This window comes from Serratia sp. BW106 (assembly GCF_002607755.1).
Taxonomy (GTDB): domain Bacteria; phylum Pseudomonadota; class Gammaproteobacteria; order Enterobacterales; family Enterobacteriaceae; genus Serratia; species Serratia proteamaculans.
In genome coordinates this window covers 56709-112668 of the sequence record NZ_MCGS01000020.1, presented here as the reverse complement: position 1 = coordinate 112668, position 55960 = coordinate 56709, and the positions used below count along the sequence as shown (strand labels likewise).

General features: G+C 53.0%; 59 protein-coding genes (2 of these 59 only partly in view). 21 read left to right on the top strand and 38 right to left on the bottom strand.

Annotated elements, in window-relative coordinates; genetic code table 11:
• The 3 genes in view from BEI65_RS14510 to fabY are tightly spaced (at most 23 nt apart) and all read left to right on the top strand, a layout consistent with a single transcriptional unit that may run on beyond the window.
• Positions 1-549: the 3' portion of a virulence factor BrkB family protein gene (locus tag BEI65_RS14510; RefSeq protein ID WP_099063932.1), read on the top strand. The gene continues 342 nt to the left of window position 1, outside the view; only the last 549 of its 891 coding nucleotides appear in the window; the start codon falls outside the window, past its left edge; its stop codon occupies positions 547-549.
• Entirely contained in the window at positions 546-983 is a 438-nt protein-coding gene (gene dtd / locus BEI65_RS14505; RefSeq protein ID WP_012147545.1) for a D-aminoacyl-tRNA deacylase, read from the top strand. Before BEI65_RS14510 ends, dtd begins: the two co-directional genes overlap by 4 nt.
• A gap of 23 nt (positions 984-1006) precedes the next feature.
• Complete coding sequence (gene fabY / locus BEI65_RS14500; RefSeq protein WP_099063931.1) at positions 1007-1954, top strand: fatty acid biosynthesis protein FabY; 948 nt, start codon at positions 1007-1009, stop codon at positions 1952-1954.
• Positions 1955-1993: 39 nt separating this feature from the next.
• Here the strand turns inward: fabY and BEI65_RS14495 are convergent, their stop codons facing one another.
• Together BEI65_RS14495 and BEI65_RS14490 are read right to left on the bottom strand one after the other, a co-directional pair.
• Positions 1994-3655 (bottom strand): AsmA family protein, encoded by a 1662-nt coding sequence (locus tag BEI65_RS14495; RefSeq protein ID WP_099063930.1) that lies wholly within the window; start codon positions 3653-3655, stop codon positions 1994-1996.
• Between the two features lie 129 nt (positions 3656-3784).
• Complete coding sequence (locus tag BEI65_RS14490; protein WP_099063929.1) at positions 3785-5185, bottom strand: NCS2 family protein; 1401 nt, start codon at positions 5183-5185, stop codon at positions 3785-3787.
• A 242-nt stretch (positions 5186-5427) separates the two neighbouring features.
• On the opposite strand from BEI65_RS14490, the gene gltS reads away from it, so the two are divergent.
• Positions 5428-6639, top strand: a complete 1212-nt coding sequence (gene gltS, locus BEI65_RS14485; RefSeq protein ID WP_099063928.1) for a sodium/glutamate symporter — start codon at positions 5428-5430, stop codon at positions 6637-6639.
• A 59-nt stretch (positions 6640-6698) separates the two neighbouring features.
• Here gltS and recG read toward each other — a convergent pair whose 3' ends face one another.
• From recG to gmk, 5 genes are read right to left on the bottom strand one after another with little or no spacing between them, the layout of a single operon-like run.
• The gene (recG, locus tag BEI65_RS14480; RefSeq protein WP_099063927.1) at positions 6699-8780 is read right to left on the bottom strand and encodes an ATP-dependent DNA helicase RecG; all 2082 of its coding nucleotides are present in this window, start codon (positions 8778-8780) and stop codon (positions 6699-6701) included.
• Positions 8777-9472, bottom strand: a complete 696-nt coding sequence (trmH, locus tag BEI65_RS14475) for a tRNA (guanosine(18)-2'-O)-methyltransferase TrmH (RefSeq protein WP_099063926.1) — start codon at positions 9470-9472, stop codon at positions 8777-8779. Before trmH ends, recG begins: the two co-directional genes overlap by 4 nt.
• A 5-nt stretch (positions 9473-9477) precedes the next feature.
• The gene (gene spoT / locus BEI65_RS14470; RefSeq protein ID WP_085120071.1) at positions 9478-11589 is read right to left on the bottom strand and encodes a bifunctional GTP diphosphokinase/guanosine-3',5'-bis pyrophosphate 3'-pyrophosphohydrolase; all 2112 of its coding nucleotides are present in this window, start codon (positions 11587-11589) and stop codon (positions 9478-9480) included.
• A 19-nt stretch (positions 11590-11608) separates the two neighbouring features.
• Positions 11609-11884 carry a DNA-directed RNA polymerase subunit omega gene (rpoZ, locus tag BEI65_RS14465; protein ID WP_004953385.1) on the bottom strand — a complete coding sequence of 92 codons (276 nt, stop codon included), beginning with the start codon at positions 11882-11884 and terminating at the stop codon, positions 11609-11611.
• Positions 11885-11938: 54 nt separating this feature from the next.
• On the bottom strand, positions 11939-12562 hold the full coding sequence (gene gmk, locus BEI65_RS14460) for a guanylate kinase (RefSeq protein ID WP_099063925.1): 624 nt from the start codon (positions 12560-12562) through the stop codon (positions 11939-11941).
• Positions 12563-12846: 284 nt separating this feature from the next.
• Here gmk and ligB point away from each other — a divergent pair, with 284 nt between their 5' ends.
• Complete coding sequence (gene ligB, locus BEI65_RS14455; protein ID WP_099063924.1) at positions 12847-14580, top strand: NAD-dependent DNA ligase LigB; 1734 nt, start codon at positions 12847-12849, stop codon at positions 14578-14580.
• On the opposite strand, the gene BEI65_RS14450 is transcribed toward ligB, so the two are convergent.
• Complete coding sequence (locus tag BEI65_RS14450) at positions 14555-15172, bottom strand: trimeric intracellular cation channel family protein (RefSeq protein WP_085120066.1); 618 nt, start codon at positions 15170-15172, stop codon at positions 14555-14557. The genes ligB and BEI65_RS14450 overlap by 26 nt on opposite strands.
• A gap of 282 nt (positions 15173-15454) precedes the next feature.
• Here BEI65_RS14450 and BEI65_RS14445 point away from each other — a divergent pair, with 282 nt between their 5' ends.
• A complete protein-coding gene (locus BEI65_RS14445; protein WP_099063923.1) occupies positions 15455-15889 on the top strand; it encodes a DUF3574 domain-containing protein in 435 nt (144 codons plus the stop codon).
• A gap of 38 nt (positions 15890-15927) precedes the next feature.
• Here BEI65_RS14445 and BEI65_RS14440 read toward each other — a convergent pair whose 3' ends face one another.
• Entirely contained in the window at positions 15928-17112 is a 1185-nt protein-coding gene (locus tag BEI65_RS14440; protein ID WP_099063947.1) for a NupC/NupG family nucleoside CNT transporter, read from the bottom strand.
• A gap of 372 nt (positions 17113-17484) precedes the next feature.
• Here BEI65_RS14440 and BEI65_RS14435 point away from each other — a divergent pair, with 372 nt between their 5' ends.
• The gene (locus BEI65_RS14435; RefSeq protein ID WP_198404450.1) at positions 17485-17880 is read left to right on the top strand and encodes a hypothetical protein; all 396 of its coding nucleotides are present in this window, start codon (positions 17485-17487) and stop codon (positions 17878-17880) included.
• 348 nt (positions 17881-18228) lie between these two features.
• On the opposite strand, the gene BEI65_RS14430 is transcribed toward BEI65_RS14435, so the two are convergent.
• Together BEI65_RS14430 and BEI65_RS26995 are read right to left on the bottom strand one after the other, a co-directional pair.
• Positions 18229-19662, bottom strand: a complete 1434-nt coding sequence (locus BEI65_RS14430; protein ID WP_099063921.1) for a hypothetical protein — start codon at positions 19660-19662, stop codon at positions 18229-18231.
• Between the two features lie 87 nt (positions 19663-19749).
• Positions 19750-20823, bottom strand: coding sequence for an AbiJ-NTD4 domain-containing protein (locus tag BEI65_RS26995; RefSeq protein WP_198404449.1), 1074 nt, complete (start codon positions 20821-20823; stop codon positions 19750-19752).
• A gap of 84 nt (positions 20824-20907) precedes the next feature.
• On the opposite strand from BEI65_RS26995, the gene BEI65_RS26825 reads away from it, so the two are divergent.
• Positions 20908-21150, top strand: a complete 243-nt coding sequence (locus tag BEI65_RS26825) for a hypothetical protein (protein WP_157765452.1) — start codon at positions 20908-20910, stop codon at positions 21148-21150.
• Between the two features lie 37 nt (positions 21151-21187).
• Here the strand turns inward: BEI65_RS26825 and BEI65_RS14420 are convergent, their stop codons facing one another.
• The 7 genes from BEI65_RS14420 to BEI65_RS14390 form a co-directional block, all read right to left on the bottom strand.
• Positions 21188-21427: an ogr/Delta-like zinc finger family protein gene (locus BEI65_RS14420; RefSeq protein ID WP_099063920.1), complete on the bottom strand. Its 240-nt coding sequence runs from the start codon at positions 21425-21427 to the stop codon at positions 21188-21190.
• Positions 21424-22179, bottom strand: coding sequence for a hypothetical protein (locus BEI65_RS14415; RefSeq protein ID WP_099063919.1), 756 nt, complete (start codon positions 22177-22179; stop codon positions 21424-21426). Before BEI65_RS14415 ends, BEI65_RS14420 begins: the two co-directional genes overlap by 4 nt.
• A gap of 430 nt (positions 22180-22609) precedes the next feature.
• Positions 22610-25291 carry a TOPRIM and DUF927 domain-containing protein gene (locus BEI65_RS14410; protein WP_099063918.1) on the bottom strand — a complete coding sequence of 894 codons (2682 nt, stop codon included), beginning with the start codon at positions 25289-25291 and terminating at the stop codon, positions 22610-22612.
• Between the two features lie 9 nt (positions 25292-25300).
• Positions 25301-25651 (bottom strand): DUF5375 family protein, encoded by a 351-nt coding sequence (locus tag BEI65_RS14405; protein ID WP_099063917.1) that lies wholly within the window; start codon positions 25649-25651, stop codon positions 25301-25303.
• Positions 25648-25929 carry a hypothetical protein gene (locus BEI65_RS14400; RefSeq protein WP_099063916.1) on the bottom strand — a complete coding sequence of 94 codons (282 nt, stop codon included), beginning with the start codon at positions 25927-25929 and terminating at the stop codon, positions 25648-25650. Before BEI65_RS14400 ends, BEI65_RS14405 begins: the two co-directional genes overlap by 4 nt.
• Positions 25930-25973: 44 nt before the next feature.
• Positions 25974-26327 carry a hypothetical protein gene (locus BEI65_RS14395; protein WP_099063915.1) on the bottom strand — a complete coding sequence of 118 codons (354 nt, stop codon included), beginning with the start codon at positions 26325-26327 and terminating at the stop codon, positions 25974-25976.
• Positions 26320-26496: a host cell division inhibitor Icd-like protein gene (locus BEI65_RS14390; protein ID WP_021807316.1), complete on the bottom strand. Its 177-nt coding sequence runs from the start codon at positions 26494-26496 to the stop codon at positions 26320-26322. The genes BEI65_RS14395 and BEI65_RS14390 overlap by 8 nt, the downstream gene beginning before the upstream one ends.
• 137 nt (positions 26497-26633) lie before the next feature.
• Between BEI65_RS14390 and BEI65_RS14385 the strand changes: the two genes are divergently transcribed.
• Positions 26634-26822: a toxin-antitoxin system HicB family antitoxin gene (locus BEI65_RS14385; protein ID WP_094981568.1), complete on the top strand. Its 189-nt coding sequence runs from the start codon at positions 26634-26636 to the stop codon at positions 26820-26822.
• Positions 26823-26865: 43 nt separating this feature from the next.
• On the opposite strand, the gene BEI65_RS14380 is transcribed toward BEI65_RS14385, so the two are convergent.
• The 4 genes from BEI65_RS14380 to BEI65_RS14365 all read right to left on the bottom strand — a co-directional run bounded on the left by BEI65_RS14380 (position 26866) and on the right by BEI65_RS14365 (position 30348).
• A complete protein-coding gene (locus tag BEI65_RS14380; RefSeq protein WP_099063914.1) occupies positions 26866-27084 on the bottom strand; it encodes an AlpA family transcriptional regulator in 219 nt (72 codons plus the stop codon).
• A gap of 293 nt (positions 27085-27377) precedes the next feature.
• Entirely contained in the window at positions 27378-28085 is a 708-nt protein-coding gene (locus BEI65_RS14375; RefSeq protein WP_232519098.1) for a hypothetical protein, read from the bottom strand.
• On the bottom strand, positions 28086-29309 hold the full coding sequence (locus tag BEI65_RS14370) for a site-specific integrase (RefSeq protein WP_099063913.1): 1224 nt from the start codon (positions 29307-29309) through the stop codon (positions 28086-28088).
• A 175-nt stretch (positions 29310-29484) separates the two neighbouring features.
• Entirely contained in the window at positions 29485-30348 is an 864-nt protein-coding gene (locus BEI65_RS14365) for a YicC/YloC family endoribonuclease (protein ID WP_099063912.1), read from the bottom strand.
• 126 nt (positions 30349-30474) lie between these two features.
• On the opposite strand from BEI65_RS14365, the gene rph reads away from it, so the two are divergent.
• On the top strand, positions 30475-31191 hold the full coding sequence (rph, locus tag BEI65_RS14360; protein ID WP_099063911.1) for a ribonuclease PH: 717 nt from the start codon (positions 30475-30477) through the stop codon (positions 31189-31191).
• A 92-nt stretch (positions 31192-31283) separates the two neighbouring features.
• Complete coding sequence (gene pyrE, locus BEI65_RS14355; protein WP_085120062.1) at positions 31284-31925, top strand: orotate phosphoribosyltransferase; 642 nt, start codon at positions 31284-31286, stop codon at positions 31923-31925.
• Positions 31926-31973: 48 nt separating this feature from the next.
• On the opposite strand, the gene slmA is transcribed toward pyrE, so the two are convergent.
• The 3 genes from slmA to coaBC form a co-directional block, all read right to left on the bottom strand.
• Entirely contained in the window at positions 31974-32570 is a 597-nt protein-coding gene (slmA, locus tag BEI65_RS14350; protein WP_012147516.1) for a nucleoid occlusion factor SlmA, read from the bottom strand.
• A gap of 253 nt (positions 32571-32823) precedes the next feature.
• Positions 32824-33282: a dUTP diphosphatase gene (gene dut / locus BEI65_RS14345; RefSeq protein ID WP_099063910.1), complete on the bottom strand. Its 459-nt coding sequence runs from the start codon at positions 33280-33282 to the stop codon at positions 32824-32826.
• Positions 33260-34477 carry a bifunctional phosphopantothenoylcysteine decarboxylase/phosphopantothenate--cysteine ligase CoaBC gene (coaBC, locus tag BEI65_RS14340; protein WP_198404448.1) on the bottom strand — a complete coding sequence of 406 codons (1218 nt, stop codon included), beginning with the start codon at positions 34475-34477 and terminating at the stop codon, positions 33260-33262. The genes dut and coaBC overlap by 23 nt, the downstream gene beginning before the upstream one ends.
• Before the next feature lie 180 nt (positions 34478-34657).
• Here coaBC and radC point away from each other — a divergent pair, with 180 nt between their 5' ends.
• The 4 genes from radC (at position 34658) to mutM (ending at position 36909) form a co-directional block, all read left to right on the top strand.
• Positions 34658-35341, top strand: a complete 684-nt coding sequence (gene radC, locus BEI65_RS14335; protein ID WP_099063909.1) for a DNA repair protein RadC — start codon at positions 34658-34660, stop codon at positions 35339-35341.
• A gap of 263 nt (positions 35342-35604) precedes the next feature.
• Positions 35605-35841: a 50S ribosomal protein L28 gene (gene rpmB / locus BEI65_RS14330; protein WP_004953342.1), complete on the top strand. Its 237-nt coding sequence runs from the start codon at positions 35605-35607 to the stop codon at positions 35839-35841.
• A gap of 11 nt (positions 35842-35852) precedes the next feature.
• Entirely contained in the window at positions 35853-36020 is a 168-nt protein-coding gene (gene rpmG / locus BEI65_RS14325) for a 50S ribosomal protein L33 (protein ID WP_004392084.1), read from the top strand.
• 79 nt (positions 36021-36099) lie between these two features.
• Complete coding sequence (mutM, locus tag BEI65_RS14320) at positions 36100-36909, top strand: bifunctional DNA-formamidopyrimidine glycosylase/DNA-(apurinic or apyrimidinic site) lyase (protein ID WP_099063908.1); 810 nt, start codon at positions 36100-36102, stop codon at positions 36907-36909.
• Here the strand turns inward: mutM and coaD are convergent, their stop codons facing one another.
• The 3 genes from coaD to waaA are packed head-to-tail and all read right to left on the bottom strand — an operon-like array spanning position 36910 to position 39450.
• A complete protein-coding gene (gene coaD / locus BEI65_RS14315; RefSeq protein ID WP_085120057.1) occupies positions 36910-37395 on the bottom strand; it encodes a pantetheine-phosphate adenylyltransferase in 486 nt (161 codons plus the stop codon).
• 3 nt (positions 37396-37398) lie between these two features.
• The gene (locus tag BEI65_RS14310; RefSeq protein ID WP_099063907.1) at positions 37399-38172 is read right to left on the bottom strand and encodes a glycosyltransferase family 2 protein; all 774 of its coding nucleotides are present in this window, start codon (positions 38170-38172) and stop codon (positions 37399-37401) included.
• Complete coding sequence (waaA, locus tag BEI65_RS14305) at positions 38173-39450, bottom strand: lipid IV(A) 3-deoxy-D-manno-octulosonic acid transferase (RefSeq protein ID WP_085120055.1); 1278 nt, start codon at positions 39448-39450, stop codon at positions 38173-38175. It lies immediately after the preceding gene.
• A 125-nt stretch (positions 39451-39575) separates the two neighbouring features.
• Between waaA and BEI65_RS14300 the strand changes: the two genes are divergently transcribed.
• Positions 39576-40589 carry a glycosyltransferase family 9 protein gene (locus tag BEI65_RS14300; RefSeq protein ID WP_099063906.1) on the top strand — a complete coding sequence of 338 codons (1014 nt, stop codon included), beginning with the start codon at positions 39576-39578 and terminating at the stop codon, positions 40587-40589.
• A gap of 30 nt (positions 40590-40619) precedes the next feature.
• Here the strand turns inward: BEI65_RS14300 and BEI65_RS14295 are convergent, their stop codons facing one another.
• Genes BEI65_RS14295 through rfaQ form a run of 3 tightly spaced genes read right to left on the bottom strand, consistent with a single transcriptional unit; the run spans position 40620 to position 43926 of the window.
• Positions 40620-41717: a glycosyltransferase gene (locus BEI65_RS14295; protein ID WP_099063905.1), complete on the bottom strand. Its 1098-nt coding sequence runs from the start codon at positions 41715-41717 to the stop codon at positions 40620-40622.
• A gap of 2 nt (positions 41718-41719) precedes the next feature.
• Positions 41720-42847 carry a glycosyltransferase family 4 protein gene (locus BEI65_RS14290; RefSeq protein WP_099063904.1) on the bottom strand — a complete coding sequence of 376 codons (1128 nt, stop codon included), beginning with the start codon at positions 42845-42847 and terminating at the stop codon, positions 41720-41722.
• The gene (gene rfaQ, locus BEI65_RS14285; protein ID WP_099063903.1) at positions 42844-43926 is read right to left on the bottom strand and encodes a putative lipopolysaccharide heptosyltransferase III; all 1083 of its coding nucleotides are present in this window, start codon (positions 43924-43926) and stop codon (positions 42844-42846) included. Before rfaQ ends, BEI65_RS14290 begins: the two co-directional genes overlap by 4 nt.
• 211 nt (positions 43927-44137) lie before the next feature.
• On the opposite strand from rfaQ, the gene BEI65_RS14280 reads away from it, so the two are divergent.
• The 3 genes from BEI65_RS14280 to waaB are packed head-to-tail and all read left to right on the top strand — an operon-like array spanning position 44138 to position 47303.
• On the top strand, positions 44138-45100 hold the full coding sequence (locus BEI65_RS14280; protein ID WP_099063902.1) for a polysaccharide deacetylase family protein: 963 nt from the start codon (positions 44138-44140) through the stop codon (positions 45098-45100).
• Positions 45101-45104: 4 nt separating this feature from the next.
• Positions 45105-46193, top strand: coding sequence for a glycosyltransferase family 9 protein (locus tag BEI65_RS14275; protein WP_099063901.1), 1089 nt, complete (start codon positions 45105-45107; stop codon positions 46191-46193).
• Between the two features lie 27 nt (positions 46194-46220).
• Entirely contained in the window at positions 46221-47303 is a 1083-nt protein-coding gene (gene waaB / locus BEI65_RS14270; RefSeq protein WP_099063900.1) for a lipopolysaccharide 1,6-galactosyltransferase, read from the top strand.
• Between the two features lie 36 nt (positions 47304-47339).
• Here waaB and BEI65_RS14265 read toward each other — a convergent pair whose 3' ends face one another.
• Genes BEI65_RS14265 through rfaD form a run of 5 tightly spaced genes read right to left on the bottom strand, consistent with a single transcriptional unit; the run spans position 47340 to position 52455 of the window.
• A complete protein-coding gene (locus tag BEI65_RS14265) occupies positions 47340-48557 on the bottom strand; it encodes an O-antigen ligase (RefSeq protein ID WP_099063899.1) in 1218 nt (405 codons plus the stop codon).
• Positions 48545-49468 carry a glycosyltransferase family 2 protein gene (locus tag BEI65_RS14260; RefSeq protein ID WP_099063898.1) on the bottom strand — a complete coding sequence of 308 codons (924 nt, stop codon included), beginning with the start codon at positions 49466-49468 and terminating at the stop codon, positions 48545-48547. Before BEI65_RS14260 ends, BEI65_RS14265 begins: the two co-directional genes overlap by 13 nt.
• Before the next feature lies 1 nt (position 49469).
• Positions 49470-50453, bottom strand: coding sequence for a lipopolysaccharide heptosyltransferase RfaC (gene rfaC, locus BEI65_RS14255; RefSeq protein WP_099063897.1), 984 nt, complete (start codon positions 50451-50453; stop codon positions 49470-49472).
• A 2-nt stretch (positions 50454-50455) separates the two neighbouring features.
• Positions 50456-51502 carry an ADP-heptose--LPS heptosyltransferase RfaF gene (rfaF, locus tag BEI65_RS14250; RefSeq protein WP_099063896.1) on the bottom strand — a complete coding sequence of 349 codons (1047 nt, stop codon included), beginning with the start codon at positions 51500-51502 and terminating at the stop codon, positions 50456-50458.
• Between the two features lie 23 nt (positions 51503-51525).
• Positions 51526-52455 carry an ADP-glyceromanno-heptose 6-epimerase gene (rfaD, locus tag BEI65_RS14245; protein WP_099063895.1) on the bottom strand — a complete coding sequence of 310 codons (930 nt, stop codon included), beginning with the start codon at positions 52453-52455 and terminating at the stop codon, positions 51526-51528.
• A 240-nt stretch (positions 52456-52695) separates the two neighbouring features.
• Here rfaD and kbl point away from each other — a divergent pair, with 240 nt between their 5' ends.
• Entirely contained in the window at positions 52696-53892 is a 1197-nt protein-coding gene (kbl, locus tag BEI65_RS14240) for a glycine C-acetyltransferase (RefSeq protein ID WP_099063894.1), read from the top strand.
• 9 nt (positions 53893-53901) lie between these two features.
• The gene (tdh, locus tag BEI65_RS14235; RefSeq protein WP_099063893.1) at positions 53902-54927 is read left to right on the top strand and encodes an L-threonine 3-dehydrogenase; all 1026 of its coding nucleotides are present in this window, start codon (positions 53902-53904) and stop codon (positions 54925-54927) included.
• A gap of 50 nt (positions 54928-54977) precedes the next feature.
• Here the strand turns inward: tdh and BEI65_RS14230 are convergent, their stop codons facing one another.
• Together BEI65_RS14230 and envC are read right to left on the bottom strand one after the other, a co-directional pair.
• Positions 54978-55943, bottom strand: coding sequence for a divergent polysaccharide deacetylase family protein (locus tag BEI65_RS14230; protein ID WP_099063892.1), 966 nt, complete (start codon positions 55941-55943; stop codon positions 54978-54980).
• Positions 55944-55945: 2 nt separating this feature from the next.
• Positions 55946-55960, bottom strand: the final stretch of a protein-coding gene (gene envC / locus BEI65_RS14225) for a murein hydrolase activator EnvC (protein WP_099063891.1). The gene runs 1320 nt beyond the window's last position; only the last 15 of its 1335 coding nucleotides appear in the window; its start codon lies off the right edge, out of view; its stop codon occupies positions 55946-55948.

The following is a 55960-nucleotide window of genomic DNA, read 5'->3' as shown; positions in this document are numbered from 1 at the left end:
TTGTTGATCTCCTCGGTAGACAGCGTGCTGAACACCATCTGGCGTAGCAAAAACAAGCGTCCAATCGTGTTTTCGTTCGCGGTGTACTGGATGGTTCTGACCCTGGGGCCGCTGTTGGTCGGTGCCAGTATGGCGATCAGCTCCTATCTGCTATCGCTCAACTGGTTGGCGCAGACCGGTGTTAACAGCCTGGTGGATCAGGTGCTGCGTATTTTCCCGCTGATCCTGTCGTGGATATCCTTCTGGCTGCTGTATTGCATTGTGCCGACGGTACGGGTGCCGCCCAAGGATGCGTTGATAGGTGCGCTGGTGGCCGGCTTGCTGTTTGAGCTGGGCAAGAAGGGTTTTGCCTTGTACGTCACCATGTTCCCGTCTTATCAGCTGATTTACGGCGTGCTGGCGGTGATCCCCATTTTATTCCTCTGGGTCTACTGGAGCTGGTGTATCGTGTTACTCGGCGCGGAAATCACGGTGACCATCGGGGAATACCGCGACTACCGCCAACAGAAGGCAGAACAACAGGCTCAGCCACCAGAAGGGCAGTTATGATTGCGTTAATTCAACGGGTATTAAATGCCAGCGTCACGGTCGAAGGCCAGACGGTAGGCAACATAGGCCCGGGTTTGTTAGTGTTATTGGGCGTGGAGCAGGATGATAACGAGCAGAAAGCCGTGCGCCTGTGTGAGCGTGTGTTGGGGTACCGCATCTTTGGTGATGAGAACGACAAGATGAATCTCAATGTCCAACAGGCAGGGGGCAGCCTGCTGGTGGTCTCGCAGTTCACGCTGGTGGCCGACACGCAAAAAGGTATGCGCCCGAGTTTTTCGCGCGGTGCGGTACCGCAGGAAGCCGATCGGTTATACCAATATTTTGTTGGCCAGTGCCGCGAGCGCGGCATAGAAACTCAAACCGGTGAGTTTGCGGCTGACATGAAAGTCGCGCTGGTGAACGACGGACCAGTGACGTTTTGGCTTCAAGTTTAAGTATTCTGAGAGAGAAGGCGTCTATGTATCACCTACGAGTACCGGTAACAGAACAAGAACTGAAGGATTATTACCAGTTCCGCTGGGAAATGCTGCGCAAGCCGCTGCACCAGCCGGTGGGGTCGGAAAAGGATGCCTATGACGCCATGGCGCATCACCAAATGGTGGTGGACGAGGGCGGAAAAATTGTCGCTATTGGGCGGCTGTATATCAACGCGGACAACGAGGCGGCGATTCGTTTTCTGGCGGTAGATCCGACGGTGCAGGACAAAGGCCTGGGGACGCTGGTGGCCATGACTCTCGAGTCCGTGGCGCGCCAGGAAAGTGTTAAGCGGGTAGTCTGTAGCGCCCGTGAGGATGCGGTGGATTTCTTTGCCAAACTTGGCTTCGTTAATCAGGGCGAGATCACCGCGCCGCAAACTACGCCGATTCGCCACTTTTTGATGATCAAACCCGTGGCGACGCTGGATGACATTTTGCATCGCCCCGACTGGTGCGGTCAGTTGCAGCAGGCCTGGTACGACCATATCCCGCTCAGTGAGAAAATGGGCGTGCGCATCAGCCAATATACCGGCCAGCGTTTTGTCACCACCATGCCTGAGATAGGCAACCAGAATCCGCACCATACGCTGTTTGCCGGCAGCCTGTTCTCCCTGGCGACACTGACCGCATGGGGGCTAATCTGGCTGTTGCTGCGTGAGCGTCATTTGGGCGGCACTATTATTCTGGCGGATGCCCATATCCGTTACAGCAAGCCGATTACCGGCCGGCCGCGAGCGGTAGCGGATCTCAGTTCATTGAGCGGGGATTTGGCCCGCCTGGCGCGTGGTCGTCGTGCGCGTGTGCAGGCGGAAGTCCACCTGTTCGGCGACGATGACAGAGGGGCGGTGTTTGAAGGCACTTATATGGTGTTGCCGGCCGAACCGGAAGTTCCCCTCGATCAGGGCGGTTGTGAGGCGATAGACAGTTGATACTGTGGCCCTCTCGGTGCAGAGAGGGCCAATCCCAAATCAAGGCAGTTGTTGTTCCAGCGTTTGTCCTGCTTTGCTGGTGGCCTGCAATTGGCCCTGCAATGAAGCCTTGAATGGCCCATCGCTGTTCAGCAAGCCTTTCAACTGTAATTGCAGGTTACCGTCACCTTCCAGTGGAACCGGTTGCCATCCCCATTGTTGCAAGGTGTTCACCGGTACCGAACGCCCATTCAGCGACAGCGTAAAAGGCTTGCCCGGCAGTTGCTCGACGGTGGCTTTGGCTTCCAGCAATCCCTGCGGCATAAAGGCGCTGAGCTCGGTGACGTTGATCTGCCCGTCATTAGCGTTCAGCGCCAACGATGGGCGGCGAACGTCTATCTTGTTGAAGGTGGCTTCGCTGCCGTTGAGATTCAGCGTGCCGGACCAGATACCCCACTGGTGATCGCGCGCCAGTAACAGGTTGCTGCCGTAACCGTCCAGCGCGGTGACCTGGAACGGGAAAGCCGGGTTGATGTCGATGATCAGATTGCGGTTGGTGGTCAGCTTGTTGACGTAGACCTCTGCCAGCCAGTGCGGCAGCGTTTGTAGCCACAACCCGCGCCAGTTACTCGGCAAGGTGTATTCCAACGCGGCGACCGCCACCTCATCCAGTTGCAGGCGATTATTAGCGCGCAGCCAGTTGCCGGAGGTACGCAATAGGCCACCTTCCCAGCGGGTGGTGAACTGCTGAATAGCGATACCCGCTGGTGAGAGACGCATATTCATGATCGGATCAATCAGGTGGAAACCGCCATTGATCAGATCGCTGGCGTTGAAGTTCAGCGAACCGTCCGGACTACTCCAGTCGCCCTGCTGGAAGGTGACGTTTTGCAGCGACAGGTCGAGATCGTTGAACGCCCACTCTTTACCTTCCAGCCGGGCATCGATCAGATCAAAACGTTTAAGCGTGATCGGCGGCAGGGCGGTAAAGCGCTGCCAGAATTGTTCCAGCGTCAGTGGCGTCTGCATGCGCACACCACTCAGCCGCAGGCGTTCTACCTGCCAGCTGCCGTCAGCGGCGCGGGTGGCTACGCCAGTCAAATCACCTTGCGCCAGATCGGCGCCGAAGTTGCTGAGCAGCAACTGGTTTTGCTTAAGCTCGCCCTGTACCAATACCTGTGAGGCTGGGATGCCGTTCAGCGTCATGGAACCGGCGCTGAACTGGAACTGATTATTTTCACCCAAGGGATGACCGGCGTTGGGCTGCCATGGCGTAATACCGGCATTGACCTGTTGGGCATCCAGCTGCCAGGTTTCATCATTGGATTGCAGCGCCATATTGCTCAGTTGCAGCACATTGGCCTGTATCGGCAATACCGAATTCTGCTGTGGGAGCTTAAGCGTCCCCTCGCGTAGCGTGACGCTATGGAAATAACGTGGTTCGGTGATTTGGCGCAGGCTGAGCCCGAGGTCTACCTGTTTGGCTATCAGCGATGGCGGCTGATTTTTTGTTGCCAACCGAACGTCTTCCAGGCTGATTTGGCTCGGTTGGTCCCACGAGTGCGAGATCTTCGCCACCGACAGCTGGTATTCGCTGTTATCGCTGACCCAGCGGCTGATCCAGCCGGCTGCCCAACGGGTTTGCCCAATGACGTACAACAGCGCAATGGCAAGTACTACCAGCAGCAGCAACGTCAGCAACAGTTTCCCGATAAATTTCATCGTCTACATCCGCATCGGTCAAAAAAGATACCCTGTTTATGCCGTAATTGGCTGGGCATCTCAAGTGCAATGGTCTGATAGGCAATAAAAAACGGCCGCAAGCGACCGTTTAACCGTCAGTGTGGCTGATTACGGCTTTTCGTGTTCGTGCGGGAACACCAGATTCAGCACGATGGCGGTGATCCCCCCGGCCGCAATGCCTGAGGAGAGCAGGGTTTTCAGCCAGTCCGGCGCGAACTGCAGGATCAGCGGTTGCTGGGAAACGCCCATGCCCACCGCCAGCGACAGCGCCATGATCATGATTGCACGGCGGTTCAGTCGTTCGCGCGACACGATACGCACACCGGATGCGGCGATGGTGCCGAACATCACCAGGGTTGCGCCGCCCAATACCGGCTCAGGAATGTGTTGTACGAATCCGGCTACCGCTGGGAACAACCCCAACAGGATCAGCATCAGTGCCACCACGAAACCGACATAACGGCTGGCAACGCCGGTCAGCTGGATCACCCCATTGTTCTGACCAAAGCAGGAGTTGGGGAAGGTGTTGAACACCGCTGACAGCATTGAGTTCAGACCGTTGGCCAGCACGCCGCCCTTCAGGCGCTTCATATACAGCGGGCCGCTGACCGGCTGTTCCGACACGTCCGAGGTGGCGGTGATATCGCCAATGGTTTCCAGTGAGGTGACCATAAAGATCAGCATCAGGGGCAACAGCAGGTTCCAGTCAAAGCCCAGACCGTAATACAGCGGCGTTGGGATGATGATCGCTGCCGTCTCGGGAACCGGTTGGCTTGATGGCAGCATGTCCATGGCCCATGCCAGCAGATAACCGACCGCCATGGCAATCACCAGAGAGGCGACGCGCAGGTACGGGTTGCGCTGACGATTTAGCAAGATAATCACCAATAATACCGCACCGGCCAGCAGCAGGTTTTTGGGGGCACCGAAGCTACCCCCGTTCATCGCGGCATAGCCACCGCCGATGGAAGTCAGCCCGACCTGGATCAGCGATAAACCGATAATCATCACCACGATGCCGGAAACCAGCGGGGTGATAATACGTCGCGCCAGGTGCAGCACGCGTGATAGCAAGATCTCGGTGCAGGAGGCGACCATCAGTGTGCCAAACAGCGCTGCCATCATGGTTGGCACGTCGGCCCCGCCGTTTTTCAGCGCCAGCCCACCCATAATCAGCGGTGCAACAAAGTTAAAACTGGTGCCCTGAATTGACAGCAGACCGGAACCGACCGGCCCCCAGGTTTTAATTTGCAGGATAGAGGCCAGACCGGAGGCAAACAGCGACATGCTGATGATGTGTTGAGTATCCTGTGCCGGTAAACCTAACGCCTGACAGATCAACAGAGCCGGGGTGATCACTGCAACAAACATTGCCAACAGGTGCTGACTAGCGGCAAACAGCGTCTGAGGCAGTGGTGGGCGGTCTTCCAGGCGATAAATCAGTTCACTGTTGCGGGCAGGGGAGGATGCTTTTTGCGCAGCATCGAGCTCGGCGGATGGCATGGTCATGGTGTGGCATTTCCAGAAACGGCAAAGCAGGCATTTTAATGATTTGCCTCACAAAAGCAAACGGTTGCGCGTTAATGTTTTGTTAGTGTTATCGCCGGTTATGTCGCATTTTTATTCATTTTTTCTTGTGTTATCAGCGTTTTTTCCTTCTAATCCTGCACTCATCAAGTTTTAAAAACTAAGCGGTTTTCTATAACTTATTATTTCTTAATTGGATCTTTCCCCTTACATGGAGTACCTGGATGTTTCATCTTGATACTTATGGCACGTTAGTCGCGGCAACATTGGTTTTGCTCCTTGGGGGCAAATGCGTTACCAGCATTCCCCTGTTGAGAAAATACACTATCCCCGCACCTGTCGCCGGTGGCTTACTGGTGGCACTCCTGTTGTTAGCCCTGAAAAAGCTGGTTAACTGGGAAATCAGCTTCGATATGTCGCTGAAGGACCCATTGATGCTGGCTTTCTTCGCCACCATCGGTCTGAATGCCAACCTGGCGCGCTTGCGTGCGGGCGGCAAGGCATTAATGGTGTTCCTGTTTGTGGTGCTGGGCCTGCTGCTGGTGCAGAACGCCATCGGCATCGGCATGGCGAAAATGCTGGGTCTGGATCCGCTAATGGGTCTGATCGCCGGCTCCATTACGCTGTCCGGCGGCCACGGCACCGGGGCGGCCTGGAGCAAGCTGTTTATCGAGCGCTACGGGTTTGAAAATGCCACGGAAGTGGCGATGGCCTGTGCCACCTTCGGACTGGTACTGGGTGGCCTGATTGGCGGGCCGGTGGCACGATACCTGGTGAAGCACTCTTCCACGCCGGAAGGCACACCGGACGACAGTGTCCAGCCAAGCGGTTTTGAAAAGCCGGAAAGCGGCCGTTTGATCACCTCGCTGGTCATGGTTGAAACCATTGCCATGATCGCCATCTGTTTGAGCCTGGGTCAGTTGATCTCGGGCTTGCTGAGTGGCACGGTGTTTGAATTGCCAAACTTCGTCTGCGTGCTGTTTGTCGGCGTGATCCTCAGCAACACCCTGGCTTTCACCGGCTTTTATACCGTGTTTGAACGTGCGGTATCGGTGCTGGGCAACGTCAGCCTGTCGCTGTTCCTGGCCATGGCGCTGATGAGCCTGCGGTTGTGGGAGCTGGCTTCGCTGGCCTTGCCGATGTTGGCGATCCTGGCGGTGCAAACGCTGGTGATGGCGCTGTACGCCATTTTCGTCACCTACCGGGTGATGGGCAAAAATTACGATGCAGCGGTACTGGCCGCGGGCCACTGTGGCTTCGGTATGGGCGCGACGCCAACGGCGATCGCCAATATGCAGGCGATTACCGATCGCTTCGGCCCATCACACCTGGCGTTTCTGGTGGTGCCAATGGTCGGGGCGTTCTTTATTGATATTGCCAACGCGATTGTGATTAAGCTGTATCTGTTGCTGCCGATATTCCCGGTTATTGGCTGATTAACGGGTCGTAATAACGAAAAGGGCGCCGATTGGCGCCCTTTGCTATGGTCGGGGGATTAGGCGTTGGAGTAACGCGCTTTTTTCGGTAACCAGCGTTCAATCAAGGCTCGGGCATGTTCCGGATACTGCTGATGGATATGGCGGGCGACGCGTTGCACTTCCGGGATCATCGCCTGATCGCGCAGTAAATCGGCCACTTTGAACTCTGCACTGCCGGTTTGACGTGTGCCCAGCAACTCACCGGGGCCGCGGATCTCCAGATCTTGCTGCGCAATAACGAAGCCGTCATTGCTGTCACGCAGCACCTGCAGGCGCTTTTGTGCCGTTTTGCTCAGCGGTGTTTTGTACAACAAAACACAGTGTGACGCGACAGCACCACGACCCACGCGGCCGCGTAGCTGATGCAGCTGCGCCAGCCCCAACCGCTCCGGGTTTTCGATGATCATCAGGCTGGCATTCGGTACGTCGACCCCGACTTCGATCACCGTCGTTGCCACCAGCAGCTGCAGTTCGCCTTGTTTAAAGGCCTGCATCACCGCCTGTTTCTCTTGCGCTTTCATTCGGCCATGTATCAGCGCGACTTTCAGTTCCGGCAACGCGACTTTCAGCTCTTCCCAGGTGGCTTCTGCCGCCTGGGCTTCCAGCACTTCAGACTCCTCAATCAGCGTACAAACCCAATACGCCTGTCGGCCTTCTTCGATGCAGGCGTTTTTCACTCGCTGAATAATATCGGCACGGCGGGTATCGGGAATAGCGACGGTAGTGACTGGCGTTCTGCCTGGGGGCAGCTCGTCGATCACCGAAGTGTCGAGATCGGCATAGGCGGTCATCGCCAGCGTGCGTGGGATGGGCGTGGCGGTCATGATCAACTGATGGGCATGGAAGCCTTGCTCCTCCCCCTTTTCCCACAGGGCCAGCCGCTGGTGTACGCCAAAACGATGCTGTTCGTCGATGATCACCAGCGCCAGGCCGGAGAACTGCACCTGTTCCTGGAAGATGGCGTGCGTACCGACCACCATCGACACCTGCCCACTGGCAATTGCCTCTTGCTGCGCGATGCGTGCCTTGCCTTTTTGCTTGCCGGCCAGCCAGCCGACTTGCAACCCCAGCGGTTCAAACCACTGGCGGAAATTGTTGGCGTGCTGTTCGGCCAGCAGCTCCGTTGGCGCCATCAGCGCCACCTGCTTGCCGTGAGCGATAGCGCGCAACGCGGCTAGCGCAGCCACCAGCGTTTTGCCGGAGCCGACGTCGCCCTGGACCAGCCGCATCATCGGGAAGCCTTTTTGCATATCGGCTTCGATATCGGCCACCACGCGATCTTGCGCCCCGGTTGGTGAAAACGGCAACTGGGCGAGGAATTGCTTTTTAAGCCGGTCATCCGGCATCAGCGGCAGCGCCTGATAGCTCTGGGCACCGGCTCGTACCGCCAGCATGCTGAGGTTATGTGCCAGCAGCTCTTCCAGGATCAGACGTTTTTGCGCCGGGTGTTTACCCAGTTCCAAATCCGCTAACTGGATATCCGGCGGTGGGCGATGCAGGGTATGCAACGCCTGTGGCAGGCTCATTAACCCACCGCTCAGTTCTGGCGGCAGTAGTTCGGCAATGGCGCAGGTATCCAACAGCTCCAGCGCCTGATCGGTCAGTTTGCGCAGTGTGGCCTGCCGAATGCCTTCGGTGGTGGGGTAGACCGGCGTCAGTGACTCTTGCAGCTCAACCTCACTGCTTTCTCCCTGAATGCGGTATTCCGGGTGAATAATTTCTGCGCCGTGATTACCACGTTTGACTTCACCATAAGCGGTGACACGACGGCCGGTGGCCAGGCTGTTCTTCATCGCCGCATTGAAGTTGAAGAAGCGCATGGTGAGCAGGCCGGTACCGTCACTGATCTGACAGGTCAGCATGCGTCGACGGCCAAAGCTGATGTCTGTGCGCAGTACTTCGCCTTCCACGGTGGCAAAAATGCCCGCTTGCAGATCGTTTATTGGATAGAGGCGGGTGCGGTCTTCATAGCGCAGCGGCAGGTGCAGCAGCAAATCCTGAATGGTTTCCAGGCCAATTTTGGCCAGTTTACCCGCCTGGCTGGCGCCAACCCCGGAAAGTGTGGTGAGTGGGACAGCATCCAGCAGGCGGCCTTTCATTTACGTACCGTCGCTTGCATGGTTGCCCACCATTCGGCATCGGCGACCACCTGGCCCTGCTCATCAATGTGTGGGCGCGGCAGCCTTTTACGCTTGGCCACGTTGGCCAGTACCGGATAGCCGCCTTCAAACAGCAGACGTTGCTGCTCTTCCTGGTCGAGCATGCTGTGCTCACGGCGATACATACCGGCATTTTGCCGCTGGCGTTGCGCTTCGTACAAGATCAATGCCGAGGCGACCGACACGTTAAGCGACTGCACCATACCGATCATCGGAATGATGATGTCTTGGTCGGCAAGCCGCAGGGCCTCTTCGGTGATGCCGGTTTTTTCCTGACCCAGCAGCACGCAGGTTGGGCGGGTGTAATCCACTTCGCGGAAGTCGACTGCACGGGCTGACAGGTTAGTCGCCAGAATTTGCATACCCTGATCTTTCAGATGGGTCACGGCGTCGACAATGGTGGGATGGGTTTTGACATTCACCCAGCTGTTGCTGCCGGCCGCGGAAGAAACCAGGGTGCGCATGCGCGGGGTTGGCCACACGGCATGCACCTGATGCACGCCGACGGCGTCGGCGGTGCGGATAATGGCGGAGACGTTATGCGGTTTGTGCACCTGTTCCAGGCAGACCGTTAAATCCGGCTGCCGGGTAGCCAGCATTTCACAAATCCGCGCATAGCGTTCAGGGCTCATAAGCGCTAATTTCGGTTACGGTTAACTTTAATGACATCCGGCATGATACGGATTTTACGCATAATATTTGCCAGATGGATGCGATCGCGGGTGGTCAAGCGGATAAAGGCGCTATAAACCCGGCCGTCTTTTTCTTCGGTATTCAGGCTTTGGATATTGGACTCAGCCGCATTGATAGCCGCCGTCAGGTTGGCCAGCGCCCCCTGATGGTTAAACATGTCCACTTTGATCTCGGCAATGAATTCCTGCTCGATGTCTTTATCCCACTCTACCGCCATGAATTTCTCAGGCTCTTTCTGGTAGCCGCGGATATTCCGGCAGGACTCATGGTGGATCACCAGGCCTTTGCCTGGACTGACGTGAGCGATGATCGGGTCACCTGGAATAGGTCGGCAGCATTTGGCGAAGGTGATCAGTACGCCGTCTGCGCCCTTGATCGCCAGGTTACGCACCCCGGAGGACGTGCCCAGATTGGACTGGTCACCCTGCAGGTTTTTCGCTACCACCACGCTCATGGCATTGCCTAAGCCGATTTCAGCCAGCAAATCATCCAGCGTTGCCAGCTTCATGCGATCCAACTCGTGCTGGATATTTTCCGGTGGGATCTCTGCCAGTTTGCGGCTGCCGCCCAACGCATGATTCAACAAGCGACGGCCGAGGCTGACCGAATCATCGCGTTTGAGGTTCTTCAGCATCTGGCGGATTTTGGCGCGCGCTTTTGAGCTGACGACAAAGTTCAGCCAGGCGGCGTTGGGTCGTGCGCCCGGTGCGGTGATAATTTCGACCGTTTGGCCGCTACTCAGTGACTGCGACAGCGGGTACGGCTGACGATCGACCCGCGCACCAACGCAGGCGTGGCCGATATCGGTGTGTACCGCGTAGGCGAAGTCGACCGGCGTTGCGCCCGCAGGCAATTCGACAATGCGGCCTTCCGGGGTGAAAACGTAAATCTCATCCGGGAACAGATCGGATTTTACGCTCTCGATAAATTCAAACGAACTGCCGGCGCTTTGTTGCAGCTCCAGCAAGCTTTGCATCCAGCGCTGAGCGCGGATTTGTGCGGTGGTGCCGGTTTCGCCCTGTTCTTTTTCTTTATAAGCCCAGTGCGCGGCGACCCCCATTTCGGCCATCTGATCCATATCTTCGGTACGGATCTGCACCTCAACCGGTACGCCGTGTGGGCCGATCAATGAAGTGTGCAGCGATTGATAGCCGTTGGCCTTGGGAATGGCGATATAGTCTTTGACCCTGCCCGGACGCGGTTTGTACAGGCTGTGAGCCTGACCCAGTACGCGGTAGCAGGTGTCGACTTCCTTCACGATCACCCGGAACGCGTAGATATCCATAATTGAATGGAAACGCTGTTCTTTCAGGTGCATCTTGAGGTAGATGGAATACAGATGTTTTTCCCGTCCGCTGACGCGGCAGGGTATGCCGGCCTCGGTCAGTCGCCCTTCGATCTCAGCGAGAATCTTCTGGATCATCTCTTTACGGTTACCGCGCGCGGCTTTCACCACTTCTTTGATTACGCGATAACGGTTCGGGTACAACGCTTCAAAACCCAGCTCTTCCAGCTCGGTTTTCAGGTGGTGAATACCCAGACGATGGGCCAGAGGGCTGTAGATTTCCAGGGTTTCACGCGCAATACGCCGCCGTTTATCAGGGCGAAGCGAACCGAGGGTGCGCATGTTGTGCGTACGGTCGGCCAGCTTGATCAACACGACGCGGATATCCTGCACCATCGCCATGATCATCTTGCGGAAGTTTTCCGCCTGCGCTTCTTTTTTATCCTGGAACTTCAGCTTGTCGAGCTTGGATACGCCTTCAACCAATTCGGCAACGCTTTTGCCGAACAGCTGTTCCATATCCTGGTAGGTGGCCGGGGTGTCTTCGATGACGTCGTGCAGCAATGCTGCCATCAGCGTCTCATGGTCGAGACGCATTTCCGCCAGAATGCAGGCCACGGCAACCGGGTGAGTAATGTAGGGCTCACCGCTGGAGCGTGTCTGTCCCTCGTGAGCATCACGTGCAACGAGGTATGCCTGTTTGAGGCGCTTAATCTGCTCCTCAGGCAGGTAACGTTGAATCAGCAGATTCAGGCTTTCAAACAGGTACAAAGGCAGACTCGCAGTCTAATTAACGACGACCTTCAGCAATGGCGGTAACCGCTTGAATCTCTGCGGCTTCCTGCTCTTGCTGCTCCTGACGATCACGAACATCGAGGATCTGGCTGGTGATCAGGCCTTCTTCGATTTCGCGCAGCGCGATAACGGTGTACTTGTCGTTTTCTTCCGGAACAAGTGCATCTTTACCGCCAGTCTGGATTTGACGTGCCCGACGAGCAGCGACCAACACCAGGTCAAAACGGTTACCAATTTTCTCTACAGCGTCTTGAACAGTTACGCGTGCCATATTTGTGCTACTCCACAGGTGACGAAAAGACTGGGCATAATACTGAAACTGTCTTCAGTCTGCCAATAGTTTGCTGATTAAAGCGTCATGCCGCAGTAATTGGCGGCCTAAACGCAGGCGCTCGGCGCGAATAATGGTTTTCAGATCGGACAGAGCCAAGTCGAAATCATCATTCACAATTAAATAATCATACTCCGCGTAATGCGCCATTTCCGCCACGGCTTGCGCCATGCGTTTGGCGATCACTTCATCTGAGTCTTGCCCGCGGCCACGCAGGCGACGATCAAGTTCTTCCTTCGACGGCGGTAAAATAAAGATGCTGCGTGCCTGGGGCATTTTTGCGCGAATCTGCTGCGCGCCCTGCCAGTCGATATCCAGGAAAACGTCTACACCGGTCGACAGCACCTGCTCAATGGCGGCGCGTGAGGTCCCGTAATAGTTGCCGAACACTTCGGCGTGCTCAAGAAAGGCATCCTGCTCAATCATTCGGCAGAATTCATCTTTTGAGACGAAGAAGTAATGATCGCCATGCTGTTCACCCGGGCGGCTGTCGCGCGTGGTGTGCGAAACCGAAACCTGCGTGTCGTACAGCGGTTGCGTCTTTAACAAAGCCTGAATCAGACTTGATTTCCCTGCGCCACTGGGGGCAGAGACAATATAAAGTGTGCCTTGAGCCATGATGATGTTCGTTGGTAGCGGTTGATATGCCAATAACAGCGGATGTGTATTTTCTCCGCACAGTATACACGGCTAACGAGCCGGATGCAGCGTTAGCTCGCATTTTGCCCGCCGCTTTATGCTGAAAAAACCTCAAACAGACGAGTTTGCGCAGCTTATCGCTAAATTTTGGCGTTTTTCTGCAACGCGCTCTGCCCTTCTCGAGCTGCTTTGCAGAACGACTGATTGGCCATTGCCGCGTCTCCACTTCCCGGATTTACTGCCGGTTATCAGGGAGGTGCACAATGCGTAAAGGTGTGATGAGGATCGGGATGATCCTGCTGGGCTGTTTGGTGTTTAGTGGGCCACTGTGGGCGGAGTCTTGCCCGGCATGGCGGCCGGAGCGGTTGCAACTGGAGATAACCACGTTAAAAAACCAGCTTGAGCGCTGGGATGTGGCTTATTACCAACAGGGAAACAGTTTGGTTGAAGATGAAGTGTACGACAGCCTGCGCAAAAAACTGCAGCTGTGGCTAGCTTGCGCCGGGCTGGCACCGGCAGAGGAGCCTGTGCCGCTTTTACCTGCGGGCAAGTTGTCGCACCCGGTTGCGCATACCGGATTACGCAAATTGCCGGATCCTGCCGCAGTGGCCCAATGGTTGCACGGCCGCAGTGACCTCTGGGTTCAGCCAAAGGTGGACGGCGTAGCCATTACGCTGGTTTATCGTGACGGAGTCTTGGTGTCGGCGATCAGCCGGGGGGACGGGCTGAAGGGGGAAAACTGGCTGGAAAAGGTGCGTGCCATACCGGCGGTACCCGCGAGCATCAAGGGTGCGCCGCAGATGCTGACCCTGCAAGGTGAGCTGTTTCTGATGGTGAACGGTCATCAACAAAAACGCAGTGGTGGCATCAATGCCCGGGCTAAGGTTGCCGGTGCGTTGATGAAAAAGAAGCCTTCACCGGTACTGCAGCAGATTGGCCTGTTTGTCTGGGCATGGCCGGACGGTCCGCAAGCGATGCCGCAGCGTTTACACCAGCTTGCTGCTATGGGGTTCCCTCTGACCCTGGCTTATTCGCAACCGGTGAAATCATTGGTGCAAGTGCAGCAATGGCGAGATCGCTGGTACCAGGCTGCTTTACCTTTCGTCACCGATGGCGTGGTGATCCATCAGGCGCGTTCACCGCAGGGAAGGTACTGGCAAGCGAAGCCCGGTGATTGGACCGTTGCCTGGAAGTATCCTCCGGCGCAGCAGGTTGCGCAGGTCAATGGCGTCGAATTCAATGTGGGGCGAACCGGAAAAATTGCCGTGGTGCTGCGCCTTGAACCTGTCAGGCTGGACGACAAATGGGTGACTCGGGTTAACCTCGGCTCACTACCCCGTTGGCGGCAATGGGCGGTTGTGCCTGGAGATCAGGTGGTAATCAGCCTGATGGGACATGGCATTCCGCACCTTAATAAGGTGGTCTGGCGGATAAAAGAGAGGTCGATGCCCAGTGCGCCATCCGCAGAACATTATCACCCGCTGAGTTGCTTTAGTTGGCGGCCGGATTGCCGTCAGCAATTTCTTGCCCGGCTGGTATGGCTGGGTGGCCGACAGGGGTTAAATCTGCACGGGGTCAACGAATCTACCTGGCAGGCACTCATCGATCAGGGGCTGGTCCGGCATCTGTTGGATTGGTTGGTGCTGACGCCGGAACAGTTGATGTCTGCCCCTGGTATTGGCAGTAAGCGAGGGCAGAGCATTTACCGGCAGTTTCAACTGGCGCGACAGCAGCCTTTTGCCCGCTGGTTAATCGCCTTAGGCGCGCCGCTGTCCCCGCAGCAAGCGGTGACGTTGAAAAGCTGGCATCAGGTCCAGCAATTGCCCGCCGAAGCATGGCGGACGATGGCCGGTATTGGAACCAAAAGGGCGCGGCAGATTGCCGATTTTCTCCAGCACCCGCCATTGCTGGCATTGGTCAGTATGCTGGTATCCCAGGAAATAATCGGTTTTGCCCCCGAGGTGGACACTATTAATGATCCGGATGCTGGTAATTAAATACCGGTAGACCCAGACGAAAGCGCAGGGCGAGTAAGCGGGCGCTGAGGCCGACGACCAGTGTGATGATCACCACCAGATTATGCGGCAGGCTGAAGTGTTGCAGGCCGATGTACAGCCAGGCGGCGGCAAAGGAGATACCGGCATAGATTTCTTTCTGAAATACCAGCGGGATACGGTTGCAGAGCATATCGCGCAGTACGCCACCGAACACGCCGGTGATCACGGCGGCAATCGCGGCGATGATGGCACCGTGCCCCATATCCAGTGCGACTTGCGCGCCGATGATTGAAAACACAATCAGACCAACGGCATCCAAAACCAGGAATAGGCGACGCAGGTGACGCATCAAGGGGGCCAGCCAGGTGGTGACAATCGCCGCAATGGCGACGATAACGATATATTCAGGATGTTTGACCCACCCCAGAGGAAAATGCCCGAGCAGCATATCGCGCACCGAACCGCCGCCGATGGCGGTAGCCGAAGCAATAATAATTACGCCAAACATATCCATCTGGCGACGGCCGGCAGCCAGTGCGCCGGTCATGGCTTCGGCAGTGATGCCGATGATATAAAGAACGCTCAGTAACATAAGGTATTCACAGGGTGGGCAGGAATGAGTGTAATGGTGGAAGGGTAATCGCCGACGGGGTACATCGCTACTGAGTTTTTCTAACGGGTGATGTTTCGGATTACTTTAATTAATCCATTGTTGATTGGATTTACTTGTTTATTGCCTTTTATAACCTTTTGTTGCCAACAGCAGCATTAGAAATTTAGTGTTAGTTTCTATGGCTGACTATATTTATTGCACTCGGTCCGAGGCTGCGTGTCGACGGCGGATAATGGCATTCATTAAGGAACATAAAGATAAATGAAAAATACTCCCATGCTGGCGACGGCCGTAACGGCGGCCTTACTGTTGAGCGGCTGCGTTGCTCCGGTTCCGAACACCGTGCAGCAAAAGCCAGCGACTTGCTCAGTAGGCGATCCCATGACGCAAACCACGCTTTATTTTGGCCTGAATCGCCCTGTAGGGCCGGTGATCAGCGCAGCAGAGTGGCAGAGTTTCGTTGATCGGCAAGTGACGCCGCGCTTTAAAGATGGGCTGTCGGTATTTGATGCCAAAGGACAGTGGCTGGGTAACGACGGCAAGCTGGCGCGCGAGAACAGCAAGGCACTGATGCTGATCCATGCGCCGGGCAAGGAAAGTGAAACCAATATTGAGGCGCTGCGCAGCAGCTATAAGCAACAGTTTGCGCAGGATTCCGTGATGCGTGTAGATGCGCCGGTGTGTGTCGCGTTCTGATGAAATCCCGGCCCGCAGGCCGGGGCTAGGGATTTGGCTTACAGAACCAACCCGGCGATGGCCGCCGAAAGCAGGCTGACCAGCGTTGAGCCGTAGACCAGTTTCAGGCCAAAACGAGAAACCACATTACCCTGTCGCTCGTTAAGCCCTTTGATTGCCCCGGCAACGATGCCGATAGAGGCAAAGTTGGCGAAGGAAACCAGGAATACTGACAGGATACCCAAGCCGCGTGGCGTTAGCTCCGCAGCAATTTTCTTCAGTTCGATCATCGCCACAAATTCATTGGCTACCAGCTTGGTCGCCATGATGCTGCCTGCCCGCAGCGCATCCGGCGCCGGGATGCCGATCAGCCAGGCCAACGGATAGAATACATAGCCCAGGATCTGTTGGAAGCTGATACCGAACACCGCTGAGAACAGGGCGTTTACCGCAGAAATCAGCGCAATAAAGCCAATCAGCATGGCAGCGATAATCATCGCGATTTTGAAGCCCGCCAAAATATACTCGCCCAGCATTTCAAAGAAGCTCTGATCTTCATGCAGCTTACTCAGCTTCAATTCAGGCTCATCGTCCAACTGATAAGGGTTGATGATCGATAAAATGATAAAGGTACTGAACATATTGAGGATCAGCGCTGCAACCACGTATTGCGCATCGATCATCGACATATAGGCGCCAACGATGGACATAGATACTGTCGACATGGCAGTAGCCGCCATGGTGTACATGCGGCGTGGCGAGATATCGCCAATGATGCCCTTATAAGCGATAAAGTTTTCTGATTGTCCGAGCACCAGCGTGCTGACGGCGTTGAAAGACTCCAGCTTGCCCATACCGTTAACTTTGGACAGCAGAGTGCCAACTACACGGATAATCAGCGGTAAAATGCGGAAATGCTGCAAAATGCCGATTAGCGCAGAAATAAAGATTATCGGGCACAAAACCCCCAGGAAGATAAACGCCAACCCGTCTTTGCTCATGCCACCAAACACAAAGTCGGAGCCTTGTGCGGCGTATGTCAGCAGCGTCTCAAAGAAGCCGGCGACGAGTCTGATGACGCTAAGGCCACTTTCTGAATGCAGGAAGAAATAGGCGAGGGCACCTTCGATGACCAGAAGCTGAATAATATAGCGCAGGCGGATTTTCTTGCGGTCATTGCTGACTAACAGGGCCAGGGCGATGATTACCACCAGGGCAAAAATAAATTGCAGAATTTGCGGCATAAAGGGTCCGTACAGCTTGCGGGCATGAAAAAACACATTTAGCCACAGCTTAGCCTTCCTTTCATTACCTTAGGTGATAATTGGAATAAAATACTTTCAGTCAGCGAGATAAGTTACCCATTGCCACCCGCGCCCACTGGGTCACAGTTTTTCATAAACCCACGCCGTTCAATTTCCGACGCGTTTTTTGAGTTGTGGCGCGCAAAGCTTCGCCTCTTCAATGTTTGTTGCCTAAAGGCCTGGAACCCAGTGCTCAGAATGTCCCACGGGTTGCGCTAATAGATTGGTTTATTAAGGATTAACCATGAAAATAGCCTGACATTTTGTCGCAGAAATTCAGCGAAATCTTTTCTCAGGATGAGGAGACCAATGATGAACACCAGCACCTTATTGCGGGCTTTGGCGAATGGCGTGAATCCCGATACCGGCGAGTTATTGAAACCCACTTCAATGGCCAGTTCACCAGAAGCGATACGTCTTTTGTTCGCCCTGGCCGAGGAGTTTCAGAGCGAATCTGAACGCCAGAAAAAGACCAAGCTAACGCCGGAGGAACGGCGACAGAAGAATATTTTTGAGGGGCGGCCGGCAAAATCTTATTTCCCCTGGGATGAAGAAGAGAAACAGCGATTGCAAGAAAGCCACGCCGCGGGCATGACGCTGGAGGTGATGAGCAGTGAATTTGAACGCTCGACCTGGGGAATTGCCGTGCAGCTGCAGAAAATGGGGCTGATTACCGAAGAGCAGGCGGCTGGTTTACCCAGAGCATAGCCGTAAAAAAGCCCGCTGACGCGGGCTTAAGCGAATGAAGAACATATCACTCGATGTTCTGGATCTGTTTTTTGTTTGTCTCATAACGTGTTGTTTTTAATTTATTTAATTTTTGTTTTTATTTTTTGGTACGTTTATTGGTACATGTAAATGGTTGTAGTCATAATATTGAAAAACAGCACCCATCTATGAGTTTCGAGGCATAAGTATATTGCCTCTGGGTTATTTCTATACGGGAAATATTATAATTTGTTTCATTGGATTGTATTGGGGATGAAAAATGGCAAGGATAAGTATTTTAATATAATAGGCCACACGGTGTCTTGGTAGGCATCGTGTGGCTAAAAATCAATTTATCAAGTCCAGCCATAACTTCCTTAAGGATGGGAAAAGCTGGTCATTCTTCGTTTGATACTCTTCTATTAAATTAAGAATATCCTCGTCGTCAAGAGGAAGTATAAAACCTCTGTCATCTTTTGCTGTGTCTTTGCAGCTTTCATACAATTTTTGTTTGTTTTCTATACTTCTGCAGACCAAAATTCCGACTTTACCTCTGCTGATAGAGAAACGACCAGATAATTGATCTAACTCAGGATTTCCTATCTCTTTTCCATAATTTTTACATTCAACAAAAATCATTGATGCTGGATAGTGGAGGCCTACCCACTTGAAAAAACCATATTGGGCTTCATTGCTATATGAAATGTCAATTCGCTTTCTACCATCATGGATTCTATGTTGCTTTGTTGGATGACAGAATGAAGGATAGAAAATTATAGAGAATAATTTTTCAATCAAGTCCTCGTATTTAGTCGCATCATCTCTTCCTGGATTTATTGAGGATAACTCTGAAATAAATGGTTTAAAGTCGATAATTGGAGATTCATTTTCCATTTCTGAGAAATCAGAATGTGGAAGAGGAGGGGAGGGTGCCTCTCTTTTTCTGTCGCGATACTCATCTAAAATTTTAGGATTTTTAAGCGTTTGTTCAACTATAGCTAACTTATCTTTTCCATACTTCTCCATTAAAGCCTTTTTAGTTACCCTTTCTTTTCCATTTTTGAGTAACTCAATTAGCTCAGACCCTGAGCTCAGATGCTTACGTTGCATTTCTGGTAATAGGAAATGACGATAATATTCATCATGGTTGTATGTAATTCTATGGCGAACAATTATCTTTGGAACTAAAATTACTTTACCTTCATTAGTAACTGGTAGTGAGACAAATCCTTGCTCCCATTTTTCATCTCTGGGGTTCCATATTGGCCCAGAGGGAATACTATCAGTTAATGGAATGTTGTAATAATTACAAACATCTTGCGTGTATTTAATTAGTGGCCCGCGAAGTATATTTGAGACTGCATCAGATATCATGTCAGTGCCAATTCCTTCAATCAGCAGTGCTGTATCTTCTAAGTCTTGAAGAAGTCCAGTTTTAGCGGCTTTACTTTTCGTCAAAGCCCCCCATACTGTTTTAGCTGATCCTTCGCCAAATCCATGACCTCGAGATTTTCCGCTTGAATAACCAAGATGATATTCATTCCTCTCATTTAGGCAGGATAATAATCTTTGAGCTTCTGAATCATCTCCAGACATAATTAATTTTAATACTGTTTCAAAGTAATTCTGTAGATGGGATGCTAGTTCTAATCCCCAAGATGAGTTTAATAACTTAATGGCCGCGGGGTCTAAAAAAACTTCAATATCTGTATCTAGTGGTACGTCAACAAAATCCAATTCTGATTGACTTCTATTTATTCCAAAAAACTCTGAGAATCGCATGTTATTTCCTTTTTTATATCAATTTATTTACCAAGTCATGAGTTTTACAATGTCAAAATTAAATGCAGTATGCTCTAATTTAAAATGTCACTTTGAGATATTACGCTCTGTTCTTTTAATTAAGCTTTTTATCCATGACATGCAAGTTTCTATCGCCCAGTCAGTCTGCTCCTCCGTCAGTATTATCATTTCTTCTATTCCAGGTCCATGCCCTAGCGGATTCCTAATTTTTGAAAAAAATGCCCTTAAAAAATCAGCCTCCCAACTTGAAATAAATTGTCCGTTTTTTTTGCTAACCAGATTATCAATGTAGTTCTGGGCTCCTTTTTCATTTCCATGTGTCCAGCCATTTTCATTCGAAATTATTTTTATTGTACTTTCCAATGATCTTGCCGCATAGAAAGCTGCATCTCTGCCGTTAGAGTCTCTTCTATCAATAGCCTCTTTAATATCAATATCTACATTTTTCCATCTTTCATCGGAAACCATAGCCCAAAAGGGTTTTTCTATAACCATTTCCGTAAGTTCATCTGATGATATCTGAATAAATCCATTGTGGTAATTCAAATTGACTCCAGCTTGAGAAAACCTAACGTTTAACTCATCCACGCAAGATTTAAATTTCTCATTAATAATGTCATTTGCTTTTCTCATTCCGTCAGCGAGATCTCCCTGCACAGTCATAGAGCTACGAAATCGTAAGGCGCTAGACTTTGCCAAAAGTATTCTTTTTGGTAACTCTGCATTAGTAATGTTTACTTCTTTCTCTCTTAATCTAAAAGCCAACTCAATAAAACTAATTCTATTTTTAATAAACTCATCAGGTGAAGTGCTACTATCGTAAGATTTTAATAAAAAGTCCTTGCAAACTTTATCATACGTCCAAAACCCAGAATTAGTACGCATAGAACCCATCACATTTGTTTGGTATGAATAGTATCTAGGAGATAACTCTTCTAAACCTAACTCCATGCATAACATATCATGAATAGATTTCCATTTTACCTTTGCAACGTTATCTTCTTTACCATCTACCCAATAAGGGATTAGTTGTTCATGTATTATTTTATAGCTTTGGGTTAATAATCTTGCTTCATCTTTTCCATAGCTATCCCAAAAATTCCTAGATAAATAGCGCCGTGTGAAAATATCATTTAGCATTCATTGAGCTCCCCCAGTTGCTTGTATTTTACAAAATATCATACCCCTCATTGAGCTACACACACTTTTGAACACGGCTTAACTGTGTTCCAATTTTTATCCCTCAATACGGATTGCGCGCAATGCTATCCCCGCCTCGCCTGCCCGCTTCTTGTGTCGCTTTTCATGCAGTTGCATGATGGCCTGCAAACCGCGCCAGCACTGGGGCGGCAGGAAGATCGTAAGGGCATTATAGGCATGCAAATTCATGCACCCTATGCATGCAAGCTCAAAAATGAGAAGCCCTCCAAGGAAAAAGCCGCAGAAAGCGAACAGAGAAGGGAATAAAAAAACCGCCCCTTAAGAAAGGAGCGGATGCTATTAATCAATGTAGACAATTATTATTCCCATAACTGTTCAACGTTCGGTATTCCGACGGTGGCGGTACCGGAATAGTTTCCGGGGGTATAGGTTGCCGGATCACATGCTCAATACTTTCCCGCGTTTTAAAGGTGCTGGAGCAGTCGATATTTTGGCACTGGTAGTAGGCCTCTTTGGTCTGTTCCGTCAGATAACGGCTGGTGCGGGTGTGTGCACCGCTACGGCAGAAAGGACAGCGCATCATGATTGTTCCTCCTCTGCCGCTTTGGCTTTTTTGCGTTCTGCGATTTCCACGCTGAGTTTTGTGAGTGCCGCCGGACTGTTAATCAGCCTCTGGTCGAGGCCACTGAAATCCGGACCGTACAACCCAATAGCCCCAAGAATAGGGTCGTCCTCTGTGCTCAGGGGGTAGCTACCAGCGCGCTCAACCAGTGCCTGCATAATTTCCTGCATAACGACACCGCGTGGGTCCCGGGCACACAAGTTATTGTTCTGGAACTGCGCTTCGTCATGGCCGAGACGCGATTGGGCATGGAGTCGCAAGGCAACCGCGCGGATCAGTAACGATGCCTCATCAAGTGCAACCTCCAGCATCATTTCGGAATAGGTGCGTAAAATCGTGCGATGTTTCTGGTCATAATGGCGGGCGGCGGCGCAGACCGATAGCATCGCCTCTTCCTGCTCATCTTCCAGTTCGCCCAACAGCCCGTCGTATTCATTCACCAGCTCGCGCTTGATGATGCGCTGGGTATGCAGGTCTTGCATCTCCGGCGTCAGAGCGCCTTTTGCTTTGCGGAACCGCTTACGCCAGCCCTTATCATCCATAACGGCCTGTTCTGCTGCGGCGTTTTTTTTATCGTGTGTGGTCGCAATAACCTGACGGATATCATTCAGCTCGGTTTTCTTTTTATAAAAGCCATTACATGCATCATCAAAGCCGGATTGTTGCTGCAAAAAACGGACAGACAGGGCGGCAAGCGGGGTCTTGGTGGTCATCGAAAAAACTCCAGTTCGTTATGTTGTGTGAACAGTGTCCGATAACCGGCACAACTGCTCAATCGAACACAGTTGTTACTCAGGCTACACAACTTGTCGTTTTTCAATGTGTTAGGTGACATTTTGCGGGAAAGGATTGCCCGCCAGAGAAGGGGCGTTTCGGTGAGTAGGCCTCTGCCTTTATCGATTTGAAGGGGTAACAGGGGTAACAGGGGTTACACAGGTTACAGTCATGATTTTAAAGAAAAAAACGTGTTACCCCAGCGGTGATTGCCGGGGTAACACCGGGTAACAGGGTGAAAAAACGCCGACGTTGTTACCCCTGTTACCCCAACCAAAACAAAAGGGGTAACAGATTTTCTCCAGTGATTACAATAGTGTAACCCCTGTTACCTCTGTTACCCTTTAACAATAAGACTCGCGTAAAGACTTAGCCTAAGACGTCACTGGTAAACACATACAGCTTCTTAACGCCCATCTCTGGCGGGCGGGTGGCCGTTTGCATTTTGCCGTCTTTGGCCGGAATCAGAAAACCGGCCTCCGCGCACAGCCTTGCCACTTTCCGCGCATCAAAACCCTTGCAGATTTCCTTCCAGCCGGACGGCATCACATAGAACGTCGTCATCGCCTCCACCTGCCGGGCATGGTTGCCTTTTTCCACTTTACGCCAGCCCACCATATTACCGGGGCGGTTCATCTCGTTATGCCAGTCAGCAAAACGGCTGAACTGCCCGGCCGTGAAGAAGGTACGCACCTGCTCCAGTGCGGCGATATCTTCCTGATTGGCGCTGTGGCCCCGGTCGGCCAGCCATGCCCGCATGCAGGTCTGGGTTGCCCGCAGCGCTTCGCCTTCCGGCCAACCGGTGATGCCGAGCTGGGTTGCCAACTCCCCGGCCATGGCAACCAGCGCAAAGCGGTTGATAGCCCGCCCGACCTGATTACCGGCATCCTCCGGCATCAGCAGATGGGTGTATTCCTTCATCATTGCCTTGGCTCTGGCCGCCATGCCGTTCAGGTCAGCGGTGAGGGCTTTCAGCCAGGCACGAAACGGCGTGCCGTAAACCAACGCGGTAGTGATTTCAAAATGCTCCGCCAGCGCTTTACCGCTGTCGAACCCGTGCAGGGTTTCAAACACGCCGTACTTGCCGGAGTCGCTCGGTATCTGAAGCATCCGCACCTCCATCCCGGCAAATGTGCGTTCGCCGGCACGGGCAGCATGTTCGGTTAACGACAGTTCCCCGGTCGAGAAGAACAACAGTCGCCACTGCTTGCGGGCGCGTAACTCGCCGTCGGTGCCTGCCCGCCCTTTGCCCTGTCCGTTTGCCAGCATATAGGCGATGTTTCCGGCCTCACGGCCGTCCACCTCCCGGATTTCATCAAGCATCATGGCTGCATCGTTACGGCGGCTGGCGGTGCCTTCCAGCGCATTACCGGTGGAGCGCCACGTGTGCCAGTAATCCGGGCCACCGCACACCGAGGTGGCCGCCTTCATGGTGGTGGTCTTGCCGTCGGTGGATTCGCCCTTGAGGTGATAACCACCGCCGTCCATCCCTACCAGACGCAGCAGCGGCGCGGCAAACGCCAGACTGACCGCAAAAGCCACGCGGGAGTTGCCGACGCAGTAGCGGCCAATCTGTTCCTGCCACTCGTCCAGCGTCCCGGCCACACGAAAATCTTTGCCCTGCACACTGGCGGTTTGCAGTATCACCGCCTCCGCATCTTCGCCGATCACCTCATCCTGCAATACATAGACATCGCCGTGCCAGCCGGTCTTGTTCACGCAGGTGACTTTGCGCTCCGGCTTGCACAGGGAGATATACTCCATCAGCCGGGCGCGGGCCTCGCCGGTGGTGCTGATGTACGACAGGCCGTTGACCAGCAAGATACGGCGCAGTTCTTCACCGCTGCCGCTCAACATCTCCATCGGCATCGCCCATTTGCGCGACTGGCCGTAGGTGTCCTCCCATTCCAGCAAACGGCCGAAGTTGCCGCCGTCGGCATCGCAGGTGATGGCCGTCACCCGCAACGGGTTGCTGATTTTAATGTTGCGGATTTCGGTGTCGCCGTCCGACTTTTGCACCTGTTTGTCGAACCACAGATATTCCTGCGTCAGCCGGAACCCCTGTGGCAACTTCACCGCCGATTTGCCCAGTTGCACCAGCTCCTCGTTGAATGCCTCTTTGGCGCGTGCCGGGCCGTTCTCCTGCATAAAGTCATTCCAGTCCGCCTTATGGCGGGTTGGCGGCAGGGTGATGCAGCCGTTGACGGCCTTAGCGGCTTTCTCCGCCCAGATTTTGCCGGTGTTCTCTTTGTCGTCGTAGAAATCGTTATCTCCTGCGATGACGATACGGGCTTGCGGCCAGCGGGCGTGTACCGCCTGTGCCACGTTCGGCAGGTTGCTGGCCGAGATGGCGGCCACCACCCAGCCAACGGCGAGCTGAGCGGCCGTCAGCGCGGTGGCGTAGCCTTCGGTGATAATCACCTGCGCCGGGGGGACTTCTGCGCCCGGCAGCTCACTGAGGGCGATAAATGCCCCTTTTTGAACCGTCCCCGGCAGTAAACGCTTATCGCCCAACGGGGAAATAAGCTGTGCGCCGGTCACTGCGCCGTGAATATCCGTCAATTCCAGCACCAGTGAACCGGGCTGGAAGTCCACACCGCCGCTTTTGCGGGCTGCGGTGGTCAACGGATGCGGCAGAGCCGGAAACCCTTTGCCGTTCAGATACTCACTCTGCCCGACAGCGCAGGAAGCCAGCCATTGCGCCACCGTATCCGCCATTGCCGGTGCGGGGTTGGCGGCTTCTTTTCTGGCGGGCTTGGGTAGTTGTTGCTGTACCTGACTCAGTTGCAGTACGTCGGCCACCTCATTGACGGCCTGCCCGACACTGATACCGTTAACCAGCGCCACCAAGTCCAGCCCGTCACCATGCGAGCAATGTGTACAAATCCAGCGGCCATCGCCGTTCTTGTCGTCCATGCGAAACGGCTTGATGCCACCGCACTTCGGGCAGGCGCCATGCTGACCGTGAGGCGGAACCGTCACGCCCAGCAGGGGGAATAGAGCTTCCCAGCGGCCGCGGGCCGCCTGTTTGGTCTGTTCTAATTTAGTCATTGCGCCCCCTTAATGCAGCGTCGGTGCCGGATGGCTGGACGTGACCGCCACGCCGCACAGCTCCGCCATAATGTTGCAGCCCTGCACCGTGAGCTGTGGTGCCGCCAGCAGGATATTCGGGGCCACCATCTCGCCAAGCAACGCACAGGCAATCTCCATGCCTTCGTCAATGCCGTGCATCTTCACGAACAGCGCTTCGATGTCGCTGGCAATCAGCCTCTGCAGGCTGTCCAGTGAGTGGGAAAGCGCCGCGCCCTGCACGGTACAGGCGGCGAGATAGGCTTCGGCAACCGCACGGCGAAACAGCGCGGTGCGCACTTCCAGTGGAATGCAGGAGGCAGAACCGTTATCGAGTGTCATGCGGCCACCTCCCCGTTAATCGCGGCGCACTGCGCCTGAACGAAGGCCAAATCTTCCGACAGGTAAGCCACCATGGCGGCCATTTCCTGCGTGGTGATACCGGTCGGGAACTGCGTCGACGTGGCCTGACCGGCGAACAGCATATCCAGCAGCGAACAGGCTTGCTTGGCGCGGTTTAATTTCTCAAAGGCGTCTTCGGTCATGCCGTAAGACAGGTACTGGCAGGATGGCGGCAACACGGTGCCCTGAGCTGATGATTGCCCATGTAATGAAGTCATGATTTTTGTCCGTCAGAATCGAAAATTAAGCGTGATTAACCGCGTTACAGGAAGCGGGAATAATGGGTGTCGTCGGGCTCCGGCGCAGGACGAACGGCCGTCCAATGGCGGCTACGCACCACTTTCACCGAGGGATGCAGACGTAACGGCGGCTGACTGCCGGACGACCGGGAGCTAAGGGTGCGTGGTGCATCGGCGATTTTGGTGTACACCTCAGCGAACCACGGCAGCGGCATAACGGTGACATTGCCGGATAACTCGTATTCAAAAATCACTTCATAGGCAAACTCAGGATTGAGCTGTGAAATAGCCTCACGGGCACGTTGCAGGTTCAGGATGCGAACTGTTCTGCCTTCCTGATGCTGGTAGCGCTCGCCATATTGCGGAAACTCACGCATGGCAGCCTCCCTGCGGCAGACGACCGGCGAACAAGAGTACGTAGTCACCGGCCAACTGGCGGCGGGCGCTGCGTTCGTCACCGGCGGTAATGCGCAACATCACCGGGCGGATTTTGCGCTGGGTGCGGTTGATTGCGGCAAAGATGTAGGTACACTTTGATGTAGCCATGGCGTTGCTCTCAATTTACGTTGATGGTCAGGCCTCAACAGGTACTGGTAATACTCGTTGGGGCCGCTTGGAAATCAGGTTCAATTTCATGTAAGGTACGTACCTTATGTGGTGTATTACAAACAAAGGTACGTACAATGTCAAGAGTTAAAGACCGCACCCCTAAAACGGGGGGTAAGTCTCCAACCTTCCAGATCCGCATCAATCCTGAATTGCGTGAACAGCTCGATCAGGAAGCTGCTAAGGATCAAACTACCCTCGCAAATTGGTTCAAAGAACTGGCAAGAAAAGAGCTTAAAAATAGAGGCATTGAGCCTAAAGGCTGACCTACCACAGAATGTATTTATTGCTGCGGCTGAATTGGCCGCATCAGCCATAATGGTTTTGTGCACTAATCCATTCTCTAACTTCCTCTGCTTTCCATGCCGTAATTTTGGGTGAAATTTTTACAGGCTTTGGGAATGTTCCTGCTGAAACTCTTCTCCAAAGTGTTGCGTGAGAAAAGGGTAGACAAGGCATAAGCGTTCTTTGTCTAACAAATCCTGTCTGCGGTATAAAACCGTAAACATTACAATTAGTTGTTTGCATGTTGATACCTGTGATGCCATGAGATAATGCGAGATTAAAACCCACGGCGTTGTAGTTCCAGCGAAAATGGAATTACATAAAATCAATGTTAATTCCAACGAAATAGAGTCAATTCCATCAAGTTGGCAGGAACCTTTTCTCCTATTAATTAATTGATTTATATAAGTTTTTATATTTATGGATAATCTTTGGGAGCTGTTGGGATACGCAGGGATGGTAATGGATGGTGAGGAGTTGGTTTTTAGGTGGTAAAACACCCACAGTTATGTTCTGTGGGTGTTAGTTTATTGATTTTAATCGTAAATTGTCTTTATGGCGGCTGATATTTTACTTCTAATTGAAGAGGCTCTTAATCCATCGCTGGAAATTCCATTTTTTTCGACAAAGTCATCAATTAGGTCTTTAACATGTTCAACACACACGGTGTTGTCTTTTTTTAGCCATTTTGATGGGTTAGATTTATTTTTTTCCTGCGCCAGTAAGCTTACGGTTATACCAATAATTTTATTTAGGCTAACAACTTCCTCTTCTTTTTTATACAGCCCTCTATTGTTGGCGACTAATTGTTTACCTAGGGATTCAGCTTCGCCGCCAATGAATTGAAGAAGTGGCCTTGTTTTGGAGTTCATTGCTAAATTAGTAATGGCAACTTTGCATCTATCAATAATTGCACTTGGCGTTGTTACATCATCCCGACAGTTAAACCCGACTGAGAATATAATATCAGATTTTACTTTCTCATCCATATCTATTGGGTGTGGATGTGGTTTGTATTCACCGTATTTTGTAACTCTCGGTATTTTCTCATTTTTAAATATCTCTTCTAAAGTCCTTTTTATTCTTACTCTTATGTGATTTATTATATCAAGATAATCATCACTTATGTCTTTTCTTCTTGCGTAAGGAGATACTCCGACTAAGCATTTAGAGAGTTCATCGATAGTAATAGAAGGTAAAGTTGCGAATCTTTCGAATTCAGTCATCCGCTGAAAACTTTTCATTTAATCAGAGTCCATATCTAATTTAATTAATTTATCTTGCCATAAAACTAATGCTTTTTTGCGTTCATCAAAATACTGATGTCTATTATAAATACCCTCAACACCTTTGATTCTGTGATTAAGACAGCGTTCTGCAACTATAGGATCAACGCCAAGCGAGGCGAGGTGTGTTCTGGCTGTGCGTCGAAAATCATGAATAGTAAAATTATCAATACCATGTAAGTGAGGTCGTAGCTTTGCAAGAGCAACCGGGAGGGTACTTTCTACAATATGGGGGATCATGCGATTCTGCATTTTCCTTGCGGGAAGAACCCATTCACTGTTGCATGACATAATCTTGAGTTCATTTAGCCATAATATGGCAAGCTCGGGAAGGGGAATATCAATATCATCACCATTTTTGGTGCCGGTTAGATGCCAAATGGCATTATCTAAGTTTATGCTTTCCCATCGAGCTGAGCATAGCTCCATTTTCCTACAACAGAGGAGTAAGAGTAGTTTAAAAGTTAGCTCATTTTGTCGGCCGAATCCCTTGGCTTTTTTCATTGCAGAGAATAATTGGGATAGTTCGTCATCAGTAAGGAATCTTTCACGCGATTTCTCTTGTCCGCCTGCATCGGCAAGTTCGAATGCGGCAGCCGGGTTTACCTCAAGAATATGCCTTTTAATACCATAATTAAAAATTCTTTTAGTCCAGCGTAGTACATCATTGGCTACGGTTGGGGCTCCACGCGCAACGATCTTTTGTAGCATTTCATCTATATGCCGTGGTTTGACTTCGTCGGCTTTAAGATTACCAATATGAGGATTGATATCTTTATCGATGCGGCGTCGAAGAATATCAGGATGTTTCCAGCGGCCAAGAATTTGCCGTTCAAAATACTCGGTCGCTAGTTCAGAGACCCGACGTGTGTTCTTATCAGCCTCGATTTTGGCGATAGCAGACGCTTTACGCTCTTTTTTCTCACCTGCCACGTCATACCCAAGGGCAACCCTTGCTGAAAGCATCCTGACTGTTTCACGCGCTTTAGCGAGAGAAAACTCGCCATAGGATCCGATCCACATGGCTCGTGCTTTTCCAGACAAGCTGTAACGGAAGCGCCATTTTGGTGTTGCGAAGCTTTCTCGGTAGCAAAGATAGAGACCATTACCATCAGCCCTGCCTTCGAAGCGTTCTCCTGCCTTTACCCAAGCTTTGATCTGTATATCTGTAAGTTTGCCCACGCTCAATGACTACCTTGTACCAAAAGTGTATGTACCATATCTATGGTTGGTACAGTCTATGGTACATCAAAATGATGAGATTTGAGTAGGTGGGATGGGATTGAATGAGATGAATAAAGCCCGTAACTAACGGGCTTTTATAGATATTTTATATTGCATGATACATGCTGATAAATTACTCGATATTCTGGATCTGCTCACGCATCTGCTCGATCAACACTTTCAGCTCGATGGCGGAAGTGGTGACGTCGGCATTGATGGACTTGGATGCCAGGGTATTAGATTCGCGGTTGAACTCCTGCATCATAAAGTCGAGGCGACGGCCCACGGCTTCTTTCTTCTTCAGGATGTTGTGCGTTTCTTTTACGTGGGCTTCCAGACGGTCCAACTCTTCGGCGACGTCAATACGCTGCGCCATCAACACCAGTTCCTGTTCCAAACGGGTGTTTTCCAGTTGTACCTGAGCTTCTTCCAGCTTGCTGACCAGACGCTCACGCTGCCATTGCAGAATGTTTGGCATCTGGGCACGTACCTTGATCACTTCGGCGCTAACGCCGTCCAGACGCTGTTCAATCAGCGCTTTCAGTGCGGTACCTTCGCTTTCGCGAGCAATGATGAAGTCATCCAGTGCACCGTCCAACGCCTGCATTAGCTGTGCGCTGATAGCGTCCAGATCCTGCTCCTGGGCAGACATCACCCCTGGCCAACGCAGTACGTCGATAGGATCAATTTCCCCTTCGTCGCTTTGCATTTTTACCCAGTTGGCAGCTTCAACCAGCTGCTTGGCCAGCTTTTCGTTCAGGATCATTGAGCTTTGCGCGCTTGGGTCCAGTTCGAAACGCAGGTTGCATTCCACTTTGCCGCGGGTCAGGCGGCCACGAATACGTTCGCGGATCACCGGCTCCAGGCTGCGGAATTGCTCTGGCAGGCGAATGTAGGTTTCTAGATAGCGTTGGTTCACGGAACGCAGCTCCCAAGCTGCGCTGCCCCACTCACCCTTGATTTCACGCCGGGCGTAGGCTGTCATGCTGCGGATCATTGATGCGTACCCGTAATAGGAAAAGATGAGGCGATTATAGCGTTGGACATGCGGGCAGGATAGGCATTACGTCACGAAGCCCGTATAATGCGCAGCCAATCGTTGATTAGAAGCCGGAGAGAGCCCATGCGTCCTGCAGGCAGAGCACCACAACAAGTTCGCCCACTGACACTGACCCGTCACTATACCAAACACGCGGAAGGTTCCGTGCTGGTTGAGTTTGGCGATACCAAAGTTTTGTGCACCGCCACGGTAGAAGAGGGCGTTCCGCGCTTCCTGAAAGGTCAGGGCCAGGGTTGGATCACCGCTGAATACGGCATGTTGCCGCGTTCTACCCACAGCCGTAACGCCCGCGAAGCCGCAAAAGGCAAGCAGGGTGGCCGCACGCTGGAAATCCAGCGCCTGATCGCCCGTTCGCTGCGTGCAGCGGTAGATCTGAAAAAACTCGGTGAGTTCACCATCACGCTCGACTGCGACGTCTTGCAGGCCGATGGTGGCACCCGTACCGCGTCTATTTCCGGTGCCTGTGTTGCGTTGGCCGATGCGTTGAATGCGCTGGTGGCCAACGGCAAGCTGAAAGCCAACCCGATGAAAGGCCTGGTCGCCGCAGTTTCTGTTGGTATCGTTAACGGCGAAGCGCTGTGCGATTTGGAGTATGTCGAAGACTCCGCAGCAGAAACCGATATGAACGTGGTGATGATGGAAGATGGCCGCATGATCGAGGTGCAGGGCACCGCCGAGGGCGAGCCGTTCAGCCACGAGGAGTTATTGGCGCTGTTGGCGCTGGCTCGAGGGGGTATCGATACCATCTTCCAGGCGCAGAAAGCGGCGCTGGCAGACTAATTATTAAGGCGACTCAAGGGTCGCCTTTTTTACGCTCGGCGATCGGGCGGCAGTATTAACAGATCTAACCGACCAGACGAGGAGAAGCAGCAATGAAAGCCTATCAGCGCCAGTTTATCGAGTTCGCGCTTAACAAGCAGGTATTGAAATTCGGCGAGTTCACCCTGAAATCCGGCCGCACCAGCCCGTATTTCTTTAATGCCGGCCTGTTTAATACCGGGCGTGATCTCGCGCTGTTAGGGCGTTTCTATGCCGAAGCGCTGGTGGATTCCGGTATCGAATTCGACCTGCTGTTTGGCCCAGCCTACAAAGGGATCCCGATCGCGACCACCACGGCCGTCGCGTTGGCAGAGCACCATGAGCGCGATGTGCCGTACTGCTTTAACCGTAAAGAAGCCAAGACCCATGGTGAGGGGGGCACGCTGGTAGGCAGCCCGCTGCAAGGCCGAGTGATGTTGGTGGACGACGTTATCACTGCAGGTACAGCGATCCGTGAATCAATGGAAATCATTGGCGCTGGCGGCGCGCGGCTTGCCGGGGTGCTGATTTCCCTCGATCGTCAGGAGCGCGGCCGTGCGGATATTTCGGCCATTCAGGAAGTTGAGCGTGACTATCACTGCAAGGTGATTTCCATCGTGACGCTGAAGGATTTGATTGTTTATCTGGAAGAGAAACCGGAAATGGCGGATCACCTGGCGGCGGTTCGCGCTTATCGCGAGCAGTACGGGGTTTAACGCGGGATTTACTATGCCGGGCGCACCAAAACGCACCCGGCATAGGGTTTATTGCAGCTGTGCCGCCAACAGTGGCCAGCGGCCATCAAATTCTTGCGTTGGGCGGTAGCGGAATTCGGAGCGTACGTAGCGTGACAGCATGCCTTCACAGAACGCCAGTAACTGGCTGGCCAGCAGCGTTTCATCCACGATAAAGCCTTTTCCTTCCCGCAGTTTGCGTTCTTTCAACACCTGACGCAGTTGCGCCTCGATGCGTTCAAACAGCTGGTTGATTCGCCCCTGCAGTCGATCTTGCTCAAACATTAATGCATGGCCGGTCATGATACGCGTCAGGCCCGGGTTGCGTTCGGCAAACCCCAGCACCAGTAACAGAATCAATCGCAGGCGGTTAAATGTCTCTTTCTCATCCTGCAGGATTAGGTTGATGCGCGTGATCAGGCTGTCTTCAATAAACTCGATCAGGCTGTCGAACATCCGTGTCTTGCTGGGAAAGTGCCGGTACAGTGCAGCTTCGGAGACTCCGACGTTAGCGGCAAGTTTAGCGGTGGTAATACGCTGGCTGCCGTCGCTGGATTCCAGCATCTGAGCTAATGCCTGCAGTATTTCCTCGCGCCGGTTCCTTTTGATTTTTTCTTTTTCTGCCATGTCTGATTAGACCCTTGCTAAAACTGCTTAGACTTTCGAAAACCCGGGCACCGGCCGCTGCAGAGATATCTCTGTGCGGCTTATGTGATAGCTTTTTTACGATGCTGGGGTCAGCGGCCTTAACGACCTGTATTCTCCGCGCGTCCTGGCCTGCGCTGAAATCGTAGCCGGCCAAACCTTGCCGTAGAGCTGTCCTTCTCTCCGGGGTGGCAAGATTTCAGGTGACGTTTCCCTGTCGGCAATCGGGTATCGCTTAGTGGCGGCCGGAGTGACCGAAACCACCGGCACCACGTTCGCTGCTGTCGAACTCTTCAACCAGATTGAACTCAGCTTGTACCACCGGCACAAATACCATCTGTGCGATACGTTCACCGGGTTCAATAGTGAAGGATTTTTGACCGCGGTTCCAGACGGAAACCATCAGTTGACCCTGATAATCGGAATCGATCAGGCCGACCAGGTTGCCCAGTACGACGCCGTGTTTATGGCCCAGACCGGAACGTGGCAAGATTACTGCCGCAATATCGGTATCGGCGATGTGAATAGCCAGGCCGGTAGGCAGCAGCGTAGTTTCACCCGGAGCCAGCTCAACGGCGCTGTCCAGACAGGCGCGCAGATCCAGGCCGGCAGAGCCTGGGGTGGCGTAGGTCGGTAATGGGAAATCCTGTCCGATACGTGGGTCGAGGATTTTAACGTCGATTTTTTTCTTCATAACGGCTGACTATCTCGTCTATTAAACGTTGGCCAAGGAGTGCCTTGTCGCTCAGCGCCAGGCGCTTTTCTCCATCCTGCCAAAAAAGGTGCAAGGCATTGGTGTCACTGTTAAACCCATGCTCTGCAAGCGATACATCATTAGCGCAAATTAAATCCAGTTTCTTACGCGCCAGTTTTTGTCGCGCGTATTCTTCCACATTCTGGGTTTCGGCGGCAAACCCCACGACAAAGGGACGATTTTTGGTCATTGCGGCAACGCCGGCAACGATATCGGGGTTTTTTACCATTTTGAGGATGATTTCATCACCCTGTTTTTTAATTTTTTCATCGGAAATCTGCTCGGCACGGTAGTCGGCCACGGCAGCACAGGAAATAAAAATATTCTGCGCCGCAGCGCGTTGCTGCACCGCCTGTTCCATTTCCAACGCGCTGACGACGTCAACCCGGGTGACCCAGGGGGGCGTTGGCTGGTTGACTGGCCCCGCGATCAACGTGACCTGTGCACCCCGTGCGGCGGCGGCACGGGCGATGGCAAAGCCCATTTTACCGGAGCTGTGGTTGCTAATGAAACGCACCGGATCCAAGGCTTCGCGCGTCGGGCCGGCGGTGAGCATAATCTTTAAATGTTGCAGATCTTGTGGCGTAGAGAAATGGCTGTTCGCCAGTTCGACAATTTCCAGCGGATCGAGCATGCGCCCCGGGCCGATGTCACCACAGGCCTGACTACCGCTGTCTGGTCCCCACAGCAGCATACCGCGTGCCTGCAGAGTGCGCAGGTTGGCCTGAGTCGCGACGGCGTGGTACATCTGTTGGTTCATGGCGGGCGCGGCGGCGATCGGTGCCGCCGTGGCCAGGCAAAGGGTAGTCAGCAGATCGTTGGCCATGCCGGCTGCGACGCGTGCCAGCAGATCGGCGGTAGCCGGAGCCAGGATCACCAAGTCTGCCCATTTACCGAGTTCGATATGGCCCATCGCCGCTTCGGCGGCGGGATCCAGCAGATCGTCTGAGACCGGATAACCGGAGACGGCCTGCAGAGTCAGCGGCGTGATAAAGGCTTTCGCCGCGTTGGTCATTACCACACGCACTTCCGCGCCTCTGTCACGCAGGCGGCGTACCAGTTCCGGGCATTTGTAAGCGGCGATGCCGCCACTGATGCCAAGCACAATATGTTTGCCGGAAAGTCCCGTCATCATGATTGTCCGATTGAATCCGAAAGATGTGCCATTTTAGCATAACCGCCAGACAGGTGAGCGATTCTGCTGAGTCTGCAGTGCGTTACATTGTGCTTTGCGCAGTACTTCGCAATGTTATCAAACACCTGTCGTTGGCCTCTCCGCTGCGTGGCATGCTGTGGCGTTTTCAGGGGGGCGATGATGAGCAGTCAGGTAATCACCTTGTGGCCGGATATGCTGGCACCACGGGAAAAGTTATTGCGTTATGGTGCGCCGGCGCTGTCTGATGCGGAGCTGCTGGCCATTTTTCTGCGCACCGGTTTTCCCGGTGTACATGTCATGCAACTGGCTGAGCAACTGTTGGAGCAGTTTGGCTCGCTGTATCACCTGATGTCGGCGGATCATTCAGTTTTTTGCAGCCACAAAGGGCTGGGTAATGCCAGCTATGCGCAACTGCAGGCGATTTCCGAGTTGGCGTTCCGCTTCTTTTCCAGCCATCTGGCGCAGGAAAATGCCATGCTTAACCCGAGGATGACCCAGCATTATTTGCAAAGTTTGCTGGCACATCATGAGCGAGAAGTGTTTTTGGTATTGTTTTTAGACAATCAGCACCGTGTTATTCGCCATCAGGAGATGTTTGCTGGTACCATCAGCAGCGTTGTCGTATACCCGAGAGAAATTGTGCGCGAAGCGTTGAAGGCTAATGCGGCCGCCATTATTCTGGCGCATAATCACCCCTCGGGTATGGCTGAACCCAGTCATGCCGATCGTTTGATAACCGAGCAAGTGGTTAATGCCTGCCTGTTATTGGAAATCCGAGTGCTCGATCATTTGGTGATAGGTCGGGGTGAATGTGTCTCTTTTGCCGAGCGCGGATGGCTTTAAGCGATTTTTTCGCGATCCTTATGGGATCTTTAGCTGTTCGGGACTTGAGCACTTACGCTTCAGAGCGTATACTACGCCACCTTTGAGAATCTTGGGTTTGGCGTAAGAGCCTATCTCAGCAGGTTTCTAACCTGATGTGTGGTTTCTAACCTGATGACGAGAGTCTCCTCAGTATGAAGTTTGCTGAGATGGGCTCTAAAAGCCTGACGAGGCGGCCATACTCTATACGAAGCTCGAGCTGATTTGATTTTTGGAGAATAGACATGTCACGAGTCTGCCAAGTTACTGGCAAGCGCCCGGTGAGCGGTAACAACCGTTCCCACGCAATGAACGCGACCAAACGCCGTTTTCTGCCGAACCTGCACTCACACCGTTTTTGGGTTGAGGCTGAGAAGCGCTTTGTAACGCTGCGTGTATCTGCTAAAGGTATGCGTGTTATCGATAAGAAGGGTATTGAGACGGTCTTGGCCGATCTGCGTACCCGTGGTGAGAAGTATTAAGGAACTGCATCATGGCTAAAGGTGTTCGCGAGAAGATCAAGCTGGTTTCTTCTGCTGGTACTGGTCACTTCTATACCACCACGAAGAACAAGCGTACTAAGCCGGAAAAATTGGAACTGAAGAAATTCGATCCAGTTGTCCGCCAGCACGTGATCTACAAAGAAGCTAAAATTAAATAATTTTAGTGGATTAATAAAAACCCGGCCTCGGCCGGGTTTTTTGCGTTATAAGAGTAGAAAACCGACAGGAGAGCGCCAGATGCCTGAATTACCAGAAGTTGAGACCAGCCGCCGCGGTATTGAACCTTACCTTGTCGGCCATAGCATTCAATATGCCGTGGTACGCAATGCGCGTCTGCGCTGGCCGGTTTCCGAGCAAATTCTGGCGTTGAGCGACCAGCCGGTACTCAGCGTGCAACGGCGCGCCAAGTATTTGCTGATTGAACTGGCGAGCGGCTGGATTATCGTTCACCTGGGGATGTCAGGCAGCCTGCGGATGTTGGCCGAAGAGACCGAGGCCGGTAAACACGACCACGTCGATCTGGTGATCAGCAACGGTATGACGCTGCGTTACACCGATCCGCGCCGCTTTGGCGCCTGGTTATGGTGTGACGATCTGGCGACCAGTAACGTGCTGGCCCACCTTGGGCCGGAACCACTGAGTGACGCTTTTACCGGTGCCTACCTGTACGAAAAATCGCGTAACAAGCGCACGCTGATCAAACCCTGGCTGATGGATAACAAGCTGGTGGTGGGGGTGGGCAATATCTACGCCAGTGAATCGCTGTTTACCGCCAGGATCCTGCCTGACCGTCCTGCGGGTTCGCTGAGTAAAGTGGAAGCTGAAGTGTTGGTGGAAACCATTAAGGCGGTATTGCTGCGCTCTATTGAGCAAGGCGGCACCACGCTGCGTGATTTCCTGCAATCGGACGGCAAGCCGGGGTATTTCGCGCAGGAACTGCAGGTGTATGGCCGGGCGGGCGAACCTTGCCGCGCATGTGGCACGCCGATTGAATCCGCCAAGCACGGGCAGCGCAGCACTTTCTTTTGCCGACGCTGCCAGCGCTGATTATTGCGCGGCGAGTTTTTCGAACAGGGCCTGGGTGACCACCGCCGGCAGGAAAGGGGCGATGTCACCACCATGGCGCGCCACTTCTTTCACCAGCGAGGAAGAGATAAACGACCACTCTTCGGAAGGCATCAGGAACACGCTTTCCAGCGTCGGCATCAAATGGCGATTCATGTTGGCCAACTGCAGCTCATATTCAAAATCAGATACCGCACGCAGACCGCGAACCAGAATATTGGCATTCTGATGGGCTGCAAAATGCGCCATCAGTTCACTGAACCCCAGCACTTCTACATTATCCAGATGCGATGTCACCTGGCTGGCTAAAGCTACGCGCTCTTCCAGTGTGAACAGCGGTTTTTTACTCGGGCTGGCGGCTATCGCCAAAATAACGTGATCGAACATCAGTGACGCACGGGTTACCAAATCCAGGTGGCCGTTGGTCATGGGATCGAAAGTACCGGGATAGATGGCTTTACGGGTCATGATTCACTTCTCTGAATAGTTGCGGCCCAATGCCCAGAGTGCGGCATATTTATTGAAGGTATATTGCGCGTTGACCACCGCTAACAGCAACCCCTGTTTGCCGTCCAGGAAGCCGGCACGCAGCAACCAGGTTTTGCAGAAGGCACCGAGGGTATGGGTCAGAATCGAGAGATAGCCGCAGCGCTTACCGGCCTGATGGCGTTGATTGGCCCATTCCTCGGCATAACGCAGCTGTTTACGCTGGAAGGCAAAAAAGTCGCGGCAGGTCAGGTGCAGTAGATCGCCGCTAAGAGGCACCACTTTCGCCCCGTTGATCGTGAGCGACTCGTGCACCAGATTGTCGTTATAGCGATAGCGCTGGTTGGCGTACAGCCGATTGACTCGGTCAGGATACCAGCCGCTGTGACGCATAAAACGCCCGAGGAACAGATTGCGGCGCGCGCAGCTGTAGACTTGATTATCGTCCGGAGCGGCCAGCGTTTGTTCAATTGATTGGCGCAGTTCTGGTGTAACGCGTTCGTCGGCGTCGATCATCAGAATATAGTCGTGGCTGGCGTAACTTTGCGCCAGTTGGCGTTGTTTGCCAAATCCCTGCCAGTCGACATGGGTGAATACTTTGGCGCCCAGACTTTCGGCTACGGCGACGCTGTCATCCTGGCTGCCTGAATCCAGCATGACGATTTCGTCTGCCCAGGCTACGGAGCGCAGGCAGTCCGGCAGCAGCCCGGCTTCGTTCTTGGCGATAATCACCACCGACAGGCTTTTGCGGGCGCTCATTTAATGGCTCCGAGGTGGCAGGTGCGGTTCTAACAGTTGCAGCAGGCGCTGCAGCGCTCCCTGATTTTGATACAGCACTTCTACCGCGTGGCGGCCGTAATAGCGGCGATAGTCTTCGTCGGTGAGCAACGTAGCCACTTCCTTGACCAACGACTCCTCGTCGGTCACGGTGATCAACCCTTCGGCCTGCGACAGCTTGGCGCAGATATCCTTGAAGTTGAAGGTATGCGGTCCCATCAGTACCGGGATGGCGTGTGCAGCGGCTTCCAGCGGGTTATGTCCACCGCGTTCCACCAGACTGCCGCCAACAAAGGCCAGATCGGCAATGCCATACAGCAGCATCAGTTCGCCCATGGTATCGCCGATCACCACCTGGGTGCTGCCGGAAGGGATTTCACCGTTGCTGCGCAGGGTGTAGCTGAAGCCGGCTTTTTGCACCAACTCTTTAGCGGTAGGGAAGCGTTCAGGGTGACGTGGTACCAGGATCAGCAGCAGGTCAGGGTGTTTTTCCAGCAGTTTGCGGTGCGCGGCCAGTAGAATGCTTTCTTCACCTTCGTGGGTGCTGGTGGCGATCCACACTGGACGACGCGGCGCCCATTGGCGGCGTAACGTGATGGCGCGTGCAGCCAGCTCTGGCGTAACGGAAATATCGAATTTCAGACTGCCGGTCACCGTCAGCTGTGAGCGCTTTAGGCCAAGTTCGACAAAACGTTCGCCGTCTTCCTGGTTTTGCGCGGCGATCAGGGTAATGCGGCGCAGCATATCGCGGACAAAACCGCCGATTTTTTTGTAGCCGGCGGCAGAACGGGCGGAAAGTCGGGCGTTGGCAATCACCAGAGGGATCTGTCGCTGGTGCAGGGCGTTAATCAGATTGGGCCACAGCTCGGTTTCCATGATGATGACCAGCTTGGGATTCACCTGATCCAGAAAGCGGCGCATGGAGCCAGGCAGATCGTAAGGCAGATAAACATGATGAACGTCTTTACCGAAGGCGGACTGCACGCGTTCTGAACCAGTCGGCGTCATGGTGGTCACAGTAATCGGTAAATAGGGGTAACGGTGGCGCAGTGCGCGGACCAACGGGATGGCGGCCAGCGTTTCACCCACGGAGACGGAATGCAGCATGATGCCGCCCGGCACGACTTTTCCGGCGCAGAAGCCATAGCGTTCTGCCCAGCGTTTACGGTAGGCTGGAGCTTTGCGGCTGCGCAACAGTAAGCGGAGCCAGATCAGGGGTTGGATGAGGTAGAGTAGTACCTGATATAAACGCAGCAACATTCTATCAATTTCATTTATATGGGTTATTCAGAATAGTACCATAACTGGAAGGGAAAGGCGCTAATTTGGTAACCTTGGGTGTCAGTTTCAGACAACAGGCGAGAGATTTCGCTGATAGGCTTGGAATGAAGAATATTTTAATTATTCGCCGTGACAATATTGGCGATCTTGTTTGTACCACTCCGCTGATCGAAGGGGTGAAAATTGCCTATCCGGATGCCAAACTTTATCTGTTAATCAATAAAGTCAGTCAGGATGTTGTTAAAAATAACCCGCACCTCGAAAAGGTTTTCGTCTATAAAAAGGCAAAGCACAAGGCGAAAAATGAAACCACGCTGGGGGTATATTTCGAGCGTCTGATGATTTTCCTTAAGCTGCGCAAAATAAAGTTTGATGCGGCGATCCTGGCCAACCCGGTTCCCTGCAAGTACAGCCTGCGCTTGGCGAAAATGGCGGGGATCGACAATATTATTGGCGCAGACTTGGGAACGCCTGATATTCATCATCCTTTTCGTAAGGAAAATTTCAGCGGCAAGCATCAGGTAGAGCATACCTACAGCTACCTTTCGGCCATTACCGAACAGCGTATACCGATCCCTCCGGTGCGGGTGTATCTGACGGCAGAAGAGCGCCAGCTGGCGGCGCAGCGTTTGCAAAAGTGCTTACCACCGGTCGAGCGAGTTTGTGCTGTTCATATCAGCAGTCGCAGCCCCAAACGGCGATGGCCGATCGAGCGCTATGCCGAAATTATCAATCGTTTACTCGCCGATAAGAACACGGCGGTGCTGATTTTCTGGTCGCCGCAGGGCACGCTAACGCCGGATGATATTGGCGATCAGAAACGCGCAGAGCAGTTATTGGCGCTTTGTCAGAACGAGCGTGTGGCGCTGTACCCAACGGCGTCGGTGCGTGAATTACTTGCCGGTTTTGATTTATGCGACAGAGTGTTGTGCAGCGACGGCGGCCAGATGCATTTGGCCGCGGCGCTGAATAAAGACATGGTGGTATTCTTTGGGGATACTGATAAAGAATCCTGGCATCCATGGTCTGGACGTTATCACATTCTGCAAACCGAATCGGGTGACTGTATTGATGTGCCCATCGACGATGTCTGGCAGAAAATTCAGGCATTCAATTAATTAAATATAAGGCAGGGTTCCCTGCCTTATTTATTTTTTGAGTGCCAAATACTGCTGACAAATAGGATTTAGCCCATAGCTCAGCAGCTGTTGGTGATTAATCTCCGGGGGGGTGGCATAAATTTCCGCCATTTTTTCCGCCAGTGACTTTTCATTAAGTTTCGCCAGCGCGTTATCCATTCCGGCTTTTTCCAGAATTTCCGTCGGCCCACCTGGGCAGCGAGTGCTGACTACCGGAGTGCCGCAGAGCAGCGCCTCCACCAACACGTTGCCAAAGCCTTCGCTGTCGGAGCTAAGTACCAGCAGAGATGCGTGCCGAATAAACGGATAAGGATTGGCCTGGAAGCCGAGGAACAACACGCGGTCTGCTATCCCCAACTGGCTTGCCAGCTGTTTCACTTCTCCTACGTTGGCTTCGCTGCCGGTGCCAATCAGCGCCAGTGGAGCCTGTATGCCCGATTGCGCATAGGCTTTCAGCAGGCGATCGTGCCGTTTGTGTGGATGAAAGCGCCCGACGTGCACCAGATAATCTTTACCTGCCAGCTCACAGGGTTCCGCCGCCTGCTGTTCGATGGCGGCAATATCAAACGGGTTGTTAATTACCGCCAGCCGATTTGGGATGATCGGCAGGTTCTGCTGTAAATCGTCTCCCACGGCTTTTGATACGGCAACGATATTTCTGCCTTGATAAACCGAGGCGATTTTCCGCTGTTTCAGCCAGCGATCAAGCCCCTTTCGATGGCCCAGATAGGAGGTCGACAGGATGCCGTGAATGCAAAACCACAGGCGGTCTGAAGAAAGCAACTGACTGCGGCTGACAATGCGATCGGTTTTATGCAGGTTGGAGAACACCAAATCATAGGTACCCTGTTGGCGTTCATTGTCGGCGATAGCCCGATCCAGCGCGGCGGCGCGGCGAGACAGTTCGGTCAGTTTACGCCATGGCGAGCGGCTGCTGTCCGCCACCACCTGATAGTGAATGCCTGAGGGGATCGGGTAGTTACAGACTTCGCGCAATGAAATCAGGCTGACGTCATGGCCCATTTGCTGCATACCCTGGCACAGGGTCAGCACCACTTTTTCTGCGCCTCCGCCTGGCAGGCCGTCGATAATCATCAGAATACGCATAGTTAATCCAGCAGCCGGTTATAAAGGGAGATCAACTGTTCCGACAGGTGTGCCGGGGTAGCCGACATAATACGCAATCTTGCTGCTTCGCCCATGGCGGAGCCCAAAGCCTGGCGCGGTAGCGCGGTGATCGCTGCGATCAGCGCGGGGACATCAAGGGCATCGGTCACGAAGCCATTTTCCCCCTGGGTGATAAATTCCGAGCCGCCGCAGGTGGTGCTGGTAATGACCGGCAGTCCGCAGGACATCGCTTCCAGGATAACGTTGGGAAACGGATCGTACAGTGTGGGCAGCAATAGGGCGTCGGCAGCCTGATAGAACGGCAGCGTTTGTTTTTGCACGCCCATAAACCGTAGCCGGTCGCTGCAACCCAGCGACTGGGCCAGCGCCTGATAACGTTTTTCAGCCTTATCCTTGCCCACCACCAACAGATAGCTATCGGTCGCTGCAACGGCACGGATGGCAGCGGCCAACCCTTTGCGCTCAAAACCAGAACCGACAAAAATCAGGCAGTGCGCCTGCTGCGGGATCTGGTATTGCTGACGTAGTTGCTGACGCAGTTCGGCATTGGCGGGCAGGAACTTTTGATTATCAATGGCGTTGTAGATCACCGTGATTTTATCGGCCGGTACTCCGAAGTCATCGATGATTTCCTGTTTGATCATTTCTGCATTGCAGATGACGGCTTTCAGCTCTGGCGCGGCGTACATCGCCCGTTCCGCACACATCACGTAACGGTGGTAGCGGTTGGAGAACAGCCACTTGCGACGCCATTCCGGTAGCAGGCGCGCCCGCTGCAGTAACCAGCGGCGATGGACGCCATCACCGGCACGGTAAATATCACAGCCGGGAATGCGCTCATGGCTCTGCACCAGATCGAAGTTTTCTTTCTGCCATAATGCTCTGGCTGCCTCGGCAAAGCCGCGTTCACGGCTGATGCGACCGAATTTTAGCGGATTACACAGGTGGATATGCCAGTTTGGATTGGCGTCACCCTGCCATTCGCGGGTGATAACGTTCAGATCGAGGTCCTGCTGTTCCAGCGCCTCAAGGGCGCGTGAGACGAAACGCTCAGCTCCACCGTCCGGGCGGTACTTTTGGCGAACGATCGCCAAACGAAATGCTTTCATGCCAGCGTGCTCCGCGCGGCTGTAATCACCGCGTCTGTAGGAATAAGGTCCAGATAACGTTCATCGGTGCCGGTATTGATGGCGTCAGGATCGGGTAAGTCGCCGTAGTCTCCGGCCCATATCACGTTGCCAATCACCTGCCAGGGGCGCCAGAACACCAGCTTGGAAGGGCCAAACAGAGCGATGCAGGGGGTCTGCAGCGCAGCGGCCATGTGCATGGGTACCGAATCTACACCGATAAACAGTTTAGCGTGGTCGATCAGGGCGGCCAGTTGTCGCAGTGTCAGTTGGCCGGCCAATGAAACTACGTCCTGCGGCGGACAGAGCGCCAGAATGCGCTCCACCATTTCACGTTCTTTTGCGTCCGGCCCGGAAGTGATCACCAACTGGTGGCCATCGGCCTGCAGTGCGCTGATGGTGGCCGCCATTTTTTCTTCGCTCCAGCATTTGAAGAACCAGCGGGAGGTGGGTTGTACCACAATAAAATCGCCGGTAATGCTTTGCTGCTGCAACAATTGTTCGCAGGCCTGCCAGTCCTGCTGCGAGTAGCTCATGGTCACCTGCTGGCTGAGGGCTGGCAGGCCGAGAGGTTGCAACAGCGACAGATTCTGTTCAACCGTATGCAACCGGGCGTGATCGCTCACCGGCACCAACTGCGTATGACAATAGCGCCATAAGAAACCCTGCCGTTTGGGAAAATCGAAACCCAGACGAATACGCGCGCCGGTCAGCTTGGCGAGGAGGGCACTGCGCCACTGATCGGCAAGATTGACCACCAGATCGTAACTTTGTGCTTTGAGCTGGCGGATCAGGTTAAGCTCATGGCGCAGGTGCGCTTTCGTCCCCTGCTTTTTCCACTGACGATCGATAACAAAGATATTCGACAGCGCCGGGTGGCTGGCCAGCATCTCCTGGGTTTCTTTATACAACAGTACGTCGATCTGCGCCTGCGGGTAGTTTTGCTGCAGGGTATTGATGACCGGTGTGATCAGCAACATATCGCCATGATGGCGAAGTTTAACGATCAAAATACGCTGTATCGAGGGATCAGGAGCTAGGGCTGGCGCGTCGTTCATCATGAGTCGCTTTCTGGGAAACCAATCTTTGATTCTAAATGACCCGATCGCATGTGGCTACTGTTGCTCGGTTTTCTTGCGGTGAAGTGAAAAAATAGTCTGGGGGAGTGACAAAAGGCCTTCAACGTTGTCCAAACCAGGCAGCAAAGTCGTTTGCCCTGGCGAAACGCCCTGCGTAACATAATGCATTCTATTGATATCAGGCTCGATATTTATGACTAAACCGGCGTTTCTCATCACCATTGATACCGAAGGCGATAATTTGTGGCAAAACCACGATCGCATTTCGACCGAAAACACGCGCTTTTTGCCGCGCTTTCAGACGCTGTGTGAGAAATATGGCTTTAAGCCGGTGTATCTCACCAACTATGAAATGGCGGTGGATGCAGAATATGTCGAGTTTGCCCGTGATGTGATAGCCCGTGGCTGCGGGGAGGTGGGGATGCACCTGCATGCCTGGAACAGCCCACCGCTGACGCCATTAACCGACGACGACTGGCGCCATAAGCCCTATCTGATCGAATACCCGGTCGATCAAATTCGCGCCAAGGTCGATCATATGACCAAATTGCTGGAAGACAGCTTCCAGACCAAGATGCTCAGCCATCGCGCCGGGCGCTGGGCGTTTAATGAATATTATGCGGCCTTGCTACTGGAATATGGTTATCAGGTGGATTGTTCGGTGACGCCGCGCGTTAACTGGCAATACTCACCGGGCAACCCGCAGGGCAACGGCGGCACCGACTATCGCCACTTCCCATCGCAGGCCTATTTTATCGATCCGGAAAATATCGCCAGGGCGGGCTCCTCATCGCTACTGGAAGTGCCTATGAGTATCCAGTATAAGCATTCGGCGCTGATGAATACGCTAAAGCAGGGTTACGATAGCCTGCGTGGCAAACGGCGCTCACCGTCGGTCAACTGGCTGCGGCCAAGCGGCGGCAATCTGGAAAAAATGAAGTTGGTGGCTGAGCGCTGTCTGGCTCAGGGCCATGACTACGTTGAATTTATGCTGCACTCGTCCGAGTTTATGCCCGGCGGTAGCCCGACCTTTAAAACGCAGCAGGATATCGAAGTGTTATATCGTGATTTGGAGCAGCTTTTTGCCTGGCTGCAGCAGCGCACGGTGGGCATGACGCTGGCCGAGTATTATCAGAATAAGAGTCTCTCTGAGTAGCGCTATGAAAATCAAAAAACTGAAGTATGCCCATTGGTTTTTGACTGTTTACAATTTGCTTTTCGGTAATATCAAACCAAAATCGACGCTGCGGCCCGATCATGAATTCAAGCGTATCGTGGTGTATTCTACGACGGCATTGGGTGATTTTATGTTCAACACCCCCGCAATGAGAGCCGTGCGACGGCGTTATCCTGATGCTCATATCACTTTGGTAGCCGGCACGATAAATTATGGCATGGTTAAAGATTACGCCTGCTTTGATGACGTGATTTTCTGGGATAATAAATTCAGAGAAATGCGCCAGGCCGTAGTCGAGATCAAAAAAAGAAAGCCTGAACTGGCTGTCATCTTACATGCGCATCTGCCTTACGACATTATTAGTGCAGCGCTTGCCGGTTGTCAGTATATCCTCCGTGACAATTATCTGACTCTGCCAAAAGGTATAGATTCCTGGGTGCACAACTGCTCACTGAATTTCACCGGGCATCTGATACAACGCAAACTGGATCTGATGAAATTCATTGGTGGGGATACCACCGATGTGGAGATGGAGATCCCTTGCCAATTCGAAAAGTTGCCCCGGCGGCCTGGGCATATCCGGATAGGGTTCAATATGGGGGCTTCCAGCCCTGAACGTTGCTGGCCGGTTGCTTATTTCTCTGAATTAGCCACCAGGCTAATTAGCCAGCATAAGAATGTTGAAGTGGTGGTTATCGGTTCTCCGGCGGATAGTCTGCTGGAAAGTCAGTTTATGGCGGGTGTGGAGCCGGAAGCACAGCCTCAAATTACCAGCTTTGTGGGGAAAACTTCTTTACCGCAACTGCTTGGGGTGATTGATTCTCTGGATGTGTTAGTGACGGGGGATACGGGCCCATTACATCTGGCCGTCGCGCTAAAGGTGCCTACGCTCAGTCTGTTTGTAACGGCCAAGCCGCGGTTTACTGGTCCCTATCAAAATCGAGAGCTGCACCAGGTGATCGATCTTTCAGATGACTATGACGGCTCCACTGACACGCCGTTGGCAATCATTCCCGTCACACGTGTTTATGCCATGCTGGAAAATATGGGTATAATTTCGGCTTCGCAATGACCCTGTGTAAATATCGATAAGGTCTGAATGAACATTATCATAACCGGCTACTCCCTCGGTGGTTACGGTGGAATGGAAACCGTATGCAAAAGGTTGGTGAAGCTTATTGCTGAAAACCAACCCGAGACGAACGTGAAATTCATCTTCTTCAATGAAAGAAAAGAGGTGAACGAGGACTGGTATGCGGGGATGGATGTCGTAACGGTTTCCTCTTCTGTCCACAATACCAAGTTAAGGCGGTTGCACTTTGCCTGCTCACTGTCGTGTTTCCTGCGCAGGAACAAACCGGACCTGATTATCTCACTGGATACTCTCTCCTGTTATATTGCCAATATGGCAAGAAAATTTACCTTTGGTAAATATCCGATTGTTTCCTGGCTGCATTTCTCACTTTACGACCTTTATAAATATACCTATATCCTGAAGGCTGATGCTCATCTGGTGATCAGCAACGGCATTAATCGTCAGGTTCAAGAATTGGGTGTAAAAGAGGGCGATGTTTATACGATATTTAATCCCGTGGGGAAAACAGAAGAGACTATTGCCTTCAGCAGTTCGCCGGCCAATTTTATTTATATTGGACGCGTTATTTTTGAAGGACAAAAGAGGCTGAAGGACCTGCTGGACTCTCTGGTTGGGCTGCGAGGAGAGTGGCAATTACACGTGGTAGGCAGCGGTGATGATCGGGTTCGGTGCCAACAATATGCTGAGGCGTTAGGTATTAGCGCCCGCGTGATATGGCATGGCTGGCAGGCGCAACCCTGGCCGTATGTGAAAGATAATATAGGTAATTTGAAGGCGCTAGTGCTCACCTCCGCGTTTGAAGGTTTGCCAATGACGCTGCTTGAGGCAATGGCCCATGGGGTTTTCTGTGTCAGTTCGAATTGCCCAACAGGGCCGGCGGATGTGATTAACGATTTCAATGGCCGCTTGTATGACGTCGGTGATATCACACAACTCGCGGCTACTCTGCAGGCGTTGATCGACGGGCGTATCACCGCCGATCAGGCGAAGATTAAGAGCTCCATTGCCAGGTTCTATGACGAGAGCTACTACCGTGGCTTTGCCCACGCCATACAGCATATCTTGGAAAAGCAGGCTGGGAAGTAAAGAGACCGACGCTGGCAGGCAGCGTCGGTAGATACCCTATTTGGTGTGCGGTTCCAACGTTTTCTTGGCAAACAACCCAATGCAGACCATAAAGAACAGTAGTGATTCTGAGCTGATGAGCAGGACGTCAGACAGACCGTAAACAATCATGCAGCAGCCAATCATCAATAACGGCGTGTTCTTTTGTCTTACAGCCAGAGTGAGGGTGTAGGCATAGAAGAAAAGAACGGTTAACAGGCCAACAATCCCTTGCAACGAGGCGGCTTCGAGCAGCTCATCATGCAGGTGTGAGTCGATGTAAACCATCGCGGTTTTGTTCTTCGGATCATGAGTAATGATCTCTGCCGCCTGTGCATGGCGTGCTTCAACGGTATTACCATAGGGGTGTTGAGAGAATATATTCAAACCGACGCTCCATAATGAGAAGCGTGATCCCAACGAGGAGAAGTCATCACCCTGCTGGTAAAGTGTGATTTCCGTACTGGTTTGTTCAATCTTGGGTTTGATGTACTTTTCGTAAGATGCCGTTATGCCTAATCCGATCAAAACCAGGGCGATCAGCAAAGATTTGAGGTGGATTTTACGATAATGGAACAGCACCATCAGCATAATCAGTACCGGGTGTGAAAGTATCGCCGCACGGGTTCCCGTCATGATAATAATCAGAAAGGAAATAATGAACACTGCAGCGGATGCCAGAGCATAGCCGGTGGAAATATGCTTGGTCTTTATTAGCAGGTAAATTAGCAGTAACGATAATGTGGAGTAAATATAGGCTGCAATGGTGGCGCGGTTGGTACTCATGGCGATGCGATCAATGCCGTGGTAGATCTGATAAAGGCCATAAGCGGTAGAAAGTAAAAATGCCAGCACGAAAGTTGCCAATAGATATCGGCGATAATTTAAGCTGAGCAGATAGGGTGAAAATTGCGTGATATAGAAAATGAGGATGCCACTAACAACCAGTTTTTTTCCTGCATCTAACTGTGTCGCGCCGAGCCCATAATCTGGGGCATGACGATACAAAAACAATGTCCAGACAACTTTAACCAATCCAATCAATATGATGGCATAGGAAATATCCATTTTTGGCAAACGAATATTTTTTCTTTCGAAGAAAAGACCAAACATCGCCACATAAAAGGAAAAGTAAAAAAACTCACGTTGTTTCGCAGTGATGAGCAATGCGAATACGATGGATAACATAGCCAGTGTAAGGCTGGTAAGGTATAGTTTTTTCCCTATCTTTTCCATAATGACTCTGCGGCTTTTCTTTTGTAGCTTAATCGTATAGATGGGTTTAGAAAGAAACCGATCCTGTGGGTATCGCGTATTTTTTTATCGAGAATAACCAACTGTTCCGGTGAGGTGATCCACTGCTTTTGTTTTAGTTGAAGATCCAGCCAGTGACACAAAACCAGATCGTGAAACTTATCACCGAAGATCACATCCATTCTTTCAGTACAAACAAAAAGATTGTGCATTTTTTCTGTGGAAGGGGAGTTAGACAAACTGGCGCTGCGCTTTATATACAGGTAATGACTCTCTCGTGAGAAAACGATCGTTTTAGATTGGGTTAACAAGCTTGGGAAGACATAAAAATCTTCGTAGCAGGTAAAGGCCGGTATCGGCGATGCCTGTAAAAGAGGGCGCTTGATAAACTGTCCGATAAGGTGCGCCTGGAAATCTTTATGATTCAAAAAACGAACGATAGCCTCATCGACGGACAACGGTTCCGGTCGTAACCCTTTCCAGGTTTTATCCACCGCAGCAAGATCATGCACTTCATGCAGTTTAGTTAGCAACAGGTCGGGATCCTTTGCCTCCAGAAAGGCCATAACTTCTTGAAGAGAATCTCTTTTGAGCAGGTCATCACTATCGAGCATGGTGATGTAATCGCCATTACTGTTAGCGATAGCGAAGTTGCGTACTTTGCCAATATTTTTGAATTCAACGTGGAAATAGCCAGCTTGCGGTATGGCATGTGCGAAATCTGTCAGAAGAGCGGCGGTATCGTCTGTGGAGGCATCGTTCACCAGAATGATTTCACATTTTGTGATGGAATTACCCAAGGCCTCGAGCAGGCTACGCAGAGTGTCCTTTAGGTAATTTCCGCTGTTGTGTGCAGCAATGATAATGCTGAGCAATATTTTCTGCGTCGGCATGTTATGCGTCGTCCTTATTGCTCAGAAGAGGACGTAGCAGTGTCATCACATGGTCTGCGCTGATATCTGCCATTTTATTACCTGTCTGGGGACGGCAGGCAAACTGATTCTGACCATAACCGCCGATCAATCCTGGATCGGTAGGGCCGAACAGCGTGATATTCGGCCTGTCGAGCGCGGCGGTCAGGTGGCTGAGGCCGGTATCAACCGAGACCACGGCTTTTGCGCCCGCCAGTACTTCGGCCACCTGTTGCAGGCTGAGTTTGGGTAAAACCTCAACCTGTGGGAAGCCTTCCGCCAAACGCAATGCGCGCTGACGTTCGTGCTCCGCGCCCCACGGCAGTTTAATCTTCATTCCGCTCGCTGCAGTCAACGCAATCAGGTCGCGCCAGTGCTCTTCCGGCCAGTGTTTCTCGTCGCGGGTCGTGGCGTGCAAAAACACCAGATACTGCCCGGCATCGGCCGGAAGATGGCTGAGAAAGCGGGCCGCAACGGCATAATCACCGTAGCTGTCCGGCTTGTCATAGCCCAGGCTTTTGGCGAATAGCTCACGTGTGCGTTCTACGGCATGCTGTTGTTTGTCGATATCATGGCGATGGTTATAAAACCAGCTGGCGAAAGGTTCGCGGGCGCTTTTGCTGTCCTGGCCATGCTTGCTGCCTTTGGCGATGCGGGTGATCAGCGCGGCGCTTTTGATTAGCCCCTGCGCATCGATCACTACGTCATAGTCGCGTTCCTGCACCACACGTTTAAAGTCGCAACGCTGTTGGCGGGTTTCGCTACCAAACCAGTTTTTGCGCCAGCGGCGGATCGCCACCGGGATCACGCGGTCCACTGCCGGATGCCAGGTGGGAATTTGGCTGAAACCTTCCTCTACCACCCAATCAAAGCGGATGCCGGGGATTGCCCGCATCGCGTCGGTCAACGCCGGCAGCGTATGGAGCACATCTCCCATGGAGGAAGTTTTAACAATCAACACCTGCATGCTTATTCCTCGCTGGCGGCAAGTAACGGCGTCAGCGCGTCCAACACCTGCTGGGGCTGAATATCGATCAGGCTCTGATGGTATCCCTGATCGGCATCACCTTTGCGTATCTTATGGTAACCGCTTATTAAGCGGATCACTTTGGCTTTGTTGGACAGCGGCGGCGTGAAATCCGGGCTGCTTGGGCCGTACAAGGCGATCAGCGGCTTGTTCAATGCCGCAGCGACGTGCATCAGGCCGGAATCGTTACTGACCACGGCCGAACAGGAAGCCAGCAGGATCACCGCTTGCTCAAGCTGGGTTTCCCCGGCGAGATTCATGCAGAAGCTGCGGGAATCATCATCCAGTGCGGCCCGGATCTGCTCGCCCGCTTCATTATCTTTGGCGGAACCAAACAGGGCGATTTGATAACCCTGGTCAATCAGCTTTTGGGCCAGCGTGGCGTAGTGGTAGTGCGGCCACCGTTTGGCCGGGCCAAATTCTGCGCCTGGGCAAAAGCCGATAATCGGCCGATGATCGGTCAGATTGAAGGCGGCGGTGGTTTCGGCAATTTCTTCGTCGCTGACCTGCAGTTGCGGCCATAACAGAGGCTGTGGCAGGTCTTCGGCGCGCTGAATGCGTTGCTTGTCGTAGGCAAGGGCTACGTAACGTTGCACCATCAGTGGAAAGGCGGTTTTGTCCAGCAGGCGAATATCATTCAACAGGCCATAGCGCATTTCACCTCGCCAGCCGGTACGTTGCGGCACCTTGGCAAAGAAGGGCACCAGCGCGGATTTGAATGAGTTCGGCAGCACATAGGCGCGATCGTAACCGTTGGTTCGCAGGGCATGCCCCAGCCGCCGACGTTCACCGAGCGCCAGCGCACCGTGGCCCAAGGGCATAGACAGTGCCTGATTGACTTCCGGCATTCGCGCCAGTAATGGACGGCACCAGGCCGGCGCCATCACATCAATTTCTGCCGTCGGGTGCTCGGCCTTCAGGGTGCGGTAGAGACTTTGCGACATCATCATATCGCCAACCCAAGAAGGGCCGATAACCAGTATTTTCATACCCTACGTTAAATCCCTTCTGCTTAAGCGGTGCGGTTCAACCAGGCCATGTACTCTTTCACGCCCTCGGCGACCGTTTTAAACGGTGCGTCATAGCCGGCGGCGCGCAGCTTGGTCAGATCGGCCTGGGTAAACGCCTGGTAGCGGCCCTTCAGCTTTTCCGGGAACGGGATATTTTCTACCGCACCTTTCTGGTGGAAGTCGACCACGGCATCGGCTACCGCCTGGAAGGTTTCCGCACGGCCGGTGCCGCAGTTGAAGATGCCGGACACGCCGCTTTTCAAGAACCACAGGTTGACTGCCGCCACGTCGCCGACGTAGATAAAGTCACGTTTGAAGTCCTGGCTGCCGTCGAACAGTTTTGGGCTTTCGCCGCGGTTGATCTGACCGTTCAGGTGGAACGCCACGCTGGCCATACCGCCTTTGTGACCTTCACGTGGGCCGTAAACGTTGAAGTAACGGAAGCCGCAAATTTGTGACTCTACCTGCGGAAGGATTTCGCGCACATACTGGTCGAACAGGAATTTTGAGTAGCCGTAGACGTTCAGTGGCTCTTCAAATTGGCGCTCTTCAATAAACTCTTCACGGCCGCCGTAGGTGGCTGCGGATGAGGCATACAGGAACGGAATTTCGCGATCCAGGCAGTAGTGCAACAGGTCTTTGGAGTACTGATAGTTATTGTCCATCATGTACTTGCCGTCCCACTCGGTGGTGGAAGAGCAGGCACCCTCATGGAAGATCGCGTCGATTTCACCCAGATCGTCACCGGCGATGATGTTGGCGATGAAATCTTCTTTATCGATATAGTCGGCGATGTCGAGATCGACCAGGTTGGCGAATTTGGTGCCGTCTTTCAGGTTATCTACCACCAGGATATCGCGATACCCTGTGTCATTCAGCGCTTTAATGATATTGCTGCCGATCATGCCGGCGCCGCCAGTGACGATAATCATTGGGTTACCCCTGTTATTCTACCCGGTGGGACACAGTGCCCCACGCTCAATGCTGCTTATAATAGCATTTCATGTCGTCGCAAACATCGGACGGGCTCTGAATATCCCGCGATGTCGAGCTCCGCAGCACTTTGCCGTGATATCTGCTGCAATTTTCATATTCTCTCCCGCAGATTCTCGTCAGTTTGGTTACAAATCAGTAAAATATGTTGAAAACAGACCAATCCTGGAGATAACCGAATGTCCGCGTCTTTTTATCAGCAGTTGGAACAACAACTTGAGACCACCCGTAGTGAAGGGTTGTTCAAAGAAGAACGCATCATTATCAGCGCTCAGCAGGCAGATATTGCCGTTGCTGATGGTCGCCATGTGATCAACTTCTGTGCCAACAACTATCTTGGTCTGGCTAACCACCCGGCGATGATCGCAGCGGCCAAGGCCGGTATGGACAGCCATGGTTTCGGTATGGCGTCGGTGCGCTTTATCTGCGGCACCCAGGACAGCCATAAACAGTTGGAACAAAAGCTGGCCGATTTCCTGGGGATGGAAGACGCCATCCTTTACTCCTCCTGCTTCGACGCTAACGGCGGGTTATTCGAAACCCTGCTGGGCCCGGAAGACGCGATTATCTCCGATGCGTTGAACCATGCTTCTATCATTGACGGCGTTCGTCTGTGCAAGGCGAAACGTTATCGCTATGCCAACAACAACATGACCGAACTGGCTGCACAGCTGGAGCAGGCCAAGGCCGACGGCGCGCGCCACATTATGATCGCCACCGACGGCGTATTCTCAATGGACGGCGTGATTGCCAACCTGAAAGGGGTGTGCGACCTGGCTGACCAATATCAGGCGCTGGTGATGGTGGATGATTCCCATGCGGTGGGTTTTGTCGGCGCTAATGGGCGTGGTACCCACGAATATTGCGAAGTGATGGGCCGCGTCGACATCATTACCGGTACCCTGGGCAAGGCGCTGGGTGGGGCTTCCGGCGGTTATACCGCAGCAAAAAAAGAAGTGGTGGAGTGGCTGCGCCAGCGTTCGCGCCCTTATCTGTTCTCCAACTCACTGGCGCCAGCTATTGTCGCCGCTTCGATTAAAGTCTTGGAACTGCTGGAGCAGGGGGACGCGCTGCGCGATCGCCTGTGGGCCAATGCGAGTCTGTTCCGTGAAAAAATGACCGCGGCGGGCTTTGAGCTGGCCGGGGCCGATCACGCCATCATCCCCGTGATGTTGGGTGAAGCAAAACTGGCGCAGGATTTCGCCAATGCGTTGCTCAAGGAAGGCATCTATGTGACAGGTTTCTTCTATCCGGTGGTGCCGAAAGGCCAGGCGCGCATCCGCACCCAGATGTCCGCCGATCACACCCCGGAGCAAATTGAACGTGCAATTGCTGCGTTCATTCGTATCGGTAAAGATCTTGGCGTTATTGCATAAGGTAAAACCATGAAAGCATTGTCAAAACTGAAAGCGGAAGAAGGGATTTGGATGACCGATGTGCCTCAGCCGGAGCTGGGCCATAACGACATCATGATTAAAATCCGTAAAACTGCGATCTGCGGTACCGATGTTCATATCTATAACTGGGATGAATGGTCACAGAAAACCATTCCGGTCCCTATGGTGGTCGGCCATGAATATGTCGGTGAAGTGGTTGCCATCGGTCAGGAAGTCAAAGGCTTCAGCGTGGGCGACCGCGTTTCCGGTGAAGGCCATATTACCTGCGGCCATTGCCGTAACTGCCGTGGTGGCCGTACGCACCTGTGCCGTAACACCACCGGCGTGGGCGTGAACCGTCCAGGCTCCTTTGCTGAATATCTGGTGATCCCGGCGTTTAACGCCTTCAAGATCCCGGATAACATTTCCGATGAGCTGGCATCTATCTTCGACCCGTTCGGCAATGCGGTGCACACCGCGCTGTCGTTTGATCTGGTTGGCGAAGACGTGCTGGTTTCCGGTGCCGGGCCGATCGGCATCATGGCGGCGGCAGTGTGTAAGCACGTAGGCGCTCGCCATGTGGTGATCACTGACGTTAACGAATACCGTTTGGATCTGGCGCGCAAAATGGGCGTGACCCGTGCGGTAAACGTCAGCAAAGAGAATCTGACTGACGTGATGGCCGAACTGGGCATGACCGAAGGCTTTGACGTCGGGCTGGAAATGTCCGGTGCGCCACCGGCGTTCCGTTCGTTGCTCAACGCGATGAACCACGGCGGACGCATTGCCATGTTGGGTATTCCGCCGTCGGATATGTCGATCGACTGGAATCAGGTGATATTCAAAGGACTGTTTATCAAAGGGATTTACGGCCGCGAGATGTTTGAGACCTGGTACAAGATGGCTGCGCTGATCCAGTCGGGTCTGGATCTGACACCTATCATCACCCACCGTTTCTCCGTTGACCAGTTCCAGCAGGGCTTTGACGCCATGCGTTCCGGCCAGTCCGGTAAAGTGATTCTGAGCTGGGATTAGTTTTAAGTTGCTGCTTAGGTGTAAAAAGGGCCGGAATTCCGGCCCTTTTTTTATGCTTTGGGTTTGTCTGGTGTTGAGTCTGTCCAGCGTTGCCACTGGCGTTTGATAAAGGTGACGGCTGGCGACTGCGTCACGCTTTCGCCGATCACGCCTATCGCCTTGCTGGCGTTGACTTTTTCCTTCGGCAACTTGACCTTACACTGTTTGATACCGCCGGTGAACGGGTTCTTCGGCTGTGGTTTCGTTGGCTTGACCGGTGGTGGGACGTAATTGCCACCGCTGCTGCTGCCCTGCGGCTCATTCAGCAGTGAGCTCGGTTTCACCAGCACAATATCGGCCGGCAGCGTCGGCAGCATTTGCTGTAACACTCTTACCGTCGCCGGGCGCGGGTGACCAATGGCTATGGCTGAACCATTACGTCGTGCCAACTCGACCGCGCGGTTGAACTGGCGGCGAATATCGGCTTCGTTGGCGGTATCGTCCAGGAACACCTTACGTTTGATCACCTTCACGTGCGTGCCGGCTGCCGCGCGGGTGGCCTGGCTGTTGCCGATGGTCATACTGTCGAGGAAATAGAGCTGGTAGCTGTCGAGTGCCTGCATCACTTTCTGCATGGCTGGCAGGCTGGAAGTCATGGCGCTGCCCATATGGTTATTCATACCCACCGCGTAGGGCACATTATTGACCGCATTGCGGATAATGCGCTGGATCTCTTCGCTGCTCATCGAAGGCTGCAGCGTATCACGCTCCAGCGGTTGCTTGCTGAGCGGTGCCATTGGCATGTGGATCAGCACTTCGCGACCCTGACTGTGGGCGCGGGTGGCCATTAAATGGGCATGAGGAGCATTGGGCAGTACGGCAACGGAAATCGCCGTCGGCATCTGCAGCACGGCGCCTTCTTCATGCGGCCGGTAGCCGACGTCATCAATAACGATGGAGAGTTTTCCTGCCTGTGCGGCGCAAACTTGCAGCAGACAGCCAATCAATACGGCAGTGCGGATTTTGATATAGCGCAAATCTATCTTCCCAACCA

Coding starts and splice junctions, on each gene's coding strand:
- dtd (WP_012147545.1), top strand. CDS start 546: ATGATTGCGTTAATTCAACGGGTATTAAATGCCAGCGTCACGGTCGAA.
- fabY (WP_099063931.1), top strand. CDS start 1,007: ATGTATCACCTACGAGTACCGGTAACAGAACAAGAACTGAAGGATTAT.
- BEI65_RS14495 (WP_099063930.1), bottom strand. CDS start 3,655: ATGAAATTTATCGGGAAACTGTTGCTGACGTTGCTGCTGCTGGTAGTA.
- BEI65_RS14490 (WP_099063929.1), bottom strand. CDS start 5,185: ATGACCATGCCATCCGCCGAGCTCGATGCTGCGCAAAAAGCATCCTCC.
- gltS (WP_099063928.1), top strand. CDS start 5,428: ATGTTTCATCTTGATACTTATGGCACGTTAGTCGCGGCAACATTGGTT.
- recG (WP_099063927.1), bottom strand. CDS start 8,780: ATGAAAGGCCGCCTGCTGGATGCTGTCCCACTCACCACACTTTCCGGG.
- trmH (WP_099063926.1), bottom strand. CDS start 9,472: ATGAGCCCTGAACGCTATGCGCGGATTTGTGAAATGCTGGCTACCCGG.
- rpoZ (WP_004953385.1), bottom strand. CDS start 11,884: ATGGCACGCGTAACTGTTCAAGACGCTGTAGAGAAAATTGGTAACCGT.
- gmk (WP_099063925.1), bottom strand. CDS start 12,562: ATGGCTCAAGGCACACTTTATATTGTCTCTGCCCCCAGTGGCGCAGGG.
- ligB (WP_099063924.1), top strand. CDS start 12,847: ATGCGTAAAGGTGTGATGAGGATCGGGATGATCCTGCTGGGCTGTTTG.
- BEI65_RS14450 (WP_085120066.1), bottom strand. CDS start 15,172: ATGTTACTGAGCGTTCTTTATATCATCGGCATCACTGCCGAAGCCATG.
- BEI65_RS14445 (WP_099063923.1), top strand. CDS start 15,455: ATGAAAAATACTCCCATGCTGGCGACGGCCGTAACGGCGGCCTTACTG.
- BEI65_RS14440 (WP_099063947.1), bottom strand. CDS start 17,112: ATGCCGCAAATTCTGCAATTTATTTTTGCCCTGGTGGTAATCATCGCC.
- BEI65_RS14435 (WP_198404450.1), top strand. CDS start 17,485: ATGAACACCAGCACCTTATTGCGGGCTTTGGCGAATGGCGTGAATCCC.
- BEI65_RS14430 (WP_099063921.1), bottom strand. CDS start 19,662: ATGCGATTCTCAGAGTTTTTTGGAATAAATAGAAGTCAATCAGAATTG.
- BEI65_RS26995 (WP_198404449.1), bottom strand. CDS start 20,823: ATGCTAAATGATATTTTCACACGGCGCTATTTATCTAGGAATTTTTGG.
- BEI65_RS14420 (WP_099063920.1), bottom strand. CDS start 21,427: ATGATGCGCTGTCCTTTCTGCCGTAGCGGTGCACACACCCGCACCAGC.
- BEI65_RS14415 (WP_099063919.1), bottom strand. CDS start 22,179: ATGACCACCAAGACCCCGCTTGCCGCCCTGTCTGTCCGTTTTTTGCAG.
- BEI65_RS14410 (WP_099063918.1), bottom strand. CDS start 25,291: ATGACTAAATTAGAACAGACCAAACAGGCGGCCCGCGGCCGCTGGGAA.
- BEI65_RS14405 (WP_099063917.1), bottom strand. CDS start 25,651: ATGACACTCGATAACGGTTCTGCCTCCTGCATTCCACTGGAAGTGCGC.
- BEI65_RS14400 (WP_099063916.1), bottom strand. CDS start 25,929: ATGACTTCATTACATGGGCAATCATCAGCTCAGGGCACCGTGTTGCCG.
- BEI65_RS14395 (WP_099063915.1), bottom strand. CDS start 26,327: ATGCGTGAGTTTCCGCAATATGGCGAGCGCTACCAGCATCAGGAAGGC.
- BEI65_RS14390 (WP_021807316.1), bottom strand. CDS start 26,496: ATGGCTACATCAAAGTGTACCTACATCTTTGCCGCAATCAACCGCACC.
- BEI65_RS14385 (WP_094981568.1), top strand. CDS start 26,634: ATGTCAAGAGTTAAAGACCGCACCCCTAAAACGGGGGGTAAGTCTCCA.
- BEI65_RS14380 (WP_099063914.1), bottom strand. CDS start 27,084: ATGCAAACAACTAATTGTAATGTTTACGGTTTTATACCGCAGACAGGA.
- BEI65_RS14375 (WP_232519098.1), bottom strand. CDS start 28,085: ATGAAAAGTTTTCAGCGGATGACTGAATTCGAAAGATTCGCAACTTTA.
- BEI65_RS14365 (WP_099063912.1), bottom strand. CDS start 30,348: ATGATCCGCAGCATGACAGCCTACGCCCGGCGTGAAATCAAGGGTGAG.
- rph (WP_099063911.1), top strand. CDS start 30,475: ATGCGTCCTGCAGGCAGAGCACCACAACAAGTTCGCCCACTGACACTG.
- pyrE (WP_085120062.1), top strand. CDS start 31,284: ATGAAAGCCTATCAGCGCCAGTTTATCGAGTTCGCGCTTAACAAGCAG.
- slmA (WP_012147516.1), bottom strand. CDS start 32,570: ATGGCAGAAAAAGAAAAAATCAAAAGGAACCGGCGCGAGGAAATACTG.
- dut (WP_099063910.1), bottom strand. CDS start 33,282: ATGAAGAAAAAAATCGACGTTAAAATCCTCGACCCACGTATCGGACAG.
- coaBC (WP_198404448.1), bottom strand. CDS start 34,477: ATGATGACGGGACTTTCCGGCAAACATATTGTGCTTGGCATCAGTGGC.
- radC (WP_099063909.1), top strand. CDS start 34,658: ATGAGCAGTCAGGTAATCACCTTGTGGCCGGATATGCTGGCACCACGG.
- rpmB (WP_004953342.1), top strand. CDS start 35,605: ATGTCACGAGTCTGCCAAGTTACTGGCAAGCGCCCGGTGAGCGGTAAC.
- rpmG (WP_004392084.1), top strand. CDS start 35,853: ATGGCTAAAGGTGTTCGCGAGAAGATCAAGCTGGTTTCTTCTGCTGGT.
- mutM (WP_099063908.1), top strand. CDS start 36,100: ATGCCTGAATTACCAGAAGTTGAGACCAGCCGCCGCGGTATTGAACCT.
- coaD (WP_085120057.1), bottom strand. CDS start 37,395: ATGACCCGTAAAGCCATCTATCCCGGTACTTTCGATCCCATGACCAAC.
- BEI65_RS14310 (WP_099063907.1), bottom strand. CDS start 38,172: ATGAGCGCCCGCAAAAGCCTGTCGGTGGTGATTATCGCCAAGAACGAA.
- waaA (WP_085120055.1), bottom strand. CDS start 39,450: ATGTTGCTGCGTTTATATCAGGTACTACTCTACCTCATCCAACCCCTG.
- BEI65_RS14300 (WP_099063906.1), top strand. CDS start 39,576: ATGAAGAATATTTTAATTATTCGCCGTGACAATATTGGCGATCTTGTT.
- BEI65_RS14295 (WP_099063905.1), bottom strand. CDS start 41,717: ATGCGTATTCTGATGATTATCGACGGCCTGCCAGGCGGAGGCGCAGAA.
- BEI65_RS14290 (WP_099063904.1), bottom strand. CDS start 42,847: ATGAAAGCATTTCGTTTGGCGATCGTTCGCCAAAAGTACCGCCCGGAC.
- rfaQ (WP_099063903.1), bottom strand. CDS start 43,926: ATGATGAACGACGCGCCAGCCCTAGCTCCTGATCCCTCGATACAGCGT.
- BEI65_RS14280 (WP_099063902.1), top strand. CDS start 44,138: ATGACTAAACCGGCGTTTCTCATCACCATTGATACCGAAGGCGATAAT.
- BEI65_RS14275 (WP_099063901.1), top strand. CDS start 45,105: ATGAAAATCAAAAAACTGAAGTATGCCCATTGGTTTTTGACTGTTTAC.
- waaB (WP_099063900.1), top strand. CDS start 46,221: ATGAACATTATCATAACCGGCTACTCCCTCGGTGGTTACGGTGGAATG.
- BEI65_RS14265 (WP_099063899.1), bottom strand. CDS start 48,557: ATGGAAAAGATAGGGAAAAAACTATACCTTACCAGCCTTACACTGGCT.
- BEI65_RS14260 (WP_099063898.1), bottom strand. CDS start 49,468: ATGCCGACGCAGAAAATATTGCTCAGCATTATCATTGCTGCACACAAC.
- rfaC (WP_099063897.1), bottom strand. CDS start 50,453: ATGCAGGTGTTGATTGTTAAAACTTCCTCCATGGGAGATGTGCTCCAT.
- rfaF (WP_099063896.1), bottom strand. CDS start 51,502: ATGAAAATACTGGTTATCGGCCCTTCTTGGGTTGGCGATATGATGATG.
- rfaD (WP_099063895.1), bottom strand. CDS start 52,455: ATGATTATCGTCACTGGCGGCGCCGGCATGATCGGCAGCAATATCATT.
- kbl (WP_099063894.1), top strand. CDS start 52,696: ATGTCCGCGTCTTTTTATCAGCAGTTGGAACAACAACTTGAGACCACC.
- tdh (WP_099063893.1), top strand. CDS start 53,902: ATGAAAGCATTGTCAAAACTGAAAGCGGAAGAAGGGATTTGGATGACC.